The sequence below is a fragment of the Desulfoluna sp. genome, from assembly GCF_030145185.1.
Taxonomy (GTDB): Bacteria; Desulfobacterota; Desulfobacteria; order Desulfobacterales; family Desulfolunaceae; genus Desulfoluna.
The window spans coordinates 1-57,671 of the sequence record NZ_JAQYWB010000025.1; the positions used below are offsets into that span (position 1 = coordinate 1).

Annotated in this window: 47 protein-coding genes, 6 tRNA genes and 2 riboswitches; of the genes, 18 read left to right on the forward strand and 35 right to left on the reverse strand. The window is 54.2% G+C overall.

Annotated features, from left to right (window positions below):
- Positions 1-155: 155 nt before the first annotated feature.
- The gene (locus tag Q1Q75_RS09865; protein WP_300669904.1) at positions 156-1,115 is read left to right on the forward strand and encodes a sigma-54 dependent transcriptional regulator; all 960 of its coding nucleotides are present in this window, start codon (positions 156-158) and stop codon (positions 1,113-1,115) included.
- Here the strand turns inward: Q1Q75_RS09865 and Q1Q75_RS09870 are convergent.
- The 3 genes from Q1Q75_RS09870 to Q1Q75_RS09880 form a co-directional block, all read right to left on the reverse strand.
- Positions 1,100-2,362: a formate/nitrite family transporter gene (locus tag Q1Q75_RS09870; RefSeq protein WP_300669906.1), complete on the reverse strand. Its 1,263-nt coding sequence runs from the start codon at positions 2,360-2,362 to the stop codon at positions 1,100-1,102. The two genes, Q1Q75_RS09865 and Q1Q75_RS09870, sit on opposite strands and share 16 nt — an antisense overlap.
- An 84-nt stretch (positions 2,363-2,446) precedes the next feature.
- Complete coding sequence (locus Q1Q75_RS09875; RefSeq protein WP_300669908.1) at positions 2,447-2,824, reverse strand: response regulator; 378 nt, start codon at positions 2,822-2,824, stop codon at positions 2,447-2,449.
- A 391-nt stretch (positions 2,825-3,215) separates the two neighbouring features.
- Positions 3,216-5,144: a cache domain-containing protein gene (locus Q1Q75_RS09880; RefSeq protein ID WP_300669910.1), complete on the reverse strand. Its 1,929-nt coding sequence runs from the start codon at positions 5,142-5,144 to the stop codon at positions 3,216-3,218.
- 57 nt (positions 5,145-5,201) lie between these two features.
- Here Q1Q75_RS09880 and Q1Q75_RS09885 point away from each other — a divergent pair, with 57 nt between their 5' ends.
- Together Q1Q75_RS09885 and Q1Q75_RS09890 are read left to right on the forward strand one after the other, a co-directional pair.
- On the forward strand, positions 5,202-5,417 hold the full coding sequence (locus tag Q1Q75_RS09885; protein ID WP_300669912.1) for a hypothetical protein: 216 nt from the start codon (positions 5,202-5,204) through the stop codon (positions 5,415-5,417).
- 221 nt (positions 5,418-5,638) lie between these two features.
- A complete protein-coding gene (locus tag Q1Q75_RS09890) occupies positions 5,639-6,301 on the forward strand; it encodes a class I SAM-dependent methyltransferase (RefSeq protein WP_300669914.1) in 663 nt (220 codons plus the stop codon).
- A 12-nt stretch (positions 6,302-6,313) separates the two neighbouring features.
- Here the strand turns inward: Q1Q75_RS09890 and Q1Q75_RS09895 are convergent, their stop codons facing one another.
- The 10 genes from Q1Q75_RS09895 to Q1Q75_RS09940 all read right to left on the reverse strand — a co-directional run bounded on the left by Q1Q75_RS09895 (position 6,314) and on the right by Q1Q75_RS09940 (position 20,642).
- Entirely contained in the window at positions 6,314-7,033 is a 720-nt protein-coding gene (locus tag Q1Q75_RS09895) for an energy transducer TonB (protein WP_300669916.1), read from the reverse strand.
- On the reverse strand, positions 7,030-7,440 hold the full coding sequence (locus tag Q1Q75_RS09900) for a biopolymer transporter ExbD (RefSeq protein ID WP_300669918.1): 411 nt from the start codon (positions 7,438-7,440) through the stop codon (positions 7,030-7,032). Before Q1Q75_RS09900 ends, Q1Q75_RS09895 begins: the two co-directional genes overlap by 4 nt.
- Positions 7,406-7,930: a MotA/TolQ/ExbB proton channel family protein gene (locus tag Q1Q75_RS09905; protein WP_300669920.1), complete on the reverse strand. Its 525-nt coding sequence runs from the start codon at positions 7,928-7,930 to the stop codon at positions 7,406-7,408. Before Q1Q75_RS09905 ends, Q1Q75_RS09900 begins: the two co-directional genes overlap by 35 nt.
- A gap of 697 nt (positions 7,931-8,627) precedes the next feature.
- Complete coding sequence (locus tag Q1Q75_RS09910) at positions 8,628-10,595, reverse strand: TonB-dependent receptor (protein ID WP_300669923.1); 1,968 nt, start codon at positions 10,593-10,595, stop codon at positions 8,628-8,630.
- A 301-nt stretch (positions 10,596-10,896) separates the two neighbouring features.
- Positions 10,897-11,099: riboswitch (cobalamin riboswitch) on the reverse strand.
- A 220-nt stretch (positions 11,100-11,319) separates the two neighbouring features.
- Positions 11,320-12,099: a sirohydrochlorin cobaltochelatase gene (locus Q1Q75_RS09915; RefSeq protein WP_300669925.1), complete on the reverse strand. Its 780-nt coding sequence runs from the start codon at positions 12,097-12,099 to the stop codon at positions 11,320-11,322.
- A gap of 124 nt (positions 12,100-12,223) precedes the next feature.
- A complete protein-coding gene (locus Q1Q75_RS09920; protein ID WP_300669927.1) occupies positions 12,224-16,114 on the reverse strand; it encodes a cobaltochelatase subunit CobN in 3,891 nt (1,296 codons plus the stop codon).
- A 322-nt stretch (positions 16,115-16,436) separates the two neighbouring features.
- Positions 16,437-18,422 carry a helical backbone metal receptor gene (locus tag Q1Q75_RS09925; protein ID WP_300669929.1) on the reverse strand — a complete coding sequence of 662 codons (1,986 nt, stop codon included), beginning with the start codon at positions 18,420-18,422 and terminating at the stop codon, positions 16,437-16,439.
- 251 nt (positions 18,423-18,673) lie between these two features.
- Entirely contained in the window at positions 18,674-19,045 is a 372-nt protein-coding gene (locus tag Q1Q75_RS09930) for a DUF2149 domain-containing protein (protein WP_300669931.1), read from the reverse strand.
- Positions 19,042-19,716: a MotA/TolQ/ExbB proton channel family protein gene (locus Q1Q75_RS09935; RefSeq protein ID WP_300669933.1), complete on the reverse strand. Its 675-nt coding sequence runs from the start codon at positions 19,714-19,716 to the stop codon at positions 19,042-19,044. Before Q1Q75_RS09935 ends, Q1Q75_RS09930 begins: the two co-directional genes overlap by 4 nt.
- 167 nt (positions 19,717-19,883) lie before the next feature.
- A complete protein-coding gene (locus tag Q1Q75_RS09940; RefSeq protein ID WP_300669935.1) occupies positions 19,884-20,642 on the reverse strand; it encodes a DUF2162 family putative transporter in 759 nt (252 codons plus the stop codon).
- A 200-nt stretch (positions 20,643-20,842) separates the two neighbouring features.
- Positions 20,843-21,054: riboswitch (cobalamin riboswitch) on the reverse strand.
- 136 nt (positions 21,055-21,190) lie between these two features.
- On the opposite strand from Q1Q75_RS09940, the gene Q1Q75_RS09945 reads away from it, so the two are divergent.
- Genes Q1Q75_RS09945 through Q1Q75_RS09955 form a run of 3 tightly spaced genes read left to right on the forward strand, consistent with a single transcriptional unit; the run spans position 21,191 to position 23,936 of the window.
- Positions 21,191-22,105, forward strand: coding sequence for an ABC transporter substrate-binding protein (locus tag Q1Q75_RS09945; protein WP_300669936.1), 915 nt, complete (start codon positions 21,191-21,193; stop codon positions 22,103-22,105).
- Positions 22,102-23,118: an iron ABC transporter permease gene (locus Q1Q75_RS09950; protein WP_300669937.1), complete on the forward strand. Its 1,017-nt coding sequence runs from the start codon at positions 22,102-22,104 to the stop codon at positions 23,116-23,118. Before Q1Q75_RS09945 ends, Q1Q75_RS09950 begins: the two co-directional genes overlap by 4 nt.
- A 2-nt stretch (positions 23,119-23,120) precedes the next feature.
- Positions 23,121-23,936, forward strand: a complete 816-nt coding sequence (locus Q1Q75_RS09955) for a heme ABC transporter ATP-binding protein (RefSeq protein WP_300669939.1) — start codon at positions 23,121-23,123, stop codon at positions 23,934-23,936.
- Positions 23,937-23,978: 42 nt separating this feature from the next.
- Here the strand turns inward: Q1Q75_RS09955 and Q1Q75_RS09960 are convergent, their stop codons facing one another.
- Complete coding sequence (locus Q1Q75_RS09960) at positions 23,979-24,632, reverse strand: PAS domain-containing protein (RefSeq protein WP_300669941.1); 654 nt, start codon at positions 24,630-24,632, stop codon at positions 23,979-23,981.
- A 499-nt stretch (positions 24,633-25,131) separates the two neighbouring features.
- Between Q1Q75_RS09960 and Q1Q75_RS09965 the strand changes: the two genes are divergently transcribed.
- Positions 25,132-25,728 (forward strand): hypothetical protein, encoded by a 597-nt coding sequence (locus Q1Q75_RS09965; protein ID WP_300669944.1) that lies wholly within the window; start codon positions 25,132-25,134, stop codon positions 25,726-25,728.
- A gap of 133 nt (positions 25,729-25,861) precedes the next feature.
- Here Q1Q75_RS09965 and Q1Q75_RS09970 read toward each other — a convergent pair whose 3' ends face one another.
- Positions 25,862-27,586, reverse strand: coding sequence for a methyl-accepting chemotaxis protein (locus Q1Q75_RS09970; protein WP_300669946.1), 1,725 nt, complete (start codon positions 27,584-27,586; stop codon positions 25,862-25,864).
- 1,110 nt (positions 27,587-28,696) lie between these two features.
- Here Q1Q75_RS09970 and Q1Q75_RS09975 point away from each other — a divergent pair.
- The 9 genes from Q1Q75_RS09975 (at position 28,697) to rarD (ending at position 38,827) form a co-directional block, all read left to right on the forward strand.
- Positions 28,697-29,977 (forward strand): (Fe-S)-binding protein, encoded by a 1,281-nt coding sequence (locus Q1Q75_RS09975; protein WP_300669948.1) that lies wholly within the window; start codon positions 28,697-28,699, stop codon positions 29,975-29,977.
- 10 nt (positions 29,978-29,987) lie between these two features.
- Positions 29,988-33,023 carry an FAD-dependent oxidoreductase gene (locus Q1Q75_RS09980; RefSeq protein WP_300669950.1) on the forward strand — a complete coding sequence of 1,012 codons (3,036 nt, stop codon included), beginning with the start codon at positions 29,988-29,990 and terminating at the stop codon, positions 33,021-33,023.
- A 153-nt stretch (positions 33,024-33,176) separates the two neighbouring features.
- A complete protein-coding gene (locus Q1Q75_RS09985; RefSeq protein ID WP_300669952.1) occupies positions 33,177-33,614 on the forward strand; it encodes a hydrogenase iron-sulfur subunit in 438 nt (145 codons plus the stop codon).
- Positions 33,611-34,558, forward strand: a complete 948-nt coding sequence (locus Q1Q75_RS09990) for a 4Fe-4S dicluster domain-containing protein (RefSeq protein ID WP_300669954.1) — start codon at positions 33,611-33,613, stop codon at positions 34,556-34,558. Before Q1Q75_RS09985 ends, Q1Q75_RS09990 begins: the two co-directional genes overlap by 4 nt.
- A gap of 102 nt (positions 34,559-34,660) precedes the next feature.
- The gene (locus Q1Q75_RS09995) at positions 34,661-35,701 is read left to right on the forward strand and encodes a 4Fe-4S dicluster domain-containing protein (RefSeq protein ID WP_300669956.1); all 1,041 of its coding nucleotides are present in this window, start codon (positions 34,661-34,663) and stop codon (positions 35,699-35,701) included.
- A 12-nt stretch (positions 35,702-35,713) separates the two neighbouring features.
- Positions 35,714-36,559 (forward strand): FAD/NAD(P)-binding protein, encoded by an 846-nt coding sequence (locus Q1Q75_RS10000; protein WP_300669958.1) that lies wholly within the window; start codon positions 35,714-35,716, stop codon positions 36,557-36,559.
- 125 nt (positions 36,560-36,684) lie between these two features.
- A complete protein-coding gene (locus tag Q1Q75_RS10005) occupies positions 36,685-36,999 on the forward strand; it encodes an IscA/HesB family protein (protein WP_300669960.1) in 315 nt (104 codons plus the stop codon).
- A 98-nt stretch (positions 37,000-37,097) separates the two neighbouring features.
- Entirely contained in the window at positions 37,098-37,601 is a 504-nt protein-coding gene (locus Q1Q75_RS10010) for a hypothetical protein (protein ID WP_300669962.1), read from the forward strand.
- A gap of 308 nt (positions 37,602-37,909) precedes the next feature.
- Positions 37,910-38,827 carry an EamA family transporter RarD gene (gene rarD, locus Q1Q75_RS10015; RefSeq protein ID WP_300669964.1) on the forward strand — a complete coding sequence of 306 codons (918 nt, stop codon included), beginning with the start codon at positions 37,910-37,912 and terminating at the stop codon, positions 38,825-38,827.
- A 108-nt stretch (positions 38,828-38,935) separates the two neighbouring features.
- On the opposite strand, the gene Q1Q75_RS10020 is transcribed toward rarD, so the two are convergent.
- From Q1Q75_RS10020 to Q1Q75_RS10065, 10 genes are all read right to left on the reverse strand, one after another.
- Positions 38,936-39,376: a hypothetical protein gene (locus Q1Q75_RS10020; RefSeq protein WP_300669966.1), complete on the reverse strand. Its 441-nt coding sequence runs from the start codon at positions 39,374-39,376 to the stop codon at positions 38,936-38,938.
- Positions 39,377-39,655: 279 nt separating this feature from the next.
- Positions 39,656-39,731: transfer RNA gene (locus Q1Q75_RS10025), tRNA-Lys, on the reverse strand.
- A 5-nt stretch (positions 39,732-39,736) separates the two neighbouring features.
- A tRNA-Val gene (locus Q1Q75_RS10030) sits at positions 39,737-39,812 on the reverse strand.
- A 60-nt stretch (positions 39,813-39,872) separates the two neighbouring features.
- A tRNA-Lys gene (locus Q1Q75_RS10035) sits at positions 39,873-39,948 on the reverse strand.
- A gap of 8 nt (positions 39,949-39,956) precedes the next feature.
- A tRNA-Val gene (locus Q1Q75_RS10040) sits at positions 39,957-40,032 on the reverse strand.
- Positions 40,033-40,090: 58 nt separating this feature from the next.
- A tRNA-Lys gene (locus Q1Q75_RS10045) sits at positions 40,091-40,166 on the reverse strand.
- 5 nt (positions 40,167-40,171) lie between these two features.
- Positions 40,172-40,247: transfer RNA gene (locus Q1Q75_RS10050), tRNA-Val, on the reverse strand.
- Positions 40,248-40,493: 246 nt separating this feature from the next.
- Positions 40,494-41,309, reverse strand: coding sequence for an SDR family NAD(P)-dependent oxidoreductase (locus Q1Q75_RS10055; protein WP_300669967.1), 816 nt, complete (start codon positions 41,307-41,309; stop codon positions 40,494-40,496).
- A 114-nt stretch (positions 41,310-41,423) separates the two neighbouring features.
- A complete protein-coding gene (locus Q1Q75_RS10060) occupies positions 41,424-42,368 on the reverse strand; it encodes a glycyl-radical enzyme activating protein (RefSeq protein ID WP_300669968.1) in 945 nt (314 codons plus the stop codon).
- Positions 42,369-42,738: 370 nt separating this feature from the next.
- The gene (locus tag Q1Q75_RS10065; RefSeq protein WP_300669969.1) at positions 42,739-43,632 is read right to left on the reverse strand and encodes a sulfite exporter TauE/SafE family protein; all 894 of its coding nucleotides are present in this window, start codon (positions 43,630-43,632) and stop codon (positions 42,739-42,741) included.
- 308 nt (positions 43,633-43,940) lie between these two features.
- On the opposite strand from Q1Q75_RS10065, the gene Q1Q75_RS10070 reads away from it, so the two are divergent.
- Positions 43,941-44,987, forward strand: coding sequence for a TOBE domain-containing protein (locus Q1Q75_RS10070; RefSeq protein WP_300669971.1), 1,047 nt, complete (start codon positions 43,941-43,943; stop codon positions 44,985-44,987).
- Positions 44,988-45,237: 250 nt separating this feature from the next.
- Positions 45,238-45,927: a DsbA family protein gene (locus Q1Q75_RS10075; protein ID WP_300669973.1), complete on the forward strand. Its 690-nt coding sequence runs from the start codon at positions 45,238-45,240 to the stop codon at positions 45,925-45,927.
- A gap of 111 nt (positions 45,928-46,038) precedes the next feature.
- On the opposite strand, the gene Q1Q75_RS10080 is transcribed toward Q1Q75_RS10075, so the two are convergent.
- From Q1Q75_RS10080 to Q1Q75_RS22605, 10 genes are all read right to left on the reverse strand, one after another.
- Positions 46,039-47,178, reverse strand: a complete 1,140-nt coding sequence (locus Q1Q75_RS10080; RefSeq protein WP_300669975.1) for an amidohydrolase — start codon at positions 47,176-47,178, stop codon at positions 46,039-46,041.
- Between the two features lie 62 nt (positions 47,179-47,240).
- Positions 47,241-47,735: a DUF1566 domain-containing protein gene (locus Q1Q75_RS10085; RefSeq protein WP_300669977.1), complete on the reverse strand. Its 495-nt coding sequence runs from the start codon at positions 47,733-47,735 to the stop codon at positions 47,241-47,243.
- A gap of 118 nt (positions 47,736-47,853) precedes the next feature.
- The gene (locus Q1Q75_RS10090) at positions 47,854-48,645 is read right to left on the reverse strand and encodes a DUF3786 domain-containing protein (protein WP_300669979.1); all 792 of its coding nucleotides are present in this window, start codon (positions 48,643-48,645) and stop codon (positions 47,854-47,856) included.
- Positions 48,646-48,955: 310 nt separating this feature from the next.
- Entirely contained in the window at positions 48,956-49,867 is a 912-nt protein-coding gene (locus Q1Q75_RS10095; RefSeq protein WP_300669981.1) for a universal stress protein, read from the reverse strand.
- Positions 49,868-50,328: 461 nt separating this feature from the next.
- Positions 50,329-51,714, reverse strand: coding sequence for a sulfate respiration complex iron-sulfur protein HmcF (gene hmcF, locus Q1Q75_RS10100; RefSeq protein ID WP_300669983.1), 1,386 nt, complete (start codon positions 51,712-51,714; stop codon positions 50,329-50,331).
- Positions 51,715-51,753: 39 nt separating this feature from the next.
- Entirely contained in the window at positions 51,754-52,431 is a 678-nt protein-coding gene (hmcE, locus tag Q1Q75_RS10105; protein ID WP_300669985.1) for a sulfate respiration complex protein HmcE, read from the reverse strand.
- A gap of 82 nt (positions 52,432-52,513) precedes the next feature.
- On the reverse strand, positions 52,514-53,485 hold the full coding sequence (locus Q1Q75_RS10110; protein WP_300669987.1) for a cytochrome c3 family protein: 972 nt from the start codon (positions 53,483-53,485) through the stop codon (positions 52,514-52,516).
- A gap of 731 nt (positions 53,486-54,216) precedes the next feature.
- Positions 54,217-55,602 carry a sulfate respiration complex iron-sulfur protein HmcF gene (hmcF, locus tag Q1Q75_RS10115; protein ID WP_300669989.1) on the reverse strand — a complete coding sequence of 462 codons (1,386 nt, stop codon included), beginning with the start codon at positions 55,600-55,602 and terminating at the stop codon, positions 54,217-54,219.
- A 130-nt stretch (positions 55,603-55,732) separates the two neighbouring features.
- On the reverse strand, positions 55,733-56,410 hold the full coding sequence (gene hmcE, locus Q1Q75_RS10120; RefSeq protein WP_300669991.1) for a sulfate respiration complex protein HmcE: 678 nt from the start codon (positions 56,408-56,410) through the stop codon (positions 55,733-55,735).
- An 83-nt stretch (positions 56,411-56,493) separates the two neighbouring features.
- The gene (locus Q1Q75_RS22605) at positions 56,494-57,474 is read right to left on the reverse strand and encodes a cytochrome c3 family protein (protein ID WP_366945193.1); all 981 of its coding nucleotides are present in this window, start codon (positions 57,472-57,474) and stop codon (positions 56,494-56,496) included.
- Positions 57,475-57,671: the final 197 nt, after the last annotated feature.

Consider the following 57,671-nt stretch of genomic DNA (forward strand, 5'->3'; position numbering starts at 1 on the left):
CCAGCTCGCCCGAAGGGTGAGAAAATCAGACAGAATACTGTGGATTACATTTTGCATTTTTGAAATAATTGAAAATATTACTGCAAAGAACTGCAATTACGAACTATTCCTTAGTCCTGATTGTTTTCTCATGAAATATCCGGGTTAAGGGCGTCATGCAACTGGTTCGACAAGTTGCACCCCTGTCCACACAGGTGCTTCTTCTCGGTGAAACCGGAGCGGGAAAAGAGGTGATCGCCAACGCCATTCACGTCGCCTCTTCCAGAGCAGACAAACCCTTCATCAAAATCAACTGCGGTGCCATCCCGGACGATCTCATCGACAGTGAGCTTTTCGGCCATGAACGGGGAGCCTTTACCGGAGCTTTTCAGACAACACGAGGCCGTTTCGAGCGGGCCCACCAAGGCACCCTGTTCCTGGATGAGATCGGCGAACTGCCACTGAGGGCGCAGATCCGACTTCTCAGAGTTTTGCAAACCCGAGAAATCGAACGCGTCGGTGGTTCAAGGCCCATCACCCTTGATGTCAGGATTATCGCCGCAACGAGCAGACATCTGGAGGCGATGGTTCAGACGGGAGCCTTCCGTCAGGATCTCTGGTTCAGGTTAAATGTTTTCCCAGTCCACATCCCCCCCTTGCGTGACAGGCTCTCCGACCTGCCTGACCTTGCCGCCTACTTCATCAAACGAAAAGCCACAGAGATGAATATTCACGTCCTGCCTGTGCTCACCCCCGAGGCTATCTCGACACTTCACCACCACGACTGGCCGGGCAATGTCAGGGAACTTGAAAACGTCATCGAGCGGGCCATGATTCTTAATATAACACAGCCGCCTGGGACACCCTTGACCTTCCCGCCGTTTTATCAGGCAAGCCCCATCATGCCTTACGATGCTCCTGATCAAATCGAAGTCACCCACTCTACCCTGGACGATGCCATTCGATACCAGATCAACAAAGCCCTGGAGACGTCACACGGAAAGGTGAAGGGGCCCAAAGGGGCCGCGGCTCTGCTGGGCATGAACCCGAGCACCCTGAGAAACAGAATGAAAAAGCTTAACATTCCTTTTGGTAAAAAAAGCGACTTAAGCGCTGCATCTTATTCGGCCGACTGAGGTGTCGGCCTGAGGTACGCCCCCCAGTAGCTTAGCCCCACAAAAACAACGCCGCCAATGGTATTGCCCAAAGTCACCGGGATGAGGTTTTTGACCAGGAAGGCTGTCCATGTCAAGGTGTTCATGTCCAACCCGGCAGGTGCGATCCCGGCCCAATGGTTCAGAAAGATCCCCGTGGGGATAAAATACATATTGGCCACGCAGTGCTCAAATCCAATGGCCACAAAGGCCATAATCGGGAAAAAGATAGCGAAAATTTTTCCAATCACCTGACGGGAAGCCAGGGCCATCCACACCGCCAGGCAGACCAGCCAGTTGCAGCCGACCGCCCGAACAAAGGCTTCCCACCACCCCAGATGCACCTTGGCGCTGGCCACCCGGACGGCTGTTTCGCCCAAAGCGCCGCCGCCTGCTTTCCACAACCCCGAAAAATAAAAGAGCAGCGCCAGGAGCAACGAGCCAACCAGGTTGGCGACGTACACCACGCCCCACTTGGCCAGCACCCGCTGCCAGGTCACCTCACCGATCATGACGCTTGAGACCATCAGGCTGTTGCCGGTAAAAAGCTCGGCACCGGCGATCACCACCAGCATCAGGCCGAGACTGAACGCCCCTCCGGCGATGAGTTTCTTGATCCCCACCCCCAGCGTGGGCGGAAGATCGAAGGTCACGGAAGAGGAGAAGAGCCCGCCAAAGCCAATATACGCACCGGCTAACACACCCAGAACAAAGAGTGAAACCCAGGGCGAATTTGCCTTGTCCACCCCCACATTCTGGGCCACGGTCTCGGCGATGGTCTTCGGGCCTTTGGCATCCAGGCTGGGCACCGGAAACTTATCCCACATCTTCTCAAACCGAGAGTAGACTTTGTTCTCCTGCTTGAGTTTACTCCCCATGGCCTTGCGCACCACATCAACAATTTCATCGGGCGTAAAAGGCTTGGCGAGAAAGTCCATGGCACCCCGCTTCATGGCCTCCGTGGCGCGATCCACCGAAGGGTAACCACTGAACATCACAACCGCCGAATCAGGCGCCCGTGTTTCCAACTCGGAGATAACATCCAGTCCATTGAATCCCGGCATTTTCCAATCACACAAAATCACGGCGTAATGATTTTTTGTGCTGAGCTCCAGGCCTTCAGTGGGACTCACCGTGGTTTCCACTTCGAATCCGTTGTCCCTGAAAATGGCTTCACACGATCGCAAGACAGCAGCATCATCATCGATCACCAGCATGCGTTCAGTCATGGGTCCTCCTTTCGCTCACACTTTATTCCATGAACCTGATCCGCCTGATGCTGACCAGATCCCTCTCACAGCGTTTTTTTTCGTTTATACCTTCCGGCCCTTTCTACGGCAAATTGCCCCATAAACAGATGAAATCAACTCTTCCGGGGTAAACGGCTTGGCGATAAAGCCATCCGCCCCCCGTTGGGTTCCCTTTTGAACGGACGCCGGTATCAGGTAGCCGGTCATCATCAAAATGGCGCTCTCAGGAGAGCTTCCCCGTACCAGGCGAATCAATTGAAACCCATCATTGCCCGGCATTTTTATGTCCGTTAAAATCAGATCAAAGGAGGCCTCCACCGCCATCACAGAGAGGGCTTCATCCACATCACCGGCCAGACGGACGGCCATGCCCTCGGATTCCAGAACACGCCGGCAACTTTCAAGAACGATGGCATCATCATCAACAATCAGTATTTTCATGGCTGCTCATTCCCAGTTCACTGTGTGACTCTTGGTTTCCATGGCCCCTGGTCTCATGTCCCGAAAAATATCCCTGCCGTGTCCACCCTTCCGACAGACAAGGCAGGGCATGACACTATCCGTAATGCCCGTTGCCCATCCCGGATATTTCACGAGTTGGGTGCGCTCATATGCAAGACATCAGAGCTGAAGATGTAGTGGTTTACCTCAAAGCTCTGATAACGCAGCAGATGAGTGCACCCGGCTCGCCCGAAGGGTGAGAAAATCAGACAGAATACCGTGGATTACATTTTGCATTTTTGAAACGAATGAAAATTTTTCTCCAAAGAACTGTAATTACGAATTATTCCTTAGTCCTGATTGTTTTCTCATGAAATATCCGGGCTAAGGCTCAGAGACGATCCCGATCGCAAGGAAGCCAGAGGGTAAAACAACTGCCCTCGCCGAGAACACTTTCCACGGAAATTTTCCCCCCGTGGCGCTCAATAATCCCGGCCGAAACGGCCAGCCCGAGTCCGGTGCCCTTGCCAACCTCTTTGGTCGTAAAGAAAGGATCAAACAATTTATCGAGAGACTCCGGTTCAATACCCATCCCTGTATCCTGTACCCGGATCTCAACGCCTTGGACGCCTTCCCTCGCCCTTGCGACAGACACAATGTCAATGGTCCCGCCGGAGGCCGTGGCATCCAGGGCATTTAAAATAATATTGACCATGACACTCTGGATCTGATTGCGATCCAGGCGAGACATCGGCAGCGTGCCATGGGCGTTGTAGTGCAGAGCCACGCCACAAATCAAAGCCTGATTTTCCATCAGGTCGATACAGTCTTCCAGCATCAGGCGGGGGTCCAGGAACTCCATATCCAGGCGGCTCTGGCGGGAGAAGTCCAGAAGCCCTTTCACAATTTTCCGGACCCGTTCCGTCTGAACGGCGATGGTCTCAAGGTCCATGCGGACCTCTTCCGGCAGATCGGTACGACGCAAAAGGAGATGGGTAAAGGTAAGGACGGGGGTCAGGGGGTTGTTGATCTCATGGGCGACACCGGCGGCAAGGTTTCCTATACTGGCCTGCTTTTCGGACTGAATCAGTCGTTTTTCACTCTCCTCCTGATGCTCTTGATCCCGCCGAATAATGGCTTCCGTCATCTTTTTGAACTCTTTCTGGAGCAGTCCGATGTCGCTTTGGCAGATCGGGCCGATATCAGGAGACAGATTGCCTGTGGAGATCTCCATGCTGGCCTGAATCAATTGATTCACCGGCCGCATGATCCGGCTCGCCAGGAGACAGCCTAAGGCGATGGCAAAAAGAACCCCGGCCAGGGTGATCATGGCAAACACCCAGAGCGCGTTCTCCCGCACATCCCGATACTTGGCCTCCAAAACCCCGACGTAGAGCATCCCCACCCGATGCTGGTTGATATCTGTGATGGGTTCATAGGCGGTGATGTACCAATCATTGACCACAAAAGCACGATCCGTCCATTTTTTCCCCTGCTGAAGAACCCGCGTGGTTACCTCCTGGGAGGCCAGGGTGCCGATGGCCCGCTGCCCATCCTTTTCCAGGACATTGGTCGAAATCCGCAGATTATTGAAAAAAATGGTGACCGTGCCCAGATTATGCCCCTGGTACACCTCGTTGCGAAAAACCGTCCCACCGATCTTATCCACGATGGATTGGTCACGATTCAGAAGCATCCCCCCGTACAGGGTGCCGATCAATTTTCCCTGATTGAAAATAGGGACCGCAGAGGCAATGGCCAGCCCCGCTGTTTCCTCAGAGACGACAAGGTCCTCGTCTTTTCTCTCCTGACGAATGAGAATACGGGACCTTTCAGCCAGATCAAGGGGTTCGCTCTCAAGGAAACTCTGATCCAGCACCACGGTCCCTGAAACCGTTTGGCACTGACTCAGCGAGACCTCTGCAACAGGCATACATCCAGCAAGAGGGGGCGGGGGATCGCTTGCGTAGCCGAGGCGGCAGATCGAGAGGCCATCGGCCCCAAGGATGCCCGCAAAATCCAGACCCAATCGCCGTGAGACCTGTTCCAATCGGGCCTGCAGCAACGAAAAATCATGGAAGGCCATCGCGAGGTTAAAGTCCGATGCATGGACCGTGGTTTCAAGGGAGACCTCAATGGCGGTCACCCGATCATCGTAGATAACCCGGGCCACATTCAAATCCTGTCTTACCCGATTGTTGGCTTCATTTAACACGGAACCGTACAAAAGCTGCCAACCGACAATCAACGACACAGCCCCGACGAGCAATGCCACGCTGAGAAAACTGAAAATGAGTTTGGCCCGTGTCGAGTTAAACATAAAACCTCCGAAAATACGGTGCTCTATTAGTAGGCATACCAAATTTAAGCAAAATGAATGCCATTTCATTTTCTATATAAAAAGGACAGCAAAAGAAGAAAAAAAAAGCGGGGCTTTTATGGGAAGAAAAAGGTTCAACGGCAAGGCGGAAGGGGGTTTGGAAAAATTATTTTATATGAACAAAAAAAAGGATTAAACAATCAGAAAGGCCCTGAGTTGCGGAACAATCATGCGAATGACATGTCAACCATTTTTCCAGACAGTAAAGAATGAAGGGCTCTTTCCTTCTTTCTTGCATGCCTGGAATCATTCAGGTACTCATAAACGACAATCAAAATAAATGCACGGCTGGCCTTCCGTCAGGAACCTTGTGGCCGGGTATTCCGGGTCGTTGCGGCGGCCTTAAAAAAACATTTATTGCCGCTGCATTCATCGAACGGTCCCCTGTCCGGACCGTTATCGCAGCGGCCACTTTATTCCAGCGGATTTACATCATGGATACACCACTTATAGTAGAGGAAGAGTCCTGTTGCCCCTTGTGTCATGGCAACGATGTGCACTCCTTTTTCACGGATCGAAAAAGGGCTTACCTGCGCTGTGGGCACTGCCAGCTGGTATTTGTCCCCAGGCGCTACTGGCTGAGCGCCCAAGATGAAAGAGCCACCTATGATTTGCATGAAAACAATCCCGACGATCCGGGCTATCGCCGTTTCCTCTCCCGATTAGCCACACCTCTGCTTGAAACCCTGGAACCCCATCAAAAGGGATTGGATTTCGGATGCGGTCCCGGTCCCGCCCTGTCGGTCCTCCTGGAAGAACAGGGCCTTCACATGGATCTCTATGACCCCTTTTATCACGACGATTCTTCGGTGTTTTCTAAAACATATGATGTCATTACGGCCACAGAGGTCGTGGAACATCTGCACGCCCCACACCGCGAGTTTACGACGCTGTTTAACCTGTTGCGCAAAGGCGGCACCCTGGCCCTCATGACCAAACTCGTCATTGATCAAACCGCGTTTCAAAAATGGCACTACATTCACGACCCGACCCATATCTGCTTCTACAGCCGCAGCACCTTTGAATATCTCGCGCAGCGCTTTCATGCCGGGCTCCGGTTCGTGGCAAATGATGTGATCTTTTTGGAAAAGAAATAGACGATCAGGGGATCACGACGTCAGCTCAAACCGCACCGGCAACGTCACCCAGATGGATCTTGCCACACCACTGGCGGAGAATCGCCACCTCTTCACCCCTTTGACGGCGCTTTTATCCAGGGCTCCGTGGCCACTGGATTTTTTCACCCTCACCTCCTCCACCGTGCCCTCCCCGTTCACCAGAATATCGAGAAGCACCACGCCCTGATAGCCTCGGCGGATGGCGGCCTTGGGGTAGCGGGGTTCGGGAGCATAGACGGAGGTGGGCTGAGCGTCTGACTGAATGCCGCCCACAGCGGGGGCCGATGCGGGTTCGCTCGCCTCTTCCGGCTCTGCGGCGGTGTTCTGGACGGTGGCCTCTACGACGTCCGGTGTCACGGGTTCGTCATTTATGGGGGCTGGTTCTTTAACCAAATCCGGCGGTACGGGTGGAGTCACCTCTTTAAGAGGTTCCACAATGGTTCGTTTTTTCTTCACCACCTTTTTGGGGACTGTTTTTCTCGGAACTATTTTTTTAGGTTTTTCCGGTTTTTTCTTTTTGGGTTTTGCTTTCACGGGTTTCGATTTGGCCGGAGCAGCGGCCTGGACCGATGGGACGGTCATGGAAACAGTGATGGTGGTGCCATGGGTGGGGGCCGAGGGTGAAATGACCGGTGCGGTGGGCATGGGCATTAGAAAAAAAAGTGCGTGGAAAAGAGCGGCCGCACAGGCAGGGAAAATCAAATGCTTCACGTCCTGGCCACCTCTGCCTGAAGGGCGATGTCGGTGATGCCTGCCCCGCGGATGGTATCCATCACCTTAAAAAGGTTTTGGTACGAAAGATCCTTGTGTCCGCTGAGGATCACCTGCTTTTTCGTTTTTCCTTCAAAATAACGGGTCACACGGGCTTGCAGTTCCGTTAAGGCCACCACCTCCTTACCCATGTACACACGCCCGTCGGCTTCCACGGAAATAATCAGCTCTGCCGTCTCCTCCATGTGGGAAGCCTGTGCCGATTCCGGCAGCTCAAGGCGAATGCCGTTATGGTAACTCATGGAGAGCATGGCATAGATAAAAAAAACAAGCAGGAGAAACACCACGTCAATAAGAGGCAGCATGTCGGGCTTATTTTTGATGCTGAAGTCTCGTTTTACTTTCATCCGCGAGAGCCTCCTTGTTACCATTCATCAATTTTTCGTAGGTGATTTCAAGGGAGGTGGCGTATTTTTCAATATCCAGCGCCGCGGACTCTGCATAGGCATTAAAACAGTTGCAGGGAAGCAGGGTCAGAATACTGATGGAAAGGCCCGCTGCCGTGGTGATGAGGGCCTGTGCAATCCCGCCGGTGACGGCCTGGGGATCACCGATACCGGAAGATCCGAGCATATCAAAGGAATGAATGATACCCACCACCGTGCCCAGAATACCCATGAGGGGGGCCACGGTGATAATGGTTTCGAGAACTCCCATGAACCGACGCATTTTTTGAAGTTCATCGGAAGCCGCCGATTCCATGGCCATGGACATGGAGTAGTCACGATGCAGGATTCCGTTAATCAGAATTTTCACGATGAAATTTTTCGACCCGCGGGTCACCCGCCTGATCTCATCCCAAAGTCCCTTTTCAGCCAGGTCCAAAACCTGGAACACCAGCGCGCGGTTCCTTTGTTTTCTGATTCTAAACCAAAACACCGACCGTTCGAGAACAACCGTCAACGAGGCAAAAGAGCATAAAAGCAACGGAAACATCAAAAAACCGCCACTTTTGAATAATTGAATCATGTTATGAACACCTGTCAGGAGAGTTAAAACATCAAAGCCTCGCTGAGATCAAAGACTCCAGCAAGGCGCTGAGATTACATAATATCGAGAATACATATCTTTCGAACCTATAGCATAAATCATCGCGCAAGGCGAGGGGATCTCATCAAGCAAAGGGCGACTGAATAGCTCCGCCAACAACCCACAAAAAAATCCCCGGATCAGACGTGAAAATCATGGGAGGGGGGAGGGACGTCATTGTCCCTCCCCGGCCCCTGATTCCAACCACAGATCAGGAGATACACATGATGCTCCGAGTCAACGAGCGAAGCACCCGACCCTTTCCGGTTCTTCCTTTTGCATTCGGTTCAAATTAAGAACCGAACCGCCCCCTGCAAGGAGGATCTCCTGCCTTCTTAACAACTGCCCAATCAAACAGTCAAAGACAGGAAAAACAAGGGGCGGCCTGCCCTGATGCGCAGGGAATGACCTTCGGGGCTTTTTTGAGGAGGCATCGATGCCTCCTCGTTTTCCACCAGCGTCACAGGTCCGGCGGAAAGCGTGGCACAAGGTGATCAGAACCGATTTAGTAGGTCCAGGTCACCCCGGCAAAAAAACGACGGCCCGGGATGGGGTATCCCAGAACGTATGCTGCATCTTCATCGAATAGGTTCTTCACTTCACCACGAAGGGTCAAACTTCCGAACTTGTCCGTGGTCAGCACGCGTTTGCTAACAGTAAAATTTGTTACGGTCACGGAAGGAAGCGTCACATCCGATTTCGACCAGTCCGGGTTCCATTTCACCACATCCTGACTACTGAGGTAGGAAACGCTGAGATCCGAATAAAATCCATTCAAGTCGGTGAGTGAAATCCCGGCGGAGACATCGGTATCAGATGTATACTGAAGGTCTTTGTCAGTCTCCTCATCTTTAAATTCCAGAAGGTGGGTCGCGGTGGCATAAGGACGGAGTTCCCAGCCGCCGAAGATATCTTCGAATGCATACGACAATTCGAGTTCGGCACCACTGATGGTCGCTTCACCCAAGTTTGTCCACGTTGAGTCCCCCCCCTTTTTGATGGTTACAATTTTATCATCATAATCGGATTTAAAAAGTGTCAGAGAACTCTTAAGGCCATCCTTGGTGATATCCATCCCCACCTCGTAAGTCCTGCTTTTTTCAGGATCCAGGTCGGGGTTTCCAACGGTATTTCCATATGGAGACGCAACTTCATATGCAAGCTCCTTGGCAGACGGCATGCGAAAGGCCTCTGCAACGTTGACCCTGAGCTTAATCACCTTGTTAACATTATAAATTGCACCAACACTGGGGGTTACATGATCATCCTTTTCATTTCGTCCGACGGGGTCAAGCACCGCCACTTCATAGTGGTCAAGGCGTGCACCGCCCCTCAGGACCAACTTGTTATCAAATAATTTAGCCTTGGCAAGAGCAAAGCCTGCAATATTCTCATAAGTCGTATGCTTTGGGTTGTATTGACTATTTGTAATATCGTAATCGAGCCAATCAACACCCGTAAAGAATCCAAGAGTGTCGCCATCATATGCAACTTGAACTTGGGCACCCTTATTTTTTGTTTTTGCTGTATAGGGCTTACCGTCTTCATACATTGAATTGCCTGGATTGCTGGCTAAAGGGTCTAACCATGTATCTTTGTCTGTGCCATTGAAATACCGGGCAGTCCAACTCAAAGTGTCACTGTTGTTTTTGCCATCATATTGGAAATTTAACGTGTTATTTTCAGAGCTTTTGGTGTCATCAAGGTCGTTCTTTTCTAAACCATCGGGGTTACCCACCTTGTCGGCATCAAACAAGGTGTACGTCAACCCAAGACGATGCCCGCGGATTAACTCATAACCGGTGTTAACACTGGCCCTTAGGATCCCGTCATTTCCAGTATTTTTATACTTTTTACCCGCCCCGGTCTTGTAGTCGCCTTCTTCCGATCGGCTTACGGTGGCAGAATAATCCAACCTACCGGATTTGCCGGAAATACCTGAGCCAAATTCCTGATACTCATACGATCCAGCCTTGGCTTCCACGAACACCGAGGGCTTACCCTCTCCTGTCTTGGTGATGACATTCACAACACCACCCATTGCAGCGGAACCGTATTGAACGGCCCCAGGCCCTTTGATAATTTCAACCCGCTCAATGTTTTGCGTTAAAATCTTTGCGGCATTGCCTGTAGCGACGCGCCGTCCATCAAGAAGGATCAAAACCTGGCCCATAAGGTCATTGCCATGGGTTTCAGTACGCACCCCTCGAATCCCGATAGATGTCAAACTGCCCGGATATTCGCGAACAAGGACGCCCCCCTTTTCCACAAGAAGCTCTCCCAAATCCGTTGCCGACGAATTTGAAATGGCCTCCGCATCAATCACCGTAACAGCAGCAGCCACCTCCGTCACACTCTCTTTGGCCCGTGAGGCCGAAACCACATACTCATCCAGGGTGGCATCAGTCGCCCAAACCGGCGAAGTGCTTGCTATCCAGGCCGCCAGAGCGCCAATCATCAGACTTTTTTTCATTTCTACTCCTCTCAAAAACCGTAAGACTCCATCACGCATCAAAACGGGCGATCCACGACCAAAACGACCACCTGAGCCATTGTCGAATACTGCAGTGGAAACGTTAAAAAAACCCGAGGCAGGAGAAAAGGGGGGGAAACAGACAGATGACGAGCCGGTCATGTCAAACAAAAAGCCCCATGCCCCCGGTTTATCGGGGACATGGGGCCGTTTTTTCCATGTCGTCTTATCAGGTCTTCAGTCCCTACCACGAGAACGAAACCCCTCACAAATCGTTGCGATGTGCAAGACACAGCAACCGAATTTATGAAATCACCCTGGCAGGTCTTCTGACTTCCGGATCGTCCGAACCATCGCACCTTCCCGACCCTATATGGACAGTGGATTGTTTGCGATATTCGTACCCGGTTACAGCGGCGGGCCCGTCCCCGATTCTCACGAGGTTCCCTATTAAGCCAATTCCTAATTGGAAAAGGAATGTGCACCAGAGATCAATTTGTATGCTTATCTACACAAGTTATTTGACTTCTGTCAAACACTTTCTTGTCTTTTTTGTCACGCCAGATGAATGTGAATATTTTACCCTGAACCATCCAACCTTCAGGGTGACAAGACGCAGAAGTAACCACTCGTTATTTAAGTCTATAAATAAAATTATCAGCCCGTATTGCCCATACAGAATTGAACAACAAATACATTAACTTTCCACTTAGATCAGAAGATATTATACACGTTCCGATTCAAGCACGAGTTCCATGGCCTCTTCCAGATGCCGGATAAAGAGGCGCACAATCTCCGGCATGTACCCGATGCCCCGGTCCACCAAAGTGACATCGATCCCTTCAGCCTCAAAAAGATTCTTCCATGAGCCCTCATCATCCCCTGCCAGATCTTCAAAGTAATGGACTCCGGCGACCAGCATCAGGGGAACAATTTTCACCCGTTTGAAGCCTGCGGCCTTTACCCTGGCCACCACATCCTCTACTTCGGGAAAGCCTTCCACCACACCCGTGAAGGCGGTGGGACCGTATGTCTCTTTCAACATGGCATCCAGGGCAAAATAGGTGGTCCATGCGGGGTGGTCCGTGCCATGCCCGATAAAAAGCGTGGCTTCACCTTCCCGTGACGAGACCAGCCCCCCCAAGGCATCCACGACCCATTGACAGTCCTCAGGAGAGGTTAGCAGGGGCAGCCCCATAGAAACCCGTGGTTTACCGCCTCCCGCTTCATCAAGAAGCCGCTGGAACTCATGACCGCAGATCAGGTGGAAAGACTGCACCACGGCCCACTCTTTTTCTTCCGCTGCCAGCTCCGCCAAGACCTCATGGGCATGGGGAAAGTGACGCCCCTTCTTTTTCATGACCTCCCGAACCATCCGCGAAGACCAGGCCCACCGCACCTCGTGCTGTGGGAATCGCCGTTTGATGGCCTCATCAATGACGTCATAGGTCTCAAGGGCCTTGCTGGTGGTCCCGAAGGCCACGGGTATGATGACCGGTTTCATAATTTTCTCCCTGATAGTGTATCGAAAATGCCACCAGCGGCCCTGCCGGGGGCTAAACGTTTACCTGATTTTATTAAAGATGGGTTCAACAAACAGGTCTTGTGCCCTTCGCAAACTCACTTTTTCACTCTTTGTGCATTCCCCAGGCAAAGAGCCCGATAAAGCCCAAGAGAAAAAAAGCGGCATACCACATGACCCCTGATGAAGAGAGGTGGGTGGTCTCCTCTTTTTTTTCAATTTTTTCCATCTTGTATCCCTGGACAGATTTTTTACCACGGCCAGACTCGTTTGGGTCGGGTGTCGTCACCGATTTTTCCGCCTTTTTTGTTGCCGGATCACTCGATGCCTGGGACGCAGCCATGACCGTCTCGTGGCGCGCCGCCTGCTCTGTTTCTTGATCTTCCAGCTTTTTACCCACAGCCTCTTCCATGGCGATGGTAAATTTTTCCACCATCTCGGGAGAGAGCATGCCGGGCATGGAAACAAGGGTCACCACCATCTGATTCAGGAGCGGGTTGTTGCAGGTATGATCGCAGCAGGCCACGCCCTTTTCCACCACCCCCATGGCGTACTCCTTCGCCAGGTTTTTCGTAACGGCCTCATCGGCCTTCCAGTACCCTTTCCGAACCGATTCCAGCATGCGGGCGGTGAGGGACTGGTAGGCCCAGGGGTTTGCTTCGTCAAAAAATTTTTTGAGATCAAGATCCAAACTGTCTTTCACATACACATCGTAGGTCTGCTGCCAGGAGGTCTCTTTCACGGCATGGGGGACGGTCACCTGCCAGCCCCACATGTACTCCACAAAGTTGGACATCTGCCGCGCTCCGGCATAGTCCTCTTTTTTCATGGCTGTGATCCACTTTGGGTTGATGTAGCGACTGCGCAGCTCCCGGCCGACGGTTTTTTCGATGCCCTCCACCGTCACGGTTTCCGGACGTGTCTGGCGGGTCAGCACCACATCGGGGCGTTTGCCCGTCTCTTTTTCCACGGCCAGGGAGAGCCCCCCCAGGTATTGGAACACATCGTCGTTGTCCATGGTGCCGTAAAGCGAGGAAGAGCTGGTGTGCACCGTAGCCGCCACCCCTTTCAAATTTTCGGCCAGCAACCCTTCGGCCTCTTCCCCCCACAGCCCCTGACCAAAGGCAAAACCGGTGCGTCGTTTCCAGACGTCGGCGATCTCCTGATCGGATTCCCAGAAACCAGACATGCCGATGAGCTCGGACACGCCATTGCCGTACGAGCCCGGTTTTTCGGTAAAAATTCGAATTCTCGAGAGCGTTTCCGCGCGCTTGGCTGGGATCCCTTTGTCCTCCAGCATTTTTCGGGTTTTCAAGCTGTGTTTTGCCAGAAAATTTTCCACGTCATTGGCCGCGATGGCCTGCTGCACCGCTTTGTCCAGGAGCGTCATCTTTTCCGGAAACAGATCCCGGTAGAGTCCCGAGGGGTTGATGAGCACGTCGATGCGCGGGCGTCCCAGCATGGAACCCGGCACCACCCGGGTGCCGGTGACGCGCCCGGAGGCATCCCACACCGGCTCCATGCCCATGAGCCAGAGGATGGTGCTCTCGTTGATTCCCTCGTTTCGCAAGGTCTCCGTGGCCCAGAGGATAATGGCCACCTTTTCAGGGTACGCCCCTTTCTCATTAAGCTGGCGCTCCACAATCTGTATCCCGGCATCAACCCCGAGTTTCCAGGCCTCTTTTGTGGGAATTTTGGCCGAAGAGATCCCATAAAAATTTTTGCCCGTGGGAATGGCCAGGGGGTTTCGAATAGGATCGTTGCCCTCCCCTGCCGGCACAAAGCGACCGGCCAGGGCCCGAACGGTTCTCTCAAGCTCCAAGTCACCGGAGGCCCTTACCCCCTTTGCAAGGGCATCGGTGTCCAGGCCGGGACGGAGCTCTTCCGCCAGCAGAGAAAAATCCCTCGCGTCTTTTTCTGACGGAGAGGCCCCGAAGGTGTGGAGCCCATGGGGCATCAGGGTCTCTTTCAACTCCAGGATGGCATGTTCAAGGATTTCGATCTCTCCCGCATCGTAACGGGTAAGGGACAGCTCCTCCTGAAACCCGGTTTTTAACGCCAGCGCCATGATCTCCTTTTTGATGACAGGGGCCGTCAGGCTTCCCACGGCCTGCCCACGGGTGAATCGGTTAATCAGCTCATAAAGCTTGCTGTAATCGCTGTGAAGACCCGCTTTTTGAAACAGAGGCGTCATGTGATCAATAATCACCCCGCGCCCGCGCCTCTTGGCCTGAATCCCCTCCCCCACATCATCCACGATATAAGGATAGACATTGGGCAGATCCCCCACCATCACCTCCGGCGGACAGGAGGGAGAGAGCCCGGCCTGCTTGCCGGGCAGCCACTCATAGGTGGCGTGGGTGCCCAGGTGAATCATGGCGTCTGCCTTAAATCCGTTCTGGATCCACAGGTAGGCGGCAATATACTGGTGGTGGGGCCAGACGCTCTGATCATGGTAGAGCTTCATGGGATCGTCCCCCCAGCCCCGAGAGGGCTCCGGCATCATCACCAAATTACCCAGGGTCACCACCGGGATAATGAAAAACCCGTCCTTCACCATGATGGTGGACGATTCGGGGCGACCCCACTGCTCAATCACAGAATCCTGAAAGGCCTGGGGCAGCTGTTCAAACCAGCACGTGTAGGTGGCCACGGGAAGCCGGACGACCTCTTTGGAACCCAGCAGATTCGCAAGCTCTCCGGGAGCCCAGGAGCCGATGTTACGCCCTGAGCGCATGATCATCTCCTTGATGGCCGACTCGGAGAGGTCCTTTGTGTCGTCAATCCGGTACCCCTCATGACGAAACCGTGCCACAAGGGTCTCAATGGACCGGAACACATTGAGATAACTGGCCCCGATATTCTGCTTTCCCTGGCTGTGATTGTAATAGAGAAGCGCCAACCGTTTTTCCGAATTGGCCTTTCGGCGCAGGGCGACCCACCGCTTGAGACGGGGGATGAGTCGGTCCAGGTTCTCGTCGATGGGGACGGTGGCAAAAAGAGGTTTTCCCTTTTCGGCCCCTCGGACCCGCACCTTGCCTTCCAGGGGAGTCGGCTCAATGAGACCTGAAATTTCGGGGTTTCCCACCGCCCACATCAAATCGGTCACGGGAATCCCCGCAGGGTCCTTGCGCCACTCGTCGATTTTTGAAGAGTAAAGGGTAACGGCGTTGATCACCGGCACGTCCAAATCCCTCAGTCCATTTTTTGTGGGCTCGGAAAGGGCTGAATAAAACTTCATGGAAAAGGCGAGGACCAGATCGACCCGCCCCCTTCGATGGTCATCCAGGAGAAAACGGTCAAAAAGGACCTTCTCCCTACCGAAACAGGTCAACACGTTGAAGCCCTCGGCCTCAAGCCGCCGCACAATCTTTGCCGCCGACTCCTCTGGGCTGCGAAGCACCGCAGGGGTATAAAAAGTAATCCCAATCCATGGCGCGTCGGGATCGGCCCTGTACCAGGCCCGATAATCCTCCCAGGTGTCGAAAAGCCCTGGGGCTGCGGGATGATAAATGCCGCTTTTAATCCGCACCGGTTCCCCCAGACACCCCTCTTCCCGATTCAGAGAAAGGGCCACGGCGCACCGAATCATGGCGGTGACATTGCCTGGGGTCAAAACCGAATACCAGGCCCCGATCTTGTCGTTAAAACGGTAGCCCTTCTTCTTCAACCCCTCGTCGTCACGGGACCCCCGCAAGGCAAACACAGCCTTCCCGGAGACATCCACATGGGAATCCAGAAATTCGGTCAACTCCCGATGCATGACGTCCACCAGGATCACATCCGAAGAGAGGAGAAAACTCCGGGCCCCTTCCGTCGCCAGAAGCTCGGCATGGGTAAAATACCGGGCCTCGATATCCTCCGTGTCGGTAAGGGCCGGAAGGCCGCGACTCACCACACCGGTGTCCGACTCACTGATGACAAGGGAGACGGTGGTGGCGTGTGCCGAAACAGCGAGAAAAAAACAGATCAAAAAGGTGGTAACAAAAACTCTCACAAAAAAGCCTCCGGCGGCGAGGTGTGCCACCTCGAAAGCGGGTTTGCGAATGCGTCCGCATTCGCGTGAAGTGCAAGGAAACCTGCCGTGCGTCGCCCCCCTGTATCAGGGTCGTTCTCGCCAAAAAATTCCGGCAAACCGACACGGGGTCCTGCGTGGCCGGTGGCACCCGAGCCCGATGCCTGCTGTGGCTATCGGGACTATCGAGCCCATGAAGGCTTACGATGTCAGCCACCAACGCATGGTTTTTTTAAATTGATGGAGCCCAGCGACTCCTCGAACGAAGAACCAAGCACGAAGCACGTTTTCAACAAATTACACATTATTTTTTATACTCAAGTCCCGTCAGCAACGCGTTTATGGCCAGGGCCAGGGGCGTTGGGATCGTGGTGTCAGAGATGAAATTCACTTCGGGCACCGGACCTCCGGCAATTTCACGGGCCAACTCGGAGCACCACCTTTTATACGCGGAGAGGTCGGTGACCAACCCTCTTTCACAGGCGTCGGAGAGGGCCATGGCGGTTTCAACAAAGGAGGCGTACCGAACATCCAGGAGCAGGTTCTCAACCTCGGAGGGGGTCTCTTTGCCTGTGGTATTGCAGGGGCAGGTTGACTCGCCGATGAATCCTGCGATGTTTATTTTTCGATCTTTCAGACGTCTGAAAACGCTCCGATTCGCGGTGAGGCCGTTTTGTTTGAAGATCGCTTCGGTGACGGCTTCATACACCGCAGTGGCGATGAGCTCACCCATTTTGGTGTGGCCTCCGGCGTTGTCCAGACGCATGCCGTCCCCTTCCACGATAAGAATATTGTCCGTGCCGGTGCCGGTGGCCGGGTTGACCAGGGGCGTGTAGGTGCTTCGCACGTCCAGATCCTGAAGGGCCGCTGTTTTGCCTTCCGTGGCCGAAATAAGGGCGCGACTCATGGCCCGTTTTGACAGGTGCATGTTGGGCAGGATCATCACGTTGATGGTGCCGGGCTCATAATAATCCCCGGTGTCTTTGCCCATGCGCATGGCGTTGGAGCAGACCCCGGCGGTGGCCAGGACCGTCACGGACATCTTCTTAAACGAAACAGTCTTTATGCTGAAGTTATCCATGTCGGCGCCGGTAAAGAGAAAACTTGTGGTTTCCGCTTTTTTGCCCAGCATCTTGAAGATATCCTGCTTCATGCCGTCAAAGCCCCCCTCGTGGGCCAGGCGCCAGCACTGGGGCGGCATATAATCATTGCCCACGGTGGCGATGTTCTCTCGCCAGCCGTCGAGGGTCGACAAAACGGTTTTTGGAGAGGTGAAATCCACCACCAGGCTTTTGGAGGGAAAATCGTAGAGGGTGGCGCGGGTCAATTCCACTTTCTTGACGTAATCAAGGGAGACAGGAATCCCTTCGCGTGATTTTACGGCATCGGGATAAATCTGGTCGTCTCGAACGGAAAATTCGCTGGAATAAAGATTTGCCGCCAGCCAGGAGACAAAGTAACCCATATGGGTGGATGCCCGGCAGGTGAGCTCGCAGGGGTAATAGTCGATACGCTTGTTTTTAATCGCCGAGATCGATTGAAAGGCGGTCTTACTGAAGAGAAGCTCCGCTGCTTTTTTGTCCCCACCGCATCCGTAAATCACATCCGGGTTAAAGGCGATAAACGCTTCATCGGTGAGGGAGATCACGTTTCCGTTTTCCTTGACGCTGTGGCCTATGCCACCCGCCATTTCAATGAGCTCCTGCTGGAAGGAGTCCGCACCGGGGGTCATGAGGCTCGTACGCCCCATCAGCCGAAGCACGCGTTTTCGCTTTGACGCCGGGATTTTCTTCACTTTTTTTTGGATATCAGAAAGAATGCGTCGGTTGTCTGTGACAATCTTTTCCGCGCCCGCCTCGCAGTCCATCATTTTCCCCATCAAGCGCATCTGATCAAAAGAGGTTTCAACAGAGATCGGATCGAACTGGACCATGGGGACAACCCCTTGCAGCGCTTCAATTATCTCTTTCTGAATGCCGGACACAAACACCAGATCGGGGTGAAGCGAGAGGACCTTGTCAATGGACGGTTTAAAGAAGCCGCCCACCACGGTCTTTTTATTGGCCTCGGACGGCCAGGTGTCATGAAGGGTCACCCCCACCACACGCTCCCCGGCACCCATCACAAAAAGGGCTTCGGTCAGCGAAGGCACCAGGGAGACCACACGCCGGGGCGTGTTTTCAATGACCACCCTGCGACCGGCGGAGTCGGTAACCGTGACTGCCAGCACCGGCTGAAAAGAAAAAAGAATCAAAAAGGCCGCGGCCGTCCAAAGGCGAATGTATTTCATAGTTGGGTTCCTGGGTGTTTAAAATATTGATTTTTCATGGATGCCTCCGGCAGCAAGGTGGCGCCACCTTGAAAGCGGGTTTGCGGATGTGCATCGCCCCTTGCTTGTCGCGCCGTAGCTCATTGACGTTGGTCGAATGGTGACGCATAGACATTGGCGCAGGCTGATTCCTCGGGGCAAATCGCATCCGCATTTGATCCAAGGATAAATCTGGAATCGGAGGCATAAGCTGAATCGCGACCAAAAATCTTTCACTCCGAAGCGGTCTCTCCCCCATCCGGGACATAGACCATGGAGCCATCCTCCAGGCGATAGGCCACGCCCATGCGCTGCCCTTCCCCTTCGCCCATGCTTTTGGAGACCTTCAGCACATCGATTTTTTCTTTCTTTTTGGTGATAATTTCCATCTCACCGTCTTTGGTTTTTTTGACGATGGTCATCTCGCTCTCTGCATTAAAGAGATCGTGAAGGCGATAGGTGGAAAAAAGGGTCACGATCAGCCCCACAATAAAGACAAGGCCGACATCAAAAAGGTTCGCCACCCCATCCATGGGATCAGAAGCCAGGCCTCTGCCCTGCGACTCCGGCCCAATGGCATGCCGCCGCTTTTTCAGGTACCTCATGCCGCCTCCCCGGATGGCGATCCAAGCCCTTCGGGGAGGCCGTGTTCCGGTGACCCGATCACGAGATGGCTTTTCGGAGCCCCGGCCAGGGCCTCGGTGGCCACTTCCATGTTTAAAAGATCTTCATCTGCCCACCGATTTTTTACAACCAGAAAAAAATACGCGCACAGGCCCACGGCAAGCCCCACCACGGTGGTGGTAAAGGCAATCACCAATTCGGAAGAGAGCATGGAGAGATCGCCCTGACCCAAAGCGGCAAGGCCGGTCCCCATGGGAATCAGCGTGCCGATGAGACCAAGCCCCGGCCCCACACGCACCACCAGCCGGAATACATCCAGAGACAAGAAAAGCTGTCGCGTGGTCTCCTGGAGCAACCTCTCGACCTCCAGACTGGAAGCGCCCCCACTCTTTTCGAGCAGACCCTTCAACCGGGAAACATACCGGCTCACCCGATGGGTCGTGTAACGGGCGTGGTCGGGCTCGAAAAACAGATCCGGTCCGTCGACATCGAAGCGATTGACGATGCGGTGACGCCCCACCCATTCTGAAAAGAGGGAACCTGCGCAGACCACGATCCAAAAGGTCAGAAAGGCCAGGAGCACCAGAACGGGATAAAGAAGGGATGAAGAAATTACATAGATATAACTTTTAATCAAAGCTGCCGTTTGCACGTACCAGTCCTCACTTCACCAGTTAATAAAAAATTTGGCCTTGCTCATCGCCTCGGCCATCCGTGTGTTCACATCACCCCCTGAACACCCAATGAAAATATTTCTCCAAAGAACTGTAATTACGAATTATTCCTTAGTCCAGATTGTTTTCTCATGAAATATCCGGGTTAGGGCCGTGGCCCCAACAATGACCCGGACTGAAAAAATCGATCGCCATAGACGCCCACCGAAAACAGAGCACATAAGAGGACGATAACCCAGAAGGATACATGCCCCTTTGGCCGGGCTGTATCGGTTGTGCTTGATGCCATGGCGAAGACATCCGGCAATTCCGACACATGGGGGACAATCAGGACCGTTAAAAGAAACCAAAGCGCCGCAAAGACCATCATGGTTCCCATAAAATGATGGGGGTTGTGAAACCGATCCCCCAGGCTTCGTGCGACCCAAAAACTCACAAGGGTCACAGCGGCAAAAACGCCCCAGGCCATCGCGGTCATCTCAAGGGAACGCTCCGGAAAAAAACCAATCACAAAAGCAACCGTTAACAAAACAACGCCCATACACACCGGGCATGGAAAGGCAAAAAGCAACCAGCCCCGGACGGCACCTTTCTCATCGGTCGGTTTTTTAAGCAGCGCGATCCCCCACACGAGGAGGAGTGTGGCCATGGCCACATGAACGACCATGGCCCACTCAACCAGGTGTTGAACGATAAGGAATTGATTCAGGAGATTTACACGGGTGAGGAGAAAATAACTTCCGCCGAACAAGAGGGTATAGGCGAAAACAGCGGTGCCGATAAAGACAAACTGCCGTCCTTTTTTCTCATGTTCCACCAAACCACAGGCAAGGCCGATTCCACATTTGGCGGCGTAAATCCCCATAGTAAAGACCAATCCGGCAATCAGACTTTTCCACTCCATGGCAATTGACTCCTTCCGGTTATGCAGCAACGGCATGCTTTGCGTTTAATTCCGTCGAAAAGCCAGGATGGAGGGTGTGGAAAATAGAAACAAAAAATCCCCACACCTCTGGCGAGGTGCGGGGATCCGTATTTTCCCACATAAAACAAGGGATGCTCAAAAAAAGCATCACAAAAGAATCACAACCTTTACCGCGGGCGTTGATCCAGCTCCATCCAGGCAGGTCTTCTGACTCTCGGATCAATCCGCCCGGCGCGCCTTCCCGACTCCCTTGCGGCAGTCAGTGGCTTGGTGGCCGGGACAGTCCCCGATTACAGCGGCGGGTCCGTTCCCGAATTTCACGGGATTCCCTATTCTCCTCCCCCCTCACTGTAGTGCAAGGGCGAAAAGCACCTGAATTTCTCATTTACTATTCCATAGAAATATCCTATGTCAAGGATAATTTTCCCTTGAGGGAAAACCCGGCAATCAGGCTCGAACCCCTTGGATTCAGGGATATCCATGATAAATCCCAGGACCCTGCCCAATGGACAACCAACGAGAATAGCATGAAAAATCGAGCCTTATATTTTGTATTCATCCTCATCGCTGCCCGTTTCTACTGCGGAATATCCATCTCATACGGTGAGACGCAATCCTTTACCGATACAACAGGTTGCACCGTGGAACTGCCCGATCGACCGCTGCGGGTGGTTTCCCTGGCCCCCAGTATCACGGAGATCGTTTTCTCATTAGGCAAAGGTGCCCTGCTCGCTGGCGTGACACGCTACAGCGATTACCCGGAAGAGGCGAAAAAACTTCCGCGGGTGGGCAGCTACATTCGGCCGGAGCTTGAAACCATCGTCAATCTGAAGCCCGATCTCTGCCTGGCCGTCAAAGACGGTAACCCGAAAAAAACAATTCAACGTCTTAAAGCATTCGGGATTCCCGTGTACACGGTTAGCCCAGAAGGAATTGACACTATCCTTCGATCTATCAAGGAGATAGGTGGCCTTCTTAACGCAAAAGATGAAGCTCAGAATATCACTGAAAAGATGAGCACGCAGCTGGCCTTTATTGACAGAGCCGTGGCCCAAGCTCCCCACAAACCCCTCATCTTTTTCCAAATCGGCATCTCCCCCATCGTCTCCGTGGGAAAAAACACCTTTTTAAATGAGATGATCCAAAGAGCCGGTGGAGAAAACGCCGTGACCAGCCCAAGACCCTATCCTCGATTTTCAAAAGAACAAGTCCTGGCCCTGGCCCCTGAGATCATCATCATCACCTCCATGGCCAGAAACGACATCTTCGAGGTGGTCAAAAAAGAGTGGGAGAGCTGGCCTTCCCTGCCCGCCGTAAAAACCAAAAGAATTCATGTCGTGGACTCCGACATTCTGGATCGTCCCACACCGCGGGTGGTTGACGGCCTGGCCATGCTGACGGCATTGATCCACCCCACCCTTTTCAAGGAGACGCCCAAGTGAGTGACGCACATCTGATTCAAGGGCGCCTGGTCCGACGCATCTTCACGGTCACCGGCCTTCTGTCTCTGGTCCTGGCCCTGGCCGTCGTGATCGGACTGGCCACCGGCCCTTCCGGCATCGACCTCGGGCCGGTCTGGGACCTTCTCACCGGAAACGCACAGGCCGATGGTCTTCAAATCGCCATCATTGAGCGCATCCGGCTTCCCCGAGTGCTCATGGCCCTCTTTTGCGGCGCAGTGCTCTCCCTGGGAGGGCTTGTCTTTCAGGCTCTTCTCGGCAACCCCCTGGCAGAACCCTATATTTTGGGCATCTCCGGCGGTGCCGCCACCGGCGCTATCATTGGAATTCTTGCAGGGCTGGCCCGGGTTCCCGGGGTGAGCCTCACGGCCTTTGCAGGCAGCATGGCCACACTCTTCCTGGTTCTCTATCTCGCCAGGGGAGACAGCCGGGCAGGGCGAGATGCCATGCTCCTGTCAGGTGTCATGGTCAACGCCTTCTGTTCAGCGGTGATCATGTTCCTCATCTCCATCTCTGATGAAAACAAACTGCACGACATCATGTTCTGGCTTATGGGGGACCTCTCCTCAGCCGACATGCCCCAGGTGGGCATGGTGGCCATTTTGGTCCTCCCCTGCTTTGCCATCATTTTTCTTCTCTCACACAAGATGAACCTCATGCTGATGGGCCGCGAAATGGCCCGATCCATGGGTGTCTCCATCCGTCAGACCACCCTCATCCTTCTCATCGCCACCTCATTCATGGTGAGCGCCATGGTCTGCCAGAGCGGGCTGATGGGCTTTGTGGGTCTGGTGGTGCCCCACATTCTTCGCCAGATCTTCGGATCGGATCACCGGGTGCTGGTTCCGGCAACCATTGTGGGCGGGGGTGCCTTCATGGTCATCTGCGATCTTCTGGCCCGATGGGTTCCCCGGGAAGGTGAAATTCCCGTCGGCGTCATCACTGCCATCGTCGGTGCGCCGCTCTTCATTCTGCTGCTTAAAAGGAGGGCCTGATCATGAAAGACCTTCCTCACCAGAAGCCTTATCTTGCCGTTACCGGCCTCTCCTCCGGCTATGGAGACCACGAGGTGCTCACCGACATCTCTCTGGCCATCGATCGAGGCTCCTTCTTTATTATTGCCGGTCCCAACGGCACGGGGAAAACAACCCTGCTGAAATGCCTGGCTGGGCTCACCCACCCCCAAAAAGGGAGTGTCACCCTCGACGGCTCTCCTTTAAATTCGTTCAACCAAAGGGCGCTGGCACGTCGCATCGCTTTTCTACCCCAATCCGTGGAGACGGCCTTCTCTCTGACCGTACGTGAAGTGGTGCTCATGGGACGAGCGCCCCACCTGGGCATGTTGGGATTTCACAAAGAAAAAGACCTCGCCCTTGCCGAGGAGGCCATGAGCTTTACGGACGTCCTCCCCTTAGCAGACCGGACCCTCGATGCCTTAAGCGGGGGGGAAAAGCAACGGGTTCTCATCTCCCGAGCCGTCTGCCAGCAACCCGAGTTCATCCTTCTCGATGAGCCCACCTCGGCCCTGGACCTGGCCCACCAGGTACGCGTCATGGATTTGATGGAACGCCTGAAGCATGAGCGGGGCATGGGGGTGGTGATGGTCTCCCACGACCTGAATCTTGCCGCCATGTATGCCGATACCCTCTGCCTGATCCATCAAGGCAAGGTCGCAGCCCTGGGAACACCCTCGGACGTCCTGGAAAAAAAGCGGCTCGAAGCCGTCTACGGGTGCCGGCTCTTCGTGGAAAAAAGTCCGGTGGCGGGCACCGTGCATATCACCCCTGTCCCAGCCCGATTTACGACATCCTGAGGCCTCGACATCCACGGGAAAGCCTTAAAAGAATGGCTCTATCTACCCCTCGTCCGGACTGTATTCCGGATAGAGGGCCTTCATGCAGTCTGGACAGATACCGTGAGAAAAGTCTGCCTCGGAGTGAGCCGAGATGTAATTTTCCAGCGCATGCCATCCGCCGTCTTCATCACGAATTTTTTTACAGCTGCTGCAGATGGGAAGAATCCCCCGAAGATTTCGAATCTCCACCAGCGCTTTTTCCAACGCCGCCATGGCCTGATCCCTCTCTAACTCCGCCTGTTTTTTTTCCGAAATATTGATGGCGACCCATAATACGTGATCCGACACCTCATCCCCGACACGAAAGGGAGAGATTCGCCCCTGAAACCACTGCCTTCCCGAGGGGCCATCCTTTGGACTCCGCTTGACATCCTCAGCGGAGAGGCTGTACTCCACCACCTGAATGGTTTCCGTATCCAGCGTTCGGTGGATCATCTCCAGATAATGATCGGCCACATCTCCGGGAAGGACGTCATGAAGCGTCTTTCCCAGAAGATAGGTCGGATCATCATAAAGACTTCTCTCCGTCCCCCCAAAAACATCAAGATACCGACCCTGACGATCCAAAATAAAGACCGGATCGGGAAAAGCGGCCACCGCCGCGTCCACATCAATTTCCTGGCCTCGCACCCTGTATATTGGCCCTTGCGACATCCCCCCCCCCTCTTCCGTGGAATACATGGATCAAATCTTTCGGCCTTGATCATCGTTTCGGCCATTCAAAAGAACCAGGTCATTTTATGACCATCGATTTCCAGAGGACCACATGGTCGATAACGAATCCAAAAGCCGGAACGAAGCGACTCCTCAGCCTATAGCCTATAGCCGATCGCCATTTTGTTTCCCGACACCCGTTTTTACATGGCCATGGCCCGAACGATGACCAAGGCCAATCTTTCACTGAAAAGGGTGCATCAAAAATACGCTGCCGTCAATCCAGGCGTGCTCGCAAGCTTCATTAAAAAGCCCAGAAGGGATTTCTCCAGAACAATAAGGCGTTCATATCACCCCAACCCACCGTCCATATTGTTATTGCCATTCCCTGCGAGTTTGTTTAATGTTTGCCCAAACGGTGTTCGGTGCCTGAAAGGTCCCGAACGCCTTACTGCCTTTCGTTTTTTATGTATCAACCCTGCCATCTCCGGAGGCATGTATGGAGATAGAACAGAAACGCTACTTCAACTGTACGCGATTCACCTTTGATGATGAACGCCTGATTTACGCCATGGAACATGATGGCGGATCCTGCGCCTTTGACGTAAGTTACGCCGATATTCCCATGGAAAGCACGGCGATGGAAACACGCACCCCCTGGTTTCGCAATGCGGGCATCGTATTGCTGATTGCCTGGGTATGCCAGATGCTGGTCGAACTTGTCGAGACGTCTTCGGTCCCTGGGTTTTCACTGCACTGGCCCCTGGTGGCCCTCTGCTGTGTTCTCATATACCGCTGTGTCGTCATACGATATACCGTTTTTAAAACCGACGCAGGGGAGCTTCGATTGATCTGTGACGATCATCATGAAGAGGTGCTCAATGAGATCATGACACGTCGAAAAAACCAGCTCCTCTCCTGGTATGGCGAAATCGATTATGCCAACGATCCCGGTGAAGAAATTCGAAAATTCCACTGGCTTAAACTGCAGGGGGCCATCGGTGACGACGAATTCGAAACGATTCGAACCCGGATTGAGGTCTTTCACGGCCCCATGCAGGAAACGGACTTCCTGGAGGGCCCCAGTATCAATTAAGGCTGAAGAAAAATATCGGCGTCCAAGGGACTCCGTCATCATTTTAAACAAAAAGCGCCCCGTCATTTTCAATGACGGGGCGCTTTTTTGTTGGGTAAAGGGGAAAACACCCGTTCACCGGTGGCCTGTGATTTTACACCTTGAATCGCGAAACCATGGCAGTCAGCGTTTCAGAAAGGCGGGACAGCTCTTCTGCGCTGGTACTCACCATCGTGCTGCTTGCCGCAATCTCACCTCCGGCAGCATTCACCTGGCCAATCTCCTCGGCGATATTGGCCGAAACGGTTGAACTCTCCGCCACATTGCCGTTGACCTCTTCGATTCCCTGAGCGGCCTGGGCCACGTTGCCGGCGATTTCACGGGTGGTGACCGCCTGCTCCTCCACCGATGCCGCGATGGTGGAGACGATATCATTGACGGCCATAATCACCTCAGAGATGGAACGAATCTCCGTGACGGTCTCCCGGGTGGAGCCTTGAATCCCCTCCACCTGATGTTTAATAGCCAGGGTGGCCTCCGAGGTTTGAGAGGCAAGGGCCTTGATTTCGTTTGCCACGACCGCAAAACCTTTGCCCGCTTCTCCTGCCCGTGCCGCTTCAATGGTGGCATTTAAAGCCAAAAGATTGGTCTGTTCAGAAATTTCGGTAATCACCTCCGTGACCTTGCTGATTTCATGGGCCGCCCCCCCGAGGAGATCCACTTTTTCCCTCGCCACCTTCGCCTTGCCCACCGCATCCTGGGTCATACCGCTCGCCTTTTCCGAGTTTGCGGCAATCTCCTGTACCGTCACGCTCATCTCTTCCGAAGCGGCCGCCACCATCCCCACGTTGGTGGACGCCTGTTCACTGGCGGCTGCCACGGAGGTCATGCTGACACTCATCTCCTCGGCTGCTGCGGCCACACTGTCCGACTTGGAAGAGGCCTGTTCAGCCCCTTGAGAGAGTTGAACCGACACCGCCGAGAGTTCGGTGGAGGCATGGTTAAGCCCTGCAGCGTTTTCAGCCACATCCCGAACGATGGTCTGCAGGTTTTCAATAAAGACGTTGATCCAATGAGCCAGCTCTCCGGTTTCATCCTGATGGGTAATCGCAAGGCGCGTGGTCAGATCCCCTTCACCTTCGGCAATGTCTTTCAAGCCGTTGATGGCCTGCCTTAACGACCGGGTGATGGCAAAGGACATGATCAGGGTAATCGGGAGAATGATCAGAAGAAAAAAAACGCCGGCAACACTGGCAACAAGGAGCACACCGCCAGACACTTCTGCAGAGATCACCTCTTCAATCACATGTTTCTGTTCTTCGATATTATCAATATAGACGCCGGTCCCTACCCAAAGCGATGTGCCGGGAATGGCCTCCGCATAGGCCAACTTCGGCTGCACCCCTTTTCCAGGCTTCTCGAATCTGTACGTGACAAAATCTCCACCGGATCGGGCCGCTTGTTCAAGTGCCATGACATATTGAACGCCATCGGCATCTTTGACATCCTTCCTGTCCTCCCCTGTCATGGAAGCATTCGCGGCATTGAACACCACCCGAAAGCCGTCATAAACAAAAAAATAGCCGGACTTGTCTGCCTCAAACCGAATGGATTCGATGTGGTCCTGGATAACGGCGGAGATCCCGGCCGGGTCCATTGTCTCTTGAATATTTTCACCAAGAACCAGTGCCATGGCATGAGTCGCAACCTTCAGCTTCTCTTTCTGACCTTTAAGCATCACCTCTTCTGCTTCCAGGATGCCCACCTCTTTGGCCAATCCGCCGATCTTAAACGAACCAAACAACATACCGGAGAAGAGCATAAAGATCATCCCGATAATGATATAAATCCGTGCTTTAATAGAGACCTTTTTGAACATTGCTACTCCTTATCACGTTTGGTTTGCTATCCTTTTCACGGCCGCGTGATGCCGCCGACCCAATCGATCCATTCCCTGGATCCGGTGCAGGATCGGCGTCGCCCTCCCACACACATTGAGCATCTCCACATATTTCTTTTACTCTTTCTAACTTTCCCGCAATATTCGTCCCCATAATCCATCGCGACAACACTCATTTTCCAGTCAAACAGCTACAACCCCAGCCCTTTTTCCGTCCTGGAAGGGATCGGTTCAGTCACTTTCAATCAATCTTTTTTGTGTAAAATACGTATCGCCAAAAGGAAGATTCAGTTTAGAACAATTTGTAAAAAATTTGTTAACACCTTGATATTTCGCCTTATGTTAACAGGGCTGCATCTACCCTAAACGAAGGGCGCGCCCTCCCCAATCCTCATTGAACTTTGTCAGGCCCCTTCTTCGACCTTGGATCTCGATCTCCCTGCTGGAATGAACCAGGAACACAGGGTCTTTATCCTACGTAAAAGACACTTGCGACAAGCGGACGATATGAATCCCATTCTATTTTTATGCCACGCAGCGGGAGGCTTGGAATCCACCGTGGCCCCCAACCGGCAACAGGAACACAGAAGGACCGCCTGATTCATTTGCCCGATATTCCCCCGGTTGAATATTAAATATATCTATTTGACACATTCAGATGGCCTATATATCAATGACCCGACAGCGATGGTCAGTGTTTTGCTTCTTGAATCATGGAATTGCCAGAGGATTCGAGCCATCACCTCACACCCCACAGTACAGGAGACATCATGCCTTTTCCTTCCGGGTACAACTGACGGAGTCCATTGATCCGCCCGTGATGGCGGATTGACCACACTCCAAGACTGCGCTGCATAGCCTCACTGAATCACAGAGGTTTAGCGCGTCAGGTGATACCTGGAAATGCGGCCTTCTATTCCCCTCCTAAAGGTTCATTTCCTCTTCACCCCCCGGCCCGTCCCTGGTGGATCGGGCGTCCCTGAATCGAGGAAGCCTTCCCGGTTTCCGAAGGGATAAAACATCCCGCTCGCCTCAGGCACAGACCTGAGGCAGTGGAAAAGACGCTGTCTGAAGAGGAGAAGCAAAACAATGGTAGAAGTACTGGAAGTGACCGGAACCCCCTCTCATATACGGGACAAGGCCCTGGCAATGATTCCTGACGGGAATTTAAACGCCTGCCTCACCTGCGGCACCTGCGCCAGCGGGTGTCCAGCAACGGGTCAGATGGAGATGGATCCACGAAAATTTTTACGCATGGCGGTTCTCGGTATGGATGACCAGCTGGAACGCCACCCCTGGGTCTGGGTCTGCACGATGTGCAAGAGATGCTACGACGTCTGTCCGATGAGCATCAACATTCCCCAGCTCATCTACGACCTGCGGGCTCAGTGGCCCCGTCAGGAGCGCCCCAAGGGAATCCTCGGCTCCTGTGATCACCACATCAACTCAGATGGAGGGGCCATGGGTGTGCCCCTGGAAGATTTCAAATTTACCATCGAGGATCTGGCCGAAGAGTGCCGTGATCAGCCCGGGTTTGAAGATCTCAAAGCAGACCTCGATCGTGAAGGGGCCTTTTTTGCCCTGAACCAGAACTCCCGTGAGCCCGTCACCGAGCCGGATGAATTGCTCCCCTTATGGAAGATCCTCCATACCGTGGGCGCGGACTGGACCTACTACTCCAGGATGTGGGGCGGTGAAAACTACTGCATGTTCCTGGCCGACGACCCCTCCTGGGAAAAAATCATCCGGATCCAGGTGGAGCACATCGAAAAACTCGGCTGCAAAGTCTTTATCAACACCGAATGCGGCCACTCCTTCTATGCCGTCTGGCAAGGGCTCCGACGATTCAATATTCCCCACAACTTCGAATTCAAGAGCATCATCGAGTACTACGCCAGATGGATTCGTGAGGGCAAGCTCCCCGTCAACTCCGACTGGAACACCAAAGGGCTCAAATTCACCGTCCAGGATCCCTGCAACGTGGTGAGAAAATCGTTAGGGGACAAACTGGCCGACGACCTGCGCTTCGTGGTCAGACAGGTGGTTGGAAACGAAAACTTCATCGACATGGCCCCAAACCGCTCGATGAATTTTTGCTGCGGAGGCGGCGGCGGCTCTCTCCAGGCCGGATACACCCAGGAACGGCACGCCTACGGCAAGGTGAAGCTCAACCAGATCATGGCCACCGGGGCCGACTACGTCATCACCCCCTGCCACAACTGCCACGCCCAGGTGGAAGACATCGGTCACCACTTCAAGGCATCCTACCACACCGTGCATCTCTGGACCCTCATCTGCCTCTCGCTGGGGATTCTCGGGGAAAACGAACGCACCTATCTGGGGCCTGATCTGGCCGAATTCGGACTGTAAGGAGAAATCAATGACACATCAAAAAACCATGGGATCGGTCCTTATCGCCGGCGGCGGTATCGGGGGCATTCAAGCCGCGCTGGATCTTGCCAATTCGGGATATTACGTCTATCTGGTCGAAAAATCCCCCTCCATCGGCGGCGTCATGGCTCAGTTGGACAAGACCTTCCCCACGAACGACTGCTCCATGTGTATCATGTCCCCCAAGCTGGTGGAGGTGGGGCGCCACCTGAACATTGAGCTGCTCACCCTCTCTGAAATCCAGGGAGTCACAGGGGAAAAAGGAGATTTCGAGGTAGAGGTCTTTCAAAAGGCCCGCTACGTGGACATGGACAAATGCATCGCCTGCGGAGCCTGCACAGAGAAGTGCCCGAAAAAAGTAGAAGACACCTACAACCAGGGGCTGGTGAAACGAAAGGCCATTTACGCGCTTTACCCCCAGGCCGTGCCCCTTAAGTACTGCATCGACGCCGACCACTGCCTGATGCTCACCAAAGGCAAATGCGGCATCTGCGCAAAAACCTGCCCGGCGGGTGCCATCAACTACGACGACACCGATAAAACCCTCTCCCTTCACGTGGGCGCCATCATCCTCGCCCCAGGGTTCAAGGCCTATGACCCCAGCGGAAAAGAGATCTACAACTACGACCGAAGTCCCGATGTGGTGACCTCCCTCGAATTCGAACGGCTGCTCTCCGCCTCGGGTCCCAACCAGGGACACCTGATGCGCATCAGCGACCATGGAAAGCTCAAAAAAATCGCCTGGCTCCAATGCGTGGGTTCCCGGGACATCAACACCTGCAGCAACGGCCACTGCTCCAGCGTCTGCTGCATGTACGCTATCAAGCAGGCCATCATCGCCAAGGAACACGATCCGAGCCTTGATTGCACTATTTTTTACATGGACATGCGAACCCACGGCAAAGGGTTTGAGAGCTGCTACAACGAAGCCAGAGAAAAACATGGAATTCGATTCGTCCGCTGCCGTGTTCATTCGGTCTTCGGTCAGCCGGGAGAAACGGTGGGCCAGGTCATCGACTACGTGGACGAGACCACCGGCCGGGTGACCCGGGAGATTTTTGATATCGTCGTTCTCTCCGTGGGCATGGAGATCTCTGAGGAGGTGAAAAGCCTTGCCGAAAACCTGGAGGTTGCACTCACCCCCGGCGGGTTTGCCAGGACAAACTCCTTCAACCCGGTGGCCACCAGCCGCGAAGGCATCTACGTCTGCGGTGCCCTCCAGGGGCCCAAGGACATCCCCCAGTCGGTCATTGAGGCTGGTTCCGCCGCCCTGTCAGCCGGCGCATCCCTCGCCTCGGCCCGGGGGACCCTCACCCAAACTCTCACCGCTCCGGAGGAAACCGACATCACGGGCGAGCGTCCCAGGGTGGGGGTCTTCGTCTGCTACTGCGGCATCAACATCGGCAGCGTGATAGACGTCCCCGCCGTCCGAGATTTTGCCAGCGGCCTCCCCTTCGTGGAGTATGTGGGAGACAACCTCTACTCCTGCTCCCAGGACACCCAGGACGCCATCACCCAGGTGATCCGGGAGAAAAAGCTCAACCGCATCGTCGTGGCAGCCTGCTCTCCCAGAACCCACGACCCGCTCTTCCAGGAAACCCTGATGAACGCCGGGCTTAACAAGTACCTCTTTGAGATGGTCAACATCCGAAACCACAACTCCTGGGTTCACAAGGACCATCCGGCCGAGGCCACGATAAAGGCTCAGGAAATGGTCCGTATGGCCGTGGCCAAGGTGGCCCTCTTTACCCCCCTGGTTGAAGCCGAACTCTCCATTGACCAGAACGCCCTGGTCGTCGGAGGCGGTCTCTCCGGCATGGCCGCAGCAAAAGCCCTCTCCTGCCAGGGGTATCACGTCTCTATCGTGGAAAAAGAAGAGACGCTGGGCGGCCAGGCCAATCACCTCTACATGACCGCCAAAGGAGAGTCGATCCAGGACGGCCTGAAAACCATGGTCACTGAGGTGACGTCCGACCCCAATATCGACCTGTTCCTGGGAGCCGAGCTCTCCGGAGTGGATGGCTTCGTGGGCAACTTCCAGTCGACAATCACGCAAGGGGACAAGCGCTCGTCAACGACCCATGGGGTGACCGTTATCGCCACAGGGGCCGGCGAATACAGACCGGATGAGTACCTCTATGGCCAGGATCCCCGGGTCTTGACAGGCCTGGAACTTGACAAAAAATTCATCGATGATGATCCCAGCCTGAAAAAGGCCGGATGCGCCGTCTTTATTCAATGTGTGGGCTCCCGCGAACCCGGGCGTCCCTATTGTTCCCGCGTCTGCTGCACCCACACCATGGTCTCCGCCCTGCATCTGAAAGAGAAGAACCCCAAAATGCAAATCTTTGTGCTTTATCGGGATATACGCACCTACGGGGAACGTGAGGCACTTTACAAGGAAGCCCGGGAAAAAGGGGTCCTCTTTATCCGCTACAGCACAGAAGACAAGCCGGTGGTGACAAACAGCGGGGATCGCCTCACGGTTACCGTCACCGATCACGTGCTTCAGCGCCCCCTCTCCATCCAGGCAGATCTTCTCACCCTGGCCACGGCCGTGGTGCCGTACCGGGACGCCAAGCTGGCCCAGTTCTTCAAAGTCCCCATCAACGACGAAGGTTTCTTTGCCGAGGCCCACGTCAAGCTGGCGCCGTCGGACTTTGCCGTGAGCGGGGTTTTCCTCTGCGGGCTGGCCCACTATCCCAAGCCCGTGGATGAAGCCATTGCCCAGGCCCAGGCCGCAGCTTCCAGCGCCACCCGCCTCCTGTCGGGAAAAACCATCAACACCAGCGGCAATGTGGCCGAGGTCAACCCGGCCTTATGCAGCGGCTGCGGCGTCTGCGAGGCGGTCTGCCCCTACAACGCCCCGAGCCTTGTGACCGAAGGAAAAGAGGCCGGCAAAGCCCGCATCAACCCCGTCATCTGCAAGGGCTGCGGCGCCTGCGTCGCCTCCTGCCGCAGTGGCGCCCTCCAGCTCAAAGGGTTTGAAGAGGGACAACTCATGGCCATGATCGACAATTTTTAGGTTCGCGAATGCTCTCTCGCCTGAGTTCCTCAGGCTCATCACATTCGCTTATGGGCTGCGCCCATAAAAAACCTGTTTGTCAAACGTTTGGTCCCCGGCAGGACCACCGGAGGCATGGTCTTTCATCTATGCCCACAATTTGGAGATAAAAATATGAGTTCATTTGAACCAAAAATAATTACCTTTCTCTGCAACTGGTGCAGTTACGGTGCCGCCGACCTGGCGGGTGTGAGCCGTTTTCAATATCCCCCCCACATGCGGGTGATCCGCGTTCCCTGCTCGGGTCGCATCTCTCCCAAAATGGTCCTGGCCGCCCTTCGAAAAGGAGCCGACGGAGTCTGGATCTCCGGGTGCCATCCCGGAGACTGCCACTACATCGAAGGCAACTACTACGCCCGACGCAAGTTCACCCTGCTTAAAGAGATCCTGGAATTCAACGGCATCGAACCGGGACGCCTCCATTTCTCGTGGATCTCCTCCGCCGAAGGGGTGAAGTTTGCCGAGGTGGCCAACCGGGTGATCGATGAGGTCAAGCAGCTCGGCCCAGCCAGGGTGTTTATCAAGAAAAGCCCGGAGGAGAGCGCCGCATGAACCGATACACAGAAACCATCCAGACCCTGGCCGCAAAACTCCTTGAAACGGGTGACGTGAAGACGGTCCTCGGATTCAAAAGAGGAACCTTTCCCCTCACCACCGAACCCTTTCTGGCCACCACCCCAGCAGACACGGGTGAGCTTTACTGGGACGTCAACTGCCGCCTCAACCTGGCGACATACCTGAAAAAAGAGATGGGAAAAGTAGCCGTTGTGGCCAAGGGATGTGATACCCGAAACATCCTGGTGCATATCACGGAGAACCGCATCAAACGCGAAGATGTCGTAATCATCGGCGTGCCCTGTACCGGAATGATTGAGGTAAAAAAAGCCACCGAAATGGCCGGCGGAGACATTTTGTATGCCACCGAGCAGGGTGAAGAGATGATTCTCACCACCGCCGGTGAAGAGATTCGAGTGCCCAAGGCCCAGCTGCTGCGCCAGAACTGCGCCCTCTGCGCTCACCCCAACCCCGTGATTTACGACATGCTCGTGGCCGACCCCGTGCCCGTGCAGACTGGCATGGACAGGTACGCAGACATCCGGGAGATCGACGCGAAAACCAGCGACGCCAAATGGGCCTTTTTTGACGAGGCCTTTTCAGCATGCACCCGTTGCTACGCATGCAGAAATGCCTGCCCATTGTGCTACTGCCCCACCTGCTTCGTGGATGAATCTCGCCCCCAATGGGTCGGCAAAGGCACCGATCCCGTCGACGTGCGCACCTATCATATGCTCCGGGCCATCCACTGTGCCGGTCGCTGCACCGAATGCGGCGCATGCGAATCGGCCTGTCCCATGGACGTCCCGGTACGCCTGCTGACCCGTAAAATGGAAAAAACCGTGGGTGACCGATGGGGCCTTGAAGCGGGCCTTACCCTCGATGCACGCCCGGCACAGGACATCTTCTGCCTGGACGACCCGGAAGAGTTTATCCTGTAGGGACAAAAACACGGCCTCCGAATTAAAAGAGCACAAGGGGGGCCTTTTTTAAACCCATCACCGGGACACAGGGTGCCCCGGACGCGATAGAGGATCATACCCATGACCATTTTAACCATCGACAGAACAAGCTGGAACGCCGGGCTGGACCGCGCGCGGGGTGATTACACCCTCGTGGGTTCGGCGTGGGACGCAGACTGCCTGGGCTTCAGAGAGCTGGCCCCGGACGAGTACCCGAACATGGAGGGCCTTCTCACTCGTCTCTCTCCCAAAGGGGTGGTGTTCCCCCCCTCCCAGATCATGATGACCTGCGCATTAAAACCGGGCGATGTGAAGCAAAATATCTATGTATCGGAGGAGAAACTCCCCTCGCCCCGAGCCGTCATCGGCATTCGCCCCTGTGATGCCAAAGCCCTCTCCCTGATGCCTCTGAACTTCGACACCGGGGAGACCAAGGATCCCTACGTGCTCAACGCGTGGGAATCCTGCACCTGGATCGGCCTGGCCGTGACAGAGCCTCTGGCCAGCGATTTTTCCACGAGTTGTGGCACAGGTCCCTTTGACGAGTCTCCCCTGGATGTCCTTCTTGTGGACGACGGTGAACGCTATCTCGCCAAGGTGATCACCGACAAAGGAACAGCCTGGGCCCGCTCCGCCGGATTTGAAACAGAAGCCGAAGAAGGGGCCGAAGCGCTCATCAAAACCAAAAAAGAGGCGGCGGAAAGAGCCATCACCTCAGCCATTTCCTTTGACCGCATCAAAGAGAAGACCGTCCTGGAGCTTTATGAGGCCAATCACTGGCAAAAAACCACCTTTGCCTGTCTCAATTGCGGTGCCTGCACCTTTGCCTGTCCCACCTGCTGGTGCTTCGACATCCAAGACGAAGTGTACGAAGGAAAAAGTTACCGCATGAGAAACTGGGACTCCTGCATGACCTCCCTGTTTACCCAGCACGGCTCAGGACACAACCCCCGCGAAACGCCCCTGCAGCGGACCCGCCAGCGATTCATGCACAAGCTCAAGTATTTTCAGGACAAATACGAGACCGGCATTATGTGTGTGGGGTGCGGAAGATGCATTGAGCAGTGCCCTGCGGGCATCGACATCCGAGAGGTTTGCAAAACCATGAACAGCCAGGCATAAGGGACCCCAACCATGCAGAATCCATACGTACCCTATCCGGTCCGCATCGATGCCATCGATGTGGCCACCGAGGACAAAAGCCTCAAAACCTTTCGGTTCAGCTTCCTCGACCCGGAAGACGAAAAGAAATTCAACTACCAGGCCGGACAGTTCGCCGAACTCTCCGTCCCCGGCCAGGGAGAAATCCCCATCGGCATCGCCTCCTCGCCGACGGAAAAGGGGTTTCTCATGTTCACCGTGTTCAAAACAGGCAAGGTGACAAATTGGCTCCACGAAATGCAGCCAGGCGACATCATGGGCATCCGAGGCCCCCTGGGCAAGGGATACCCGTGGGATACCCTTGTGGGCAAAAACATCCTCATCGTCGGCGGCGGATTTGCTTTTACCACCCTGCGTTCCTCCATCAAGATGATACTGGAGCCCGAAAACCGCTCCAAATTCGGCACCCTTGACGTGGTGTACGGCGCACGGACCCCGGGCATGCTGCTCTATACAGACGAACTCACGGCCTGGGAGAAACGTGACGACATCCACATGCACATCACCGTAGATGGAACCGATGACCCCGCCTGGAACTACCACACCGGGTTTGTCCCTGCCCTGACGGAGAAGGTGGCCCCGGCCGCTTCTGACGACACCTACGCCATCGTCTGCGGGCCTCCGGTAATGATCAAGTTCACCCTGCCGGTGCTCGAAAAACTCGGTTACAGCCACGACCACATCATCATGAGCCTGGAAAACCGAATGAAATGCGGCATCGGCATGTGCGGTCGCTGCAACATCGGCACGGAGCGGGTCTGCATGGATGGACCGGTCTTTACCCTGGCTGAGATCAATCTAACACCCAGTGAATTTTAGTCTGTTTATCAGTATTTTATAAGCCAATGTGCATGCAATGATTTAATAAAAAAGGGCCGCGCAGCCATGCGGCCCACACGGCATGTATTCCCTGCCCCAGGGCAACCCAAAAAAGGAAATAAAAAATGTTTACCGTCACTGAAACAGCCCGGAAAGAAATCGCCCGTTACTTTGAAAACCGTCCTGCGGCCCCTATTCGTCTCTTTCTGAACTCAGGGGGATGCGGCGGCCCCCAGCTGGCCATGGCCATTGATGAAAAAAAAGAGAGCGATACCCTCTTCACTCTGGACGGCATGGACTACGTCGTCGATACCGAGTTCCTCAATCAGGCCCAGCCTCTGGTGGTGGATTTCAAAGAGATCGGTTTTAAAATCAGCTCCAGCCTGAAGCTTGAAAGTGGGTGTTCCTCCTGCGGCAGCCACGGCTCCTGCTGCTCATAAACACTGTCCTGTCCGAGCCGGGCGGTGGCGGGTCACGGCTTACGCCGTTATCCGCTCCCCCCGGTGACGACACCCATCCCCGACCTCGGAGACAGTCCATGATTCGATTCATTCACCTCACCCATCGATTTGAGAAACAGCTGAGTGCCATGCGCCGGTCACACAAGATGGCTGTTGCCGCGAGCCGCAAAGCCGAGCTCATCATCCAACGCTTGTTGGAAAATGGACATCCCCCCCTGCACGAGGCCGGGAAACTCAGCAATCGCGGGGAGTCCCGTATCCAAAATGCCGTGAAGTTCGACATCGGAAAAGGGTATCGCATGCTTGGCGTCAAAGAAGAGACCCACCTCTACCTGCTCTTCGTTGGCCCCCACGATGCCTGCTCCGTCTGGATTGAGAACAATCGTAATCTGGATAACCCGGCGGATCTGAAGCGAATCAGAACCCTGAAGACGGCTTTTACGTCCACCCCCAAGGGAGTCTTGCCCCCCACACCCTCCGAACCTGACTACGACGACTTGCTCCTCTCCCGTATCACTGAAAAAGATCTGCTCTTTATCTTTCGGGGGCTAAGGGCAGGCTCCGGGCAGCAACAATCATAGCCCGGCTCGCCCGAAGGGTGAGAAAAGCGAATAGATAACCGTGAATTACATTTTGTACTTTTGAAATAACTGAATTTTCCGAAATAACCTATTGAAATAACGGTTTATTGTTTTGGGTTGATCGTTTTCTCATAAAATATCCGGGATAGGGTCTTTTTTCCATCCCCCTCATGGCTCAGCGGGTGCCCCCATCCCCAAGTCCCTCTCCCCCTTGCACCTCTTTTCCTCGACAGTCCCACCAGCCCATGGTATCACTCTCACCTTCAGCCTTGACGCTAACGTTAACCCTTGAATTGCAGGACTGTCCCATGCCGTCTCGTTCCGAAACCGTCACCGGCCTTTTGGTTGCCATGCAGGCCTTTCTCATCTGGGGGCTTTCCCCCCTTTACTGGAACCATATCTCCCATATTCCAGCCTTTGAGACCCTCATGCATCGTGTGGTGTGGTCCCTTGTCTTTCTTGTCCCTATCCTGGTGTTCCAAAAAAAGATGCGGGCTTTTTATGATGCCCTCACCCATCTGCGCACTCTGGCGGTCTTGACTCTCACCACCTGCCTGGTGGGGACCAACTGGTTTATCTTTATCTGGTCTATCAACCACGGCCATGTCATGCAGACCAGCCTGGGCTACTACATCAACCCCCTGGTCACCGTCTTTCTCGGGATGATTTTTTTAAAGGAACGACTCACGGGGAAACAAAAAGCCGCCGTGCTGATCGCGGGCACGGGTGTCCTGTGGCTTACCCTCGATTATGGAACCTTGCCCTGGGTCTCCCTGGCTCTGGCTTTCAGTTTTGCCTTTTACAGCCTGATACGAAAAGTGGTGGACGTGGGGCCCCTGGTCGGGCTGACCCTTGAGACCCTGCTCCTGTCCATCCCTGCGGTGGCGTATCTGGGCACCCTCGAGGCCAGGGGGCACGGCGCCTTCCTTCACATGAGCGTCTCCACAGACCTGCTGCTGATGGGGACCGCGCTGATCACGGCCCTTCCCCTGCTCCTCTTTAACCTGGGAGCCAAAGCCCTGCCCCTTTCCACCCTCGGGTTTATCCAGTACCTGGCCCCCACCTGCACCTTTCTTCTGGCTGTCTTCTATTTTGACGAGCCCCTGGACCCCTCTCTGATCCGAACCTTCGTTCTGATCTGGACCGCCCTGGCCCTGGTCACCTGGGATTCTATCGTCCGTTTCCGAACCCACAATGAGACCCTTTCCACCCCGGAGTCAACGTAGCCTCTCTCGCTTAAAAAAAAACGGGGACCCGGCCTGGCCGGATCCCCGCTTTTCAGGAGGAAAAACACACCGCCCCACGTCGTTGGGACGGCTCTTCTCTGCCGCTGTTTAGAACTGCGGTTCCATCACGTCTCCCGTGTAAGCCCCAATCAAAATCGTCAGGTCTCCAGAGGTAAAGTGATAGTAAGGCTCCTTCACTTCGGGATGCAGCGCCCAGTAAAGGTCACAGGAGGCCCCTTGCAGATTAAAGCCGGGGGGCAACTTTTTGGCGGCATCAATGGCACTGATCATGCGATTGACATCAATGGGCCGCATGCCGATGGGGAGGGGAATTTTATCGTGCTGCAGCACCCCGCCGTAACGCCAGGTTTCCGCCCAGGGCTCGGGATCGGGGACCACAGGGATAACCTTCATCATCACCTGAACCCAGTCGTAGGGAGGTTGGGAGACATGACTGTCCTTGGCTGACAGAAGCTGGACGTTCACCCCGGTCTCCCCAAACTGTTCAAATGTTTTTCGAATATCCTCATCAAATCGTTTGGCATCCATACACGGCACTCCTTTAAATGTAGAGGGTAGGATGGAGGGGCCGGATCAGGTGCGGGTGAGAACAGACGGGATACGGACGGAGAGATCCGTTTCGGGGGAAAGATAAGGAGACGGGAGGAAAGTCAAAAGGCCCTTTTCCAATGATTGTAAACGTTCAATCAATTTCCTGAATTCTATCACACAGCACCCCTGCCCACAAGATATGTTGAGACGGGGTGCGTTCAGGCCCCAAAAAAAGACAAAAAAAAGCCGAAGCATTCGCTTCGGCTTTTTTTAAAATGGTGGGTCGTACGGGGCTCGAACCTGTGACTCTCTGCTTAAAAGGCAGATACTCTACCAACTGAGTTAACGACCCGGGGGTGGTAGGCGAAACAGGGCTCGAACCTGTGACTTCAACCTTGTAAGGGTTGCACTCTACCAACTGAGTTATTCGCCCCCAATCTGGGGTGGCGCTTAAAAACGCCTATGTCTTGCTGACTAAAGTCAGCTTGTCTTCTGGTGGGTCGTACTGGGCTCGAACCAGTGACTCTCTGCTTAAAAGGCAGATACTCTACCAACTGAGTTAACGACCCAAGGGGGGTGGTGGGCGAAACAGGACTTGAACCTGTGACTTCAACCGTGTGAGGATTGCACTCTACCAACTGAGTTATCCGCCCCCAATCTGGGATACGCTTCAAAAGCGCTGACTTCTACCGACAATGTCGGCTTAAAAAATGGTGGGTCGTACTGGGCTCGAACCAGTGACTCTCTGCTTAAAAGGCAGATACTCTACCAACTGAGTTAACGACCCGGGGGTGGTAGGCGAAACAGGGCTCGAACCTGTGACTTCAACCTTGTAAGGGTTGCACTCTACCAACTGAGTTATTCACCCGAAGAACGAGGAAACTTTTACAGGACCATGCCATGCATGTCAACACCTGAAAGCCATATTTTTCGATGCTCTCAGACGTGATGAATTATGGCACCGGAATATCTCCCGATATTGTATCACCCTTTTTAATCGGTTGATCATTGAAAGTGGGATCTCACCGGTTACCTGGTCGTTTGTTCCACCGAGCCGCTCTCAACACCCGTCGGCGACACTCGCCCCTCGGGAGAGAACCCGAAGAGGGCTGACTCACCCTCCCCGTGTCGCGCCCAGCATGGCCGTAAAGTCGGCACCGAAACGGTAAAGGGGGCCAGGGACTATACGCCGCATCCAGTACAGAATTTTGGTGCGGACGCCGGGAACGATCAGAAAGCGCCCCTGTTCAATGCCCTTGATCAATTTATCGGCGGCCACCTCCACGGAAAGGACCCCTCCAAAATTCTTCAGAGCACGAGTCTCCTTAGGGATAGTGGCCTTTTCCTTCTCCAGCAGTGGGGTGTCCACCTCTGAGGGACAAAAGAGGCTCACCTGAATCCCAAAACGTGCCAGCTCATACCGCAACACCTCGGCGAACCCCATGACAGCAAATTTCGAGGTGCTGTAAGCCGAATACCCAAAAACGGGGATAAACCCGGCCGATGAGGCGACCAGAACGAGAGCCCCCTTGTTTTTTTTAAGCCACGGTACGGTGGCCGCGGCAACGTTGCGGCTCCCGGAAACATTGATGGCCATCACCTGATCGAAGGCCGCGGCATCAATCTTCTCAAAGTGGTCCACCGCCCCCACCCCGGCACAATTCACCACCACATCCGGGGCACCAAAACGGTCCACTGTTTCATTTATTTTAAGCTCTACATCATTCCACTGCGAGACATCCATGGAAAGGGAGAAAACCTCCGGCTGATCCGACCGTAACCGGAACGCCTCGGCCACAGCCGTCAGCGCCTGTTCACCCCGGGCAAAAAGCGCCACCCGCGCTCCCTTGTCTAAAAGCTGTTTTGCCGACTCCAGACCGATTCCGCTGGACCCGCCCGTCACGTAAACCGTAATGCCCTTCCAATCCATCGTCGCCTCCTGAGATAAGCTTGTCCAGTATGATCACCCTGAGCGTCCCGTAATAAAACAATGGCCCTTATTTCTCCGATAAAGGTCTTGCGTCACTGACACGCCTGCATCCCTTCACACAACCTCAAGACCACGCTCTATAAAGAGAGTGGACAGCCTCTTCACCTCGGCAGGATCCATAAAATGATGCATGAGCTCATCGCGAGCCTGGGAATTGCTGGATCCAAGCCTCAAGGCCTTCTCGTGCCAGAGAGGATTGTAGGCCAGCACCTGCACCCGCCTGCCCCCCCGATCCTGCAAAAATTCGGCGATGGCGACGAGGTTCTCCTCGGTGGTTGTAATCCCGGGAATTAAAGGAACCCGGGGCAAAAAGTCCAGCGTGCCGTTCTGGCTGAGAACCAGAAAGTTCTCCAGGTTTTCGAGAATTCGTGTATTGGTAACCCCGCAATAGCGCCTGTGCGCATCGGGATCCATCAATTTTATGTCGCAGTAAATCGTATCCACATAAGACAGGAGGGTGGATTCAAAGACAGGCCAGGCGAAGTGCCCGCAGGTTTGAAGAAGGGTGTGGAGGCCCTCGGCTTTGAATCGCTTTAAAAGCGCCCCACAAAACGTGGGATTAAAGGTCGGCTCTCCCCCGGAGAGGGTCACGCCCCCGCCCGACGCCTCGAAAAAAGGTCGATCCCTCATCACCTTCGCCACAACCGCCTCAAGGGCCATCACCTGCCCCACCGGCTCCAGGGCCATCGAGGGACAGACCTCAGTGCATGCCATGCAGAGGCTGCATCGATTGCGCTTCGGACCGAATGGATGGCCCGGCACCAAGGCACCGGTTTCGCACACCGCGCTGCATTCACCACAGCCAATGCATTTCCCTGCGTCAAAGGAGAGCTCCATGGCGCTGCTTATGCTTTCCGGGTTATGGCACCAGACGCAGGAGAGCGGGCACCCTTTAATAAAGACGACCGTCCGAATACCTGGGCCATCCTCCAAAGAGTTGCCCTTGATCTCCAGAATCAAGGGATCAACTGGAGATGAGACGCCTGTATCAGGGTTCATGGCGCCCTGCGGCAATCGTCAGAAATTTTTTCAGGGTCAACGCCTGCTGATTGAGCCTTGGATGACAACATGGATCACCGTAACCGCGTTTGCAAAAAGGGTCAATCCTTAGCCCGGATATTTCATGAGAAAACGACCACACCAAAACAATAATACGTTATTACAGCATTTTACCAAGAAAAATATAGACATTTCAAAAGTAGAAAATGTAATCCACGATATTCTGTCTGATTTTCTCACCCTTCGGGCGAGCCGGGTGCACTCATCTGCCGCGTTATCAGTGCTTTGAGGTAAACCACGACATCGGCAGCTCTGATGCCTTGCATATAAGCGCACCCGACTCGTGAAATATCCGGGATACAAGCCATTCTTATCTAAAAAATTCAACAATATACTTCCCGGCGGTCCCGAGAAGAACCAGACAAAGCATCCATTTCAAAAAACGCTCCGGCACGAATTTCTGGCATCTGGCCCCCAGATAAATCCCCGCGATCCCGCCGATCCCGAAAAGAAGCCCCAGCGTCCAGTCGGGAGCCACACTCATGGCAGGAAAAAAGGGAGCCATGCCCTGGTAGAAAAACACACCGGTCACAGAGGTGACAAAGGTGCCCATAAGGGTCGCCCCGGCGATGGTGTAGATGGGAAGCCCATAAAAAGAGACAAAAAAGGGGGCAATGATGGCCCCCCCACCGATACCGTAGATGCCACCGATAATGCCCACGATAAAACTCATCAAGGAGATCCCCGGCACCGAAAAGCGATGGGTCTTTCCGCGGAAAGTGTAGGCCATCTCTTTCAAATTCCAGAAGAGGACCTTTGTCTGAAAATCATCGTCTTCGCCATGGGCCGGAGCCGGGGCCACCTCTTTGCCTCGCACCAGCCCCCGAATCATGCGTCCCCCGATGTACAGGAGCACCAGGCCGACAAATAACTTGAAATGGCGTGGATCCGGCAGATACAAGACGCGAACCAGGGCTCCAATGATCACGCCGGGCAAGGTGCCGATCACCACAACCAGGGTCAGGGGCCACACCATGCGCCCTTCTTTGACAAAGCGCCAGACCCCGGCAGGAATCGCGACAATATTAAAAAGTTGATTGGTCGCACTGACAGAAGGATGAACGTACCCCAGCACCGACATTTGAAAAGGGAGCAACAGAAAGGCACCGGAGAGACCGGCCATGGAGGCTATAAAAGAGACACCAAAGGCGACGAGGGGGGGGATCCAGAGAGCGACTTCAATACCAGCTGTTTCGAACAACATGGCCATCTCCTTTGCAAAAAGTAAATGCAATGGGTCCTGTGTCGTAAAAAAACTAACCCGGATATTTCACGAAGGGTGAGAAAATCGGACAGAAAACCGAAAATAACATTTTGTATTATTCAAAAATCTAATATTCTCGCCGTAACACTCTGTGATAAAACCGTATTTCTTTTTGCATTGCGGTTTCTCATGAAATGTCCGGGCTAACACGTTTTTTATACTTTACATGTCATACGATGCACGGCTTTTCCATGGATGTCAACCTGAATTCCTTGGTTTTTAATGCATCTATCGCTATAATGCGCTCCATGAAAACACAGACACACGCACCCACCAACCCCTCGTCCATCCTCTCCCCGTCCGAAGCGAGCCGGTACCTTGACCCCGTGCAGCTGGCCGCCCTGGAAGGGGCCTTCCGGGACTGGGTCAAAACCGCGCGACGCGCCGACACCCGAGAGTCCCGGAAGCGGATCTTCTGCATTTTTCTGCTGATTCGTTATAGCGGTGCGCGGCTGGGAGAAATTCTGGGCATCGCCTCCCGGGAGCAGCTGGATTTGACCGGCCACACCATTCGTGTCGGCAACGATGCCTCGGGTTATCGCGAAGTACAGATCCCTCCCCACGGTTGCCTTGAGATCCAGGAGACCCTGCCTCCCTCTGAAACCGAACCCTTCCACGTGGACGCCGGCCATGTCCGGAGAAAATTTTACGAACGGGCCGAGGTCTGCGGCCTGGACAAAGCCATGGGAAGCCCCAACGTGATTCGCCGATCGCGGGCCGTGGAGCTGCTTCGCAGCAACCTGCCCCTTCCCGTGGTCCAAAAAATGCTCGGTCACAGCACGGCCGGTCTCACCGCCGGCTGGCTTGATTTCTCCGATCAGGACATGCGACGCGTGGTGGAACAGGTCACCCAGCGGGAAAGCAACATCAAAACCAGCGCCAGAAACAGTTTTGTGGGCAAGGTCACCTGCATTCTCGCAGGGGATATCCAGTCTGTGGTCACCCTTGCCACCCTGGGCGGTTACACACTCACGGCCATCATCACCAACGAAAGCGCTGACCGCCTGTCCTTGCAGCCCGGCACCCTTCTCACCGCCGAGGTCAAGGCTCCCTGGGTGATGATCGCGGCCGGAAGCACCCTGCCTGCCACCAGCTGCGCCAATGCCCTGAAAGGCACCGTGATCCGCATTCTCAGCGGAAAAAGTACCACGGAGCTGATCCTCTCTCTCTCCGATGGCACCGAGGTGTGCGCCCTGATGACCCGGCCCAGCGAGGAGGCCCTGGCCCTTGGCAAAGGCGACGAAGCCTGGGCACTGATCGATGCTTTTTCTGTCATTCTCCGCCTTCAGGAATAGACGCGGTGCTCGAAGAATTTTCTAAAGGGGCCATTTCGGCCAGACGTGGCGAAAAGAGAGACCCGATGACCGGAGGGTTAAGGCCGGGACGTGGAGACTGCGGCTGCGCCTTTCATCAAAAGGGTGAAGCGCCACGCAACATGTGATATAAATACTTTTTTAAACAGAAAAGCAGGCCTCTTCTTAACTAAAAACGCACACGACCGGTTCCCTCATCCGGTCCCTTGGATTTGACATAATGGAGTGTAACGTGACCCTGAACCCCAAAAAAGAGATCCTCTATGTAGGCGACCCCATGTGCGCCTGGTGTTTCGGTTTTGCACCGGTCCTTGATGCGCTGATGGATCAGTTTGCAGGCACCGTGCCCTTTCGGTTTATTATGGGAGGACTCCGGGTGGAGGATCCCCTTCTCATCACCGAGGCCTTCAAACCGGTGTTACTAAAAAACTGGCGGGGCGTTACCCAAACCACCGGACAGGCCATCAGCACCCATCTGCTTTCCGACGCATCAGACTTTCACTACGACTCCAGGCCGGCAAGCCAGGCCTTTGTCGCCGTCAGACGTCTGGACGAAACTCTGGCGCTGCCCTACTACCAAGCTCTTCACCACGCATTTTATATGGAAATGAAAGATATCACGCAGCCAGAGATTCTGGGCCATCTGGCCGAAGAGGTGGGGCTGAACCGATCGGTGGTGTTAGATCTCATGACCACCGAATCCGTTCGGTTGGAGACCCAGGCCGACTTTGAGCTGGCCGCGGCCTGCAATGCCCAGGCCTTTCCCGCCCTGGTACTCAAAGAGGGAGAGACCGCCTCCATTCTCAATCAGGGATACAAGCCCCTGAATATACTCCAGAGGCATATCGCCGACTGGATACACGGCACGCTTCGCACCGACGAAATCACTCCGGCGCTCCTCATTTTCGGGCGAGCCTCGTAAACCGGTAAGAACAAATTACGCAGGCAGTTTCTGCCGGTATAAAAAAGCACCGACGAAATAACCCCGGCACTCCTCATTTTCGGGCGCGCCTCGTGACCCGGTAAAAAACGCTCACCCCGTCGACTTCTCCCTGCGTAAAAAGGCCCCGACGATCGCCTCAAACAGGGTGACTCCCGGCTCAATCAGCGCATCCGGAAAATCATAGTCGGCGTTGTGAAGCTGAGGCCCGTCCCCTGCCCCAAGCCCCACCATCACCCCGGGATAACGCCGGGTAAACCAGCCGAAATCTTCACTCCAGCGCATGGGTTCGGAGAGAGGGGCCACATCAAGCCCGGCTTTCGTGGCCGCCCCGGCAACCATCGCCGCCATCTCCCGGTCCACGGGGGTGGCTGGAAACTCATCGCTCAAAACGACCTCGCATCCGACCCCCAAAGACGCTGCTCTCTCGGTCAATGTCTTTTTTATCCGGGTCATCCGGTAATCAAGGAAGGCGTCCGCTTCGGCCCGCAGAGTCAACTGCACCCGAGCCTCACCCGGGCTCACACCAAACCCAGGGGTCCCCACCTGCAGATGGGTGACCGTGGCCATAAAAAAAGGGCCACCCGGCTCTTGCCCCAACAGGGCCTCATCCCCCAGAAGCGCCTGAAGCATCGGCAAGGGAGAGCGTCCGTGTTCCGGCCAGGCCGCATGACTCGGAGTCCCCGTCAGCCGGATATCCAGGCCCAGGGAGGCACAGGCAAAGAGCCGTTCTGGCACGCAGACCTGCCCCAGGGGATACCCCGGCAGGTTGTGAAGCGAAAACACCCGGTCCGGCAGAAAGCCCTGAAACCGTGGGTCCTGAATCACGGCATCGGCACCGGTTCCGATCTCCTCTGCCGGTTGAAAGAGCAGCACCACCCGCCCGGAATCCGGCGGACGAACCGATAGCGCCCCGGCCAACCCGCAGAGGATGGCCATGTGCCCGTCATGCCCGCAGGCGTGTGAAAAGCCGGTATGATTCGAAGCATAAGAGCGCCCTGTCGCCTCCGTCACGGGCACCCCATCGAGGTCGGCCCGGAAAAGCAGGGTCTCTCCAGGGGTGGACCCTTCAAAAATCACGGCGAGGCCATGCCCGCCAAGTTCTGTGACCATGCCGTGATGATCACACCCGCTGAGCCATTCGGTCAGAAACGCGGCTGTTTTTATTTCATGCCCCGAGGGTTCGGGAAGTTGATGCAGATTGTGCCTCAGGCACACCCATGGATCATTCATCTTGCGCACTCCACCTTCACGTATCACATGCCATCAAGGGACACTCATTATTACCACTAAAATCAGGGCTGCGTTCTCACCGCGCGGACAAAATAAAGATTGGATTTTCTGCTGACATTGACATACCCGACGTAATAAAAATCGATGCGCCAGGCATAGTCTGGGTTGACGTCGTAGGGTGTCGCGGACCAGTACCCCGAGGACGCCGTATCGGGGAAAGCGCGTGTGTCCACAACGGGGTTGTAACTTAAGTGATGAATAATGGATTCCAGCTCTTTGGACTCGGGCAGGCGCCAGTCATCGTACCCGGCAAGGGTCAACGCCTTGCAATAGGAAACGGCCTCATCCCAGGTGAGCCCTTTGCCGTCGTTTCCGGTGTACCGCTGCCACATGAGCCCTGTGCTGGAATCACTGACAACCCCCTGCGCCGCGTCCACTTGAAGCTCTCCGAAGGCTGGGGTCTGGAGCATCACAAGGGCCAGCAACACCCCCAAAACCAGCCCGGAGAATTGCCCCAGCCGTAACGGTAAACCTCTCGTTCTGCCATTAATCGTCATCGTTTATCTCCTTGCTGAAGTAATCCAAATAAGGACGCGCAAAAAGTCGAACCGGCTGTGTGGGCAGAAAGGACCGCCTGTCACCCCATGCTCTGTCATCGATGATCCATTTTTTGTGCTATCCGTGTCGAAGGGCCAGCCGCTCCAGCATGTAGGTAAAACCAACCCCCAGATAAAACAGAGACTCCGCGTCCACATTGTCAATGGCGGTGCTGTCGTAGAAAACATTCAAGGAAGAATCCAGCCCATCCTGATCGTCCCAGTAGCAGACCATCATGGGGACCGTGGGGAAAAAACGCAGCACCACGGAAATATCCGATTGAAACTGCGCAGCCACGGCCTTGGCGTCAAACAGATGCACCAGGTCATCAAACAGACCGGCGCTGGAATCGGCCAGGCGTTTCATATTCACTTCGCATCGGCGATGAAACAAGTTGTACTGTTCACGACCTCCGGGAATATCCCGATAGGAGATCCACTCCTCTTTTGGCTGGGTCCCCTTTCCACGGAGCACATGATTCAAAAAAGGAACCCCCAGATAAGGATTCACATGGAGATCTGTATGAAAATGACCGTCATGGCTCACTCCAAAGTCCTTACCCAACACCTTAAGAACCAAGGTGTCCCCGGAAACCCGCCCCCCGATACGCTGGGCGGCCTCGGCAAAATCGCACGAGGCCATCTCTTCCTTCAGTCTGGAAAAAAAGATATCCCCGTTGTCTCCCGTCTCCCCGGCGCCACAATTAAACAGCGCCTTGGTGGCTTCATCCACCCGGGGACAGGCCTCAATGGGTTTGGCCCCGGTAAACACGGCGCCAGCAAAGGCGAGACAGCTCTTTTCGCCGCACTCCCGGCAGTTGGATTTTTCCAGATGCTTAAATATCTCCATGGCATTTTTAGGACGGGACACAGGACACCTCCGGTTTGTGGGTAGGCCGACAAAAAGATTCCGGCTCAAAAGGGGCGGCCCCAAAAAAGAGACCCCCTTCACTCATAGCCCAAAGGTGCGCAGGATTAAAACAAAAAATGCCCCGGAGTTAAAGTGACCGATTGACAACCCCTGTCGTTCCCTGGTCCGGCTTGCGATTCACGACTATCGTTTTATGATGCGCTTCAATCACCTGTATGGCAAGGAAGCGCCCTGACACGGTCCCTCTTCCCCTTGGGTTGAATGAAAGGGGCTCCAGCAAACCGACCCTCCACCCGCCCTCGTCTCCGTCTTACAGCCGGTCGTCACGGTTAACGCTGGCCACCGGACAAGAGGAGCGAAGAACGACCTGCTCCACGGTGCTTCCCATGCCCGCGTCCTCATCCACACGTTTGCCATGGTGGGCCATGACAATCAGATCCCCTTTGTGCTCCCGGGTAAATTTCAGAATTTCGACAGAAGGTGTCCCTTCCCAGGCATCCACGACGATATTGACGAAATCACCGGCTTTGGACAGGTAGCGCTCCCTGATCTTCTCCCGGACCTCCTCCAGGCGTTTTTCTACGCTCGACGGATCCTCTAAGGTCCCCGCATCCATCCCTTCAATGTCAAGGGCATGAAAGATAAAGAGCCGGGCACCGGTTTCCATGGCGGCTTTCAAGGCAAAGGCAAATGCTGCATCCGACGCCTTGGAGAGATCGGTGCCGAAGATAATATTCTCGAAATACCAGAAACAGGTGGTGCAGGGTCGGCTGACAATGAGAACCGGCGCTTTGGAGCTCTTGGACACCTTCTGCATGGTATTGCCCACCCCATTTCGAAACCGCAAGGCCCCGGCTTCATCCATGGGGGTGTGCACTCCCATGACGATCAGATCGCTCTCAAGCGTCCGGGCCATACGCAGAATCTCCGTGGGAGGGACCCCGGATCTTAAGAGCACGTCACATTCGGAGACTTTCCCCATATGGGGTTTGCAACCCGTCATAATTTCAGCTGAAAGCGACTGTTCGTAATCCACATCGGCGTTCGCGTTCCGGCCAGGCCGAAAGGCCTTTACTTCGGTACTGAAACCATGGGAGGGGAGCCCGTAAACATGGAGCACTTTTATATCTGCGTCATACTTTCCGGCCAGGTTAAAGGCGACCTTGGCTGCTTCGTCGCATTCGGGGGATGCCGTGGTGGCAAAGAGGATTTTTTTAAACATGGATGCCTGCCTGTCTGAAGTATCAATCACATGACCCCCGGCGGTTCATCCCCCGGACATCACCTATCGTCTAAAGAGCAGCCCCAGAAACGGCATTTGCCGCACTGAGTTTTGTCCATAAAAAAAAATTGAGGGCCCACATCGGGGAATCCAGCACATCGAAAAAGGAGCGATCGCAGATCCCATGGGGTATGTCACCCTGGGCGTTGAATCAAAGCGAGCCTTCGATGGTTATATCTTCTTTCTCTAAGACAGATAACACGCCCTGACGACGACTTGTCAAGCACTCAGCCCAAGGACCTGTTTCGTCAAGGATCAAAAGGTCTGACCGGCCCCTTAAAAAAATGGCAGACAGTACGTCCTGAGCATAAAAAAAGGGGCCGTCAAGCCTTTATCTGGCATCAAGCCCCTTCGGAGACAGGATGATGGGCGGGCAAAGCCCCGCCAATCACCCTTTTTTTCTACTCAGCGCTGAGCTTCAGGTGATCAGGAACCACGACCATCTTGATGAGAATCGGCTTTAAAAAGGACCACCGAATTCCAATTTTGTAGACCTCCTCCAAATCCCGAAGGGCGTCCCAGCAGTTATGACAGGGCGAAATAACCAGCTTGGCACCGGTTTCAAGAATCTGGTCCCGTTTGACTTTCAGGCCGATATTTCGCTCTTGCCGATACCGGCCGATTCCGTTCAAGCCGCCGCCGCCGCCACAACAGTAGTTATGCTCGCGGTTGGGTTTCATCTCACGGAAGTCCTCGGCAATCTGGCTCATGATATAACGCGCGTCATCAGCTAATCCCGCGTTTCGGATGTAGTTGCAGGAGTCCTGAAAGGTGACGGGTTCCTTAATTCTTTTGGCCGGATCGATCTTGAGTTTTCCAGTACGCAGGGCTTCGGCCACCCACTCCACATAATGCAGGCTATCCACCGGGGGTTTCCCCGATTTGATGCCCGCCCAGTAAGGCCCTTCGGTAACCGTGGCCCGGTAGGCGTGTCCGCATTCGGTCACCACCATACGCTTGGGCTTGAGGCGCTCGATGGCTGAATACACGGATTTTACCTGCAATTTTGCCGCCTCCCAGTCCCCGGCAAACATGGCGAGGCTGGTCTCTTCCCACCCTTCCGAAGGCACCGTCCAGTTCTCCCCTGCCAGATGAAAAAGAATGGCGGCATCGGCCAGGTCTTCCGGGTAATGCTTGGCCTCACGGGCGTTCACCGTATAGATAATATCGGCGTTCTCTTTATCAACGGGGATCTTAAGGCCCGGCCACTCCTCTTCGGTCTCCTCTTCCATCCACTCACAGGTGTCGACCCAATCCTCGGTAGTGATGTCCATTTGGGCGCGATAGACCCGATGCATGCCGGACCCGATCTTCATCTCCCACGGCACAAACCCCTGGGAAAAAAGGATGCCTCGCAGGTAACTGAACATGACCCCCGTATCGATACCCATGGGGCAATACATCGTACATCGGTTGCAACAGGTGCACTGGGCCCAGGCCACGTCCATGCAGTGCATCATAAACTGGGTGTCCACCTCCCCTTTCCGACGGACCAACTCCCCCAGGGTCGATTGGATTTTATACGAAGGAACCTGCTTGGGGTCCTTGTCGTTGGCGATATAGAGAAAGCAGGAATCCGCGCAGAGCCCGCACCGCATACAGGAGTTCAGCCAGGTTTTCAGCCTCGATTTCAACGTCCTCTTAAGCAGATCTTTCAAGGCGGGCACGTCCACCTCAAGGCTCTCCATCTCTTTGTAATACTGGATGCCGCCCTTATCCCCTAAAATTTCCTTCAGTTTATCTTTGGTTTCCACGGGTATTCTGTTGCATAATTTGCCTTGCTGCATGGTCTCGTTTCCTTCATTACATGATCATCATTTTTTCTATTACCAGGGGAATCCAGAAGATTTCACTCCGCCGCGCTTGATCCCAAAATCCATACCGATCTGAATGCGTGAACAGAAAAAAAGCACGATATGAGACAGTTTGGTAAAAGGGACAGCCACGAGAAACAGCTCACCGGACAGGATATGCGCGATCGTCCAGAAGGTCACATCACCGATCTGATGATAGGCCATGAAGGCTGTCGCAAAAGGTGCCACAGAGAGAAAAAGGACCCCAATGTCTCGGGGGGTCGTGAGATTCCGTACCTCGGGAACCAGCATGCGACGAAGCAACAGGCCACAAGCGGCGACGAGCACGCCTGCGGTAAGGACATCGGCCACAACATCGGGCATAGCCGGCATGTAGATGCCCCATCGGTATTTCAAGATAACCGAATGGGCAGATAAAAAAAGAGGGGTCACCACGGCGCCCACATGAAAGAGATAAAAAATCAGGGTGTACACAGGATTCTGCCGCCAGCAACGCGTCCCGAAAGGGACCAGCCAAAGTCCGATGGAGCGCAAGGCAGCTTTGACGCCGGAGACGATATTTGTATTGTAAGCGATTCGGTCCAGTTGGAAGTCAAGACCCCTGATATAAAGGGCCACATGAACAAAGCAACCGATAAAAAAGATGCTGAAGGAGAGCCACAAAAGCGGCCCGGTGATAAATTGATACATGGTTTTTCCTTTTTCACTATCCGATAAGAAGACGGCAACCCATGGAAAACGTTGATTTTCGTCTCTTCATGACATGGAAGGGTTACGGATTACCGGTCCTGAAAGGAGCATGGCATCCGGTGCAATCATCCACGTCACCGGCTCCCATTTCATCGTGACACCCGATACAGCTTCGATCCGCATTTCGGGTGTGCATGGCCGCATAAAGCGAGATCCCACCGCCCTGACTGGAGTCGCCATCGGTATGGCACTCGGAGCAGCGGGTGTCAGGTTCTTTGTGGTGACAGACGTCGCACGAAATATCAGCCATTTCATGGAGATCATGATCGAAGAGAACCTCACCTCCTCGGGCGACGTCCTTAGAGGGATTTAAATCGGCCAAAGACTGGGCAGGCAATGCATGGCAGGCCTTACAGCTTAAGGGTCCACTCGGTTTTTTATGGTTACGGTCGACTAAATGGCAGGTAATACACAAATCATGGGACACATTGTCAGACGACAACCCAGGACTCATGCTATCCCCCGACTTTTCGGAGTCATCGCCATTCAGCAAGTCATGGCATGCCCGACAATCAAGGGTCGCTTTTTCTGTGTGGGTAAAATGAAGAGAATCGTCGAAATCAATGGCATAGGAAGACGAGGTGGGTACGGCCTTGTCTCTGACATGACATCCTCCGCAGATCTGAGGACCTGTGGGCTGTTTCGTGGCCACGCCTTCAGCATGGCAACGGATACATTCGGTATGGTACAGGTCCCTGATCTCGTTGCCGGAAAGCCCCTTACGGCCTTTAAAGGCAAAAGATATCCCGGAACCGTCCCCTGATCTTTCATCGTGACACGAGAGACAGCCTGTCTCTCCGGAATAGGCTGCATGCCGATCGTGTGGAAACAGAACCGGTGGACGTTCACGTTCTCCATACGGCAACATTGCATCAATGGCGATGACATCTCCCCCCAGACCTTGACCGCCATTGTCTTTTGAATTCGCAAGACAGAGGCTGAAAAAGAAAAGAACCAGGAGAATGGCCAGGGCTGCCCCGACTCGTATACGCATAACTGCTCCTTACTGAACCCTCAAATTAACAGAAAACAATGGCTATATCCGTACCGGGTCGTGTCGACACCGACGTAAATACCGCACGCAAATATCCCTAAAGTGAATTCAGGATACTTTCTCTTTGAATTCCTGCCATATGAAAGCCGACACCTTGGTGTGTAAAGTGCAGTCTATCAGGGGTGTGGAACAATAACTAGCTCCACCACAGGCAATAATGCCTGTTATGTGTTACACATTTTACTAAATAGAAACTCCAAGCCCACTGCGAATGAGCAGCTGTATTTTACCATGAGCCATCACATTGTCAAATATTTTTTAACAACGCCCTTGGAGAAAGGTCTGAGGATTCCGCCATAGTTGCTCACAATTTCAAGTACTTGACTTTTTTTTGTTGCCCCGATACCTGAACCCTATGTCTATCGTATAGATCCAAGGGGCCTGTTCGCCCTTTTAACGACATTCCTAAATACAGCTTTCCAAACGCTAAGGTGAATTACAAGGCCAGAATTCCACAAAAAAAAATCGGCAGACGATGTTTCCGCCTGCCGATCTTACACTGTGCTACCCCGCATTTGCCTTCTTTAAATTCAAAAGGCCGCGGTAAATAAAGGCCTGCTCAAGCCCAAAACGGTCCCCTCTCACAAACGCAGAAAATCAACCATGATGACATGTCACCGGCAAGACGCCCCACAACATGTGGATTGAACCAATAGTGCTTCCCGAAGCTCTTATTCTTCCAGATGCTGCAAGTGGTCAGGCACCACGGCCATCTTAACGAGATAAGGCTTGAGAAATGACCAGCGGATCCCAATTTTATACACCTCTTCCAGGTCACGAATGGCATCCCAGCAATTGTGGCAGGGGGTAATCACCAGCTTTGCTCCCGTGGCAAGAATCTGGTCCCGCTTGACGATCATGCCGGTGTTTCGCTCTTTCCGGTAGCGCCCGATGCCGTTTAAGCCCCCGCCCCCGCCACAGCAGAAGTTATGTTCACGGTTGGGGGTCATCTCCCTGAAATCCTCTGCAATCATGCTCATGATATACCGTGCGTCATTGGCCAGGCCTGCGTTACGAATGTAGTTACAGGAATCATGATACGTCACGGGTTCCTTGATTCTTTTGGCAGGGTCGATCTTCAGCTTGCCCGTCCGCAGGGCCTCTGCCACCCACTCCACATAATGCAGGGTCTCCACTGGAGGTTTTCCATCTTTAATGCCGGCCCAGTAGGGCCCTTCGATGACGGTGGCCCGATACGCGTGCCCGCATTCGGTCACGACCATCCGCTTGGGCTTGAGCCGATCGATGGCCGAATAAACGGACTTCACCTGCATTTTAGCCGCCTCCCAGTCTCCAGCAAACATGGCAAGGCTGGTCTCTTCCCACCCTTCGGAGGGGACTGTCCATTTCTCACCTGCCAAGTGAAACAAAATGGCGGCGTCGGCGAGATCTCCCGGGTAATGCTTGGGCTCACGGGCATTGACCGTGTAAATAATGTCTGCGTCCTCCTGGTCAATGGGAATCTTCAGACCCGGCCACTCTTCCTCGGTCTCCTCTTCCATCCACTCACAGGTATCCACCCAGTCCTCTGTGGTGATGTCCATCTGGGCACGGTACACACGGTGCATCCCCGATCCGATCTTCATTTCCCACGGAACAAAGCCCTGGGAATAAAGCAGCCCGCGGAGGTAACTGAACATCACGCCCATATCGATCCCCATGGGACAATACAGGGTGCATCGATTGCAACAGGTGCACTGCCCCCAGGCCACATCCATGCAATGGATCATAAACGGGGTATCCACCTCGCCTTTTCGGCGAACCATCTCGCCCAGGGTGGATTGAATTTTATATGAAGGGACCTGCTTGGGGTCCTTATCGTTAGCAAGATAGAAAAAGCAGGAGTCGGCGCAGAGGCCGCATCCCTGACAGGTATTCAGCCAGGTCTTCAGCCTTGATTTAAGGGTCCTCTTCAGTTCAGCCTTCAAGGCGGGAACATTGACTTCAAGAGATTCCATCTCTTTGTAATAGGCAGCTCCCCCCTTGTCTGTCATGAACTCCTGAAGTCCCTCTTTCGTGTCAATGGACTTCCTGTTGCAAAATATTCCTTCGGGCATTGTCTCGTATCCTTCTGTCATCATGTTCCATACAAATCGCCACCAGCGAGGTGGGGGCACCCCGAGCCTTTTCAAGCGGCCTGTTTGCTGACGGGTGCGTCATAGCCTGCAGGGTGTTGGCTGCCTTGATTTAAACAGGCATACCAACGGATTTCATCCCGCCCCTCTTGGTGCCGAAATCTATACCAATCTGAACTCGGGAACAGAAAAAAAGGACAAGGTGAGAAAGCTTGGTAAAGGGAATCGCCACCAACAGCAGCTCACCGGATAAGATGTGGGCCAGGGTCCAGTAGGTGCTGTCCCCTACCTGGTGGTAGGCCATACACCCGGTGACAAAAGGAGCGACGGCGATAAAAAGAGCCCCGAGCTCCCGGTCCGTGGTAAGAATGCGAACTTCAGGAAGAATAAAACGACGAATCACCACGCCCACAGCGGCCACGATAACCCCGACGGTCAACCAATCGGCCACCACGTCAGGAAGGGTCGGAACAGAGATCCCCCAGCGGGATTCCAAAATAACGGCATGGGCCGACAAAAACAGAGGCGCAATCACCGCGCCTATATGGAAAAGATAAAACATGAGCGTATAAACGGGCTTGACACGCCAGCTGCGCGTGCCGAAGGGCACCATCCAGGAAATGAGGGACCACAGGGCGCCCCGGATAGCCCAACCGATATGAGTGGTATAGGAAACCCTGTCCAGTGCCTCGTCAAGGTCTTTGATATAGAGCACCACATGCGTGAAGCACCCGACGAAGAAAATAGTGAAAGAGAGCCACAATAGCGGCCCGGTAATAAACTGATACATGGTGATGCCTCCATTTCAATCCGAAAGAGAATACAGCGCCCCAAAAATCGAGGCGAGGTTGGGTTCACGATGAAACAACCTGTTTATTTATGGCCGACGGTGAAAGGCTCATGACACCCGGTGCAATCGTCTACCACCCCGGCTCCCATGCTTTCGTGGCACCCAAGGCAGCTCCGCTCTGACGAGCGTGTATGCATGGCCACCTGAAGCGTAATCCCACCGCTTTCGGGCGACGCCCCATCGGTGTGGCATTCGGAACAGCTGGTTTCAGGTTCTTTGTGGTGGCACACGTCGCAGGCGATATCGGCCGATTCATGCAGATCATGATCGAAGGTTACTTCGCCGCCATGGGCAACGTTTTCAGAAAGAAGGGTGTCTTCGGAAGATGATGCGGAAGCAGGAGGGTTCGCATGGCACCCGGTGCAATCCAAAGGCGCAGACGTCTCCCCAGAAGTTCGAACGTTTAGATGGCAGGTGATGCACAAAGCATGGGAGGAATTCTTCGGGGAGACTGGGTGTGAAGCGTCTTGGGCCACAACCCGCTGAACAGCGCCAGAAGAATCATGGCAAGCCTGACAGTCGAGGGAAGCCGCGTCTTCATGCAGAGCGTGCAAAGAGGCATCAAAATGAAGAGTATGAGAAGAACGTGGAGAGTCCACGCTGGAATTGACATGACATTCACTGCAGATCTGTGGGCCGGAAGGTTGGCCTGCGGCTTCAAGGTCGGCATGACACCCGAGGCATTCCGAGTGATAGAGATCCTTGACCGCCTCACGGGAAAGCCCATCCCGATTTTTAAAGGCAAACTTAATCCCCGAGCCCTCTTCGGACCTGGGTTCATGGCACACCAGACAGTTGGAAGCCCCCTGCTCGTCTGCCACATGCTTCTCATGCGGAAATCGGACTGCCGGACGTTCTCTCTCCCCAAAGGAATCAAGAGCATCAAGAATGATGAGATCTTCGCCTCGTTCCGGCAACTTCTCATTGCCGGTATACGCCAGCCTCATCCCCACACACAACAAAATTAGGAGAATCGCGAAAGTAGCCTCGACTCGTTTACGCATAACGGTTCCTTCTCATGAATCAGGTTAACAAAAAAAACAATGGATATCTCAGGCCCAGCCCCAAAGGCTGCAGCTTCATTCCACCCTAAAAACCCCCGACACGAATGCCTGAGAACGTGTTTTTTCCAATCCTGCTGAGAAGACGATTGCCCTTATTTAAAAGGAACACCTTGGCAAGGGTATAAAAATACACCCGG

What these genes read in the sequence shown, in the direction of transcription:
- hmcE (WP_300669991.1), bottom strand. Translation starts at nt 56,410, where the DNA reads ATGTATCAGTTTATTACCGGGCCGCTATTGTGGCTCTCTTTCACTATT.
- Q1Q75_RS10060 (WP_300669968.1), bottom strand. Translation starts at nt 42,368, where the DNA reads ATGAACCCTGATACAGGCGTCTCATCTCCAGTTGATCCCTTGATTCTG.
- Q1Q75_RS09990 (WP_300669954.1), top strand. Translation starts at nt 33,611, where the DNA reads ATGAACCGATACACAGAAACCATCCAGACCCTGGCCGCAAAACTCCTT.
- Q1Q75_RS09955 (WP_300669939.1), top strand. Translation starts at nt 23,121, where the DNA reads ATGAAAGACCTTCCTCACCAGAAGCCTTATCTTGCCGTTACCGGCCTC.
- Q1Q75_RS09995 (WP_300669956.1), top strand. Translation starts at nt 34,661, where the DNA reads ATGACCATTTTAACCATCGACAGAACAAGCTGGAACGCCGGGCTGGAC.
- hmcF (WP_300669989.1), bottom strand. Translation starts at nt 55,602, where the DNA reads ATGCCCGAAGGAATATTTTGCAACAGGAAGTCCATTGACACGAAAGAG.
- Q1Q75_RS10110 (WP_300669987.1), bottom strand. Translation starts at nt 53,485, where the DNA reads ATGCGTATACGAGTCGGGGCAGCCCTGGCCATTCTCCTGGTTCTTTTC.
- Q1Q75_RS09865 (WP_300669904.1), top strand. Translation starts at nt 156, where the DNA reads ATGCAACTGGTTCGACAAGTTGCACCCCTGTCCACACAGGTGCTTCTT.
- Q1Q75_RS09985 (WP_300669952.1), top strand. Translation starts at nt 33,177, where the DNA reads ATGAGTTCATTTGAACCAAAAATAATTACCTTTCTCTGCAACTGGTGC.
- rarD (WP_300669964.1), top strand. Translation starts at nt 37,910, where the DNA reads ATGCCGTCTCGTTCCGAAACCGTCACCGGCCTTTTGGTTGCCATGCAG.
- Q1Q75_RS09945 (WP_300669936.1), top strand. Translation starts at nt 21,191, where the DNA reads ATGAAAAATCGAGCCTTATATTTTGTATTCATCCTCATCGCTGCCCGT.
- Q1Q75_RS09875 (WP_300669908.1), bottom strand. Translation starts at nt 2,824, where the DNA reads ATGAAAATACTGATTGTTGATGATGATGCCATCGTTCTTGAAAGTTGC.
- Q1Q75_RS09970 (WP_300669946.1), bottom strand. Translation starts at nt 27,586, where the DNA reads ATGTTCAAAAAGGTCTCTATTAAAGCACGGATTTATATCATTATCGGG.
- Q1Q75_RS09910 (WP_300669923.1), bottom strand. Translation starts at nt 10,595, where the DNA reads ATGAAAAAAAGTCTGATGATTGGCGCTCTGGCGGCCTGGATAGCAAGC.
- Q1Q75_RS09915 (WP_300669925.1), bottom strand. Translation starts at nt 12,099, where the DNA reads ATGAAACCGGTCATCATACCCGTGGCCTTCGGGACCACCAGCAAGGCC.
- Q1Q75_RS10000 (WP_300669958.1), top strand. Translation starts at nt 35,714, where the DNA reads ATGCAGAATCCATACGTACCCTATCCGGTCCGCATCGATGCCATCGAT.
- Q1Q75_RS09960 (WP_300669941.1), bottom strand. Translation starts at nt 24,632, where the DNA reads ATGTCGCAAGGGCCAATATACAGGGTGCGAGGCCAGGAAATTGATGTG.
- Q1Q75_RS10085 (WP_300669977.1), bottom strand. Translation starts at nt 47,735, where the DNA reads ATGACGATTAATGGCAGAACGAGAGGTTTACCGTTACGGCTGGGGCAA.
- Q1Q75_RS09925 (WP_300669929.1), bottom strand. Translation starts at nt 18,422, where the DNA reads ATGAAATACATTCGCCTTTGGACGGCCGCGGCCTTTTTGATTCTTTTT.
- Q1Q75_RS09880 (WP_300669910.1), bottom strand. Translation starts at nt 5,144, where the DNA reads ATGTTTAACTCGACACGGGCCAAACTCATTTTCAGTTTTCTCAGCGTG.
- Q1Q75_RS10010 (WP_300669962.1), top strand. Translation starts at nt 37,098, where the DNA reads ATGATTCGATTCATTCACCTCACCCATCGATTTGAGAAACAGCTGAGT.
- Q1Q75_RS10095 (WP_300669981.1), bottom strand. Translation starts at nt 49,867, where the DNA reads ATGTTTAAAAAAATCCTCTTTGCCACCACGGCATCCCCCGAATGCGAC.
- Q1Q75_RS09940 (WP_300669935.1), bottom strand. Translation starts at nt 20,642, where the DNA reads ATGGAGTGGAAAAGTCTGATTGCCGGATTGGTCTTTACTATGGGGATT.
- hmcE (WP_300669985.1), bottom strand. Translation starts at nt 52,431, where the DNA reads ATGTATCAATTTATCACCGGGCCGCTTTTGTGGCTCTCCTTCAGCATC.
- Q1Q75_RS09930 (WP_300669931.1), bottom strand. Translation starts at nt 19,045, where the DNA reads ATGAGGTACCTGAAAAAGCGGCGGCATGCCATTGGGCCGGAGTCGCAG.
- Q1Q75_RS10005 (WP_300669960.1), top strand. Translation starts at nt 36,685, where the DNA reads ATGTTTACCGTCACTGAAACAGCCCGGAAAGAAATCGCCCGTTACTTT.
- Q1Q75_RS09965 (WP_300669944.1), top strand. Translation starts at nt 25,132, where the DNA reads ATGGAGATAGAACAGAAACGCTACTTCAACTGTACGCGATTCACCTTT.
- Q1Q75_RS09890 (WP_300669914.1), top strand. Translation starts at nt 5,639, where the DNA reads ATGGATACACCACTTATAGTAGAGGAAGAGTCCTGTTGCCCCTTGTGT.
- Q1Q75_RS10070 (WP_300669971.1), top strand. Translation starts at nt 43,941, where the DNA reads ATGAAAACACAGACACACGCACCCACCAACCCCTCGTCCATCCTCTCC.
- Q1Q75_RS09975 (WP_300669948.1), top strand. Translation starts at nt 28,697, where the DNA reads ATGGTAGAAGTACTGGAAGTGACCGGAACCCCCTCTCATATACGGGAC.
- Q1Q75_RS09900 (WP_300669918.1), bottom strand. Translation starts at nt 7,440, where the DNA reads ATGAAAGTAAAACGAGACTTCAGCATCAAAAATAAGCCCGACATGCTG.
- Q1Q75_RS22605 (WP_366945193.1), bottom strand. Translation starts at nt 57,474, where the DNA reads ATGCGTAAACGAGTCGAGGCTACTTTCGCGATTCTCCTAATTTTGTTG.
- Q1Q75_RS10065 (WP_300669969.1), bottom strand. Translation starts at nt 43,632, where the DNA reads ATGTTGTTCGAAACAGCTGGTATTGAAGTCGCTCTCTGGATCCCCCCC.
- hmcF (WP_300669983.1), bottom strand. Translation starts at nt 51,714, where the DNA reads ATGCAGCAAGGCAAATTATGCAACAGAATACCCGTGGAAACCAAAGAT.
- Q1Q75_RS09870 (WP_300669906.1), bottom strand. Translation starts at nt 2,362, where the DNA reads ATGACTGAACGCATGCTGGTGATCGATGATGATGCTGCTGTCTTGCGA.
- Q1Q75_RS10055 (WP_300669967.1), bottom strand. Translation starts at nt 41,309, where the DNA reads ATGGATTGGAAGGGCATTACGGTTTACGTGACGGGCGGGTCCAGCGGA.
- Q1Q75_RS10080 (WP_300669975.1), bottom strand. Translation starts at nt 47,178, where the DNA reads ATGAATGATCCATGGGTGTGCCTGAGGCACAATCTGCATCAACTTCCC.
- Q1Q75_RS09885 (WP_300669912.1), top strand. Translation starts at nt 5,202, where the DNA reads ATGCCATTTCATTTTCTATATAAAAAGGACAGCAAAAGAAGAAAAAAA.
- Q1Q75_RS10020 (WP_300669966.1), bottom strand. Translation starts at nt 39,376, where the DNA reads ATGGATGCCAAACGATTTGATGAGGATATTCGAAAAACATTTGAACAG.
- Q1Q75_RS09980 (WP_300669950.1), top strand. Translation starts at nt 29,988, where the DNA reads ATGACACATCAAAAAACCATGGGATCGGTCCTTATCGCCGGCGGCGGT.